This window comes from Corynebacterium sp. H130 (assembly GCF_037572395.1).
In the GTDB taxonomy this organism is placed as follows: domain Bacteria; phylum Actinomycetota; class Actinomycetes; order Mycobacteriales; family Mycobacteriaceae; genus Corynebacterium.
In genome coordinates this window covers 453,889-508,944 of record NZ_JBBHLA010000002.1, presented here as the reverse complement: position 1 = coordinate 508,944, position 55,056 = coordinate 453,889, and the positions used below count along the sequence as shown (strand labels likewise).

General features: G+C 60.4%; 58 protein-coding genes, 5 tRNA genes and 1 other RNA gene (2 of these 64 cut by a window edge). 44 read left to right on the top strand and 20 right to left on the bottom strand.

The window, feature by feature from the left end:
* Positions 1 to 1,161, bottom strand: partial view of an MFS transporter gene (locus WG939_RS06145; protein WP_445227881.1) — the 5' portion only. 204 nt of this gene lie to the left of the window's left edge; 1,161 of the gene's 1,365 nt are visible here — the first part of the coding sequence; the start codon lies at positions 1,159 to 1,161; its stop codon lies off the left edge, out of view.
* Positions 1,162 to 1,344: 183 nt separating this feature from the next.
* Here WG939_RS06145 and WG939_RS06140 point away from each other — a divergent pair, with 183 nt between their 5' ends.
* From WG939_RS06140 to WG939_RS06100, 9 genes are all read left to right on the top strand, one after another.
* Entirely contained in the window at positions 1,345 to 2,832 is a 1,488-nt protein-coding gene (locus WG939_RS06140; protein WP_339983709.1) for a fumarylacetoacetate hydrolase family protein, read from the top strand.
* 5 nt (positions 2,833 to 2,837) lie between these two features.
* Positions 2,838 to 3,494, top strand: coding sequence for a GntR family transcriptional regulator (locus tag WG939_RS06135; protein ID WP_339983707.1), 657 nt, complete (start codon positions 2,838 to 2,840; stop codon positions 3,492 to 3,494).
* Complete coding sequence (gene hpaE, locus WG939_RS06130; RefSeq protein ID WP_339983705.1) at positions 3,491 to 4,981, top strand: 5-carboxymethyl-2-hydroxymuconate semialdehyde dehydrogenase; 1,491 nt, start codon at positions 3,491 to 3,493, stop codon at positions 4,979 to 4,981. The genes WG939_RS06135 and hpaE overlap by 4 nt, the downstream gene beginning before the upstream one ends.
* Before the next feature lie 65 nt (positions 4,982 to 5,046).
* Positions 5,047 to 6,120 carry a 3,4-dihydroxyphenylacetate 2,3-dioxygenase gene (gene hpaD, locus WG939_RS06125; protein ID WP_339983703.1) on the top strand — a complete coding sequence of 358 codons (1,074 nt, stop codon included), beginning with the start codon at positions 5,047 to 5,049 and terminating at the stop codon, positions 6,118 to 6,120.
* Between the two features lie 19 nt (positions 6,121 to 6,139).
* Positions 6,140 to 6,925: a 2-oxo-hept-4-ene-1,7-dioate hydratase gene (gene hpaH, locus WG939_RS06120; RefSeq protein WP_339983701.1), complete on the top strand. Its 786-nt coding sequence runs from the start codon at positions 6,140 to 6,142 to the stop codon at positions 6,923 to 6,925.
* On the top strand, positions 6,910 to 7,677 hold the full coding sequence (locus tag WG939_RS06115) for an HpcH/HpaI aldolase family protein (protein ID WP_339983699.1): 768 nt from the start codon (positions 6,910 to 6,912) through the stop codon (positions 7,675 to 7,677). The genes hpaH and WG939_RS06115 overlap by 16 nt, the downstream gene beginning before the upstream one ends.
* Positions 7,674 to 9,131: an NAD-dependent succinate-semialdehyde dehydrogenase gene (locus WG939_RS06110; protein WP_339983697.1), complete on the top strand. Its 1,458-nt coding sequence runs from the start codon at positions 7,674 to 7,676 to the stop codon at positions 9,129 to 9,131. Before WG939_RS06115 ends, WG939_RS06110 begins: the two co-directional genes overlap by 4 nt.
* A 291-nt stretch (positions 9,132 to 9,422) precedes the next feature.
* Positions 9,423 to 9,812, top strand: coding sequence for a CPBP family intramembrane glutamic endopeptidase (locus WG939_RS06105; RefSeq protein ID WP_339983695.1), 390 nt, complete (start codon positions 9,423 to 9,425; stop codon positions 9,810 to 9,812).
* A 147-nt stretch (positions 9,813 to 9,959) separates the two neighbouring features.
* On the top strand, positions 9,960 to 11,381 hold the full coding sequence (locus tag WG939_RS06100; protein WP_339983693.1) for a sodium/proline symporter: 1,422 nt from the start codon (positions 9,960 to 9,962) through the stop codon (positions 11,379 to 11,381).
* Between the two features lie 53 nt (positions 11,382 to 11,434).
* Here WG939_RS06100 and WG939_RS06095 read toward each other — a convergent pair whose 3' ends face one another.
* From WG939_RS06095 to WG939_RS06075, 5 genes are all read right to left on the bottom strand, one after another.
* The gene (locus WG939_RS06095; RefSeq protein WP_339983691.1) at positions 11,435 to 13,987 is read right to left on the bottom strand and encodes an ABC transporter permease; all 2,553 of its coding nucleotides are present in this window, start codon (positions 13,985 to 13,987) and stop codon (positions 11,435 to 11,437) included.
* A 2-nt stretch (positions 13,988 to 13,989) separates the two neighbouring features.
* A complete protein-coding gene (locus WG939_RS06090; protein WP_339983689.1) occupies positions 13,990 to 14,715 on the bottom strand; it encodes an ABC transporter ATP-binding protein in 726 nt (241 codons plus the stop codon).
* A 152-nt stretch (positions 14,716 to 14,867) separates the two neighbouring features.
* Positions 14,868 to 17,429: an ABC transporter permease gene (locus WG939_RS06085; RefSeq protein ID WP_339983687.1), complete on the bottom strand. Its 2,562-nt coding sequence runs from the start codon at positions 17,427 to 17,429 to the stop codon at positions 14,868 to 14,870.
* A gap of 6 nt (positions 17,430 to 17,435) precedes the next feature.
* The gene (locus WG939_RS06080; protein ID WP_339983685.1) at positions 17,436 to 18,167 is read right to left on the bottom strand and encodes an ABC transporter ATP-binding protein; all 732 of its coding nucleotides are present in this window, start codon (positions 18,165 to 18,167) and stop codon (positions 17,436 to 17,438) included.
* An 89-nt stretch (positions 18,168 to 18,256) separates the two neighbouring features.
* The gene (locus WG939_RS06075; RefSeq protein ID WP_339983683.1) at positions 18,257 to 19,213 is read right to left on the bottom strand and encodes a pseudouridine synthase; all 957 of its coding nucleotides are present in this window, start codon (positions 19,211 to 19,213) and stop codon (positions 18,257 to 18,259) included.
* Between WG939_RS06075 and WG939_RS06070 the strand changes: the two genes are divergently transcribed.
* From WG939_RS06070 to WG939_RS06055, 4 genes are all read left to right on the top strand, one after another.
* Positions 19,212 to 19,358 carry a hypothetical protein gene (locus tag WG939_RS06070; protein ID WP_339983681.1) on the top strand — a complete coding sequence of 49 codons (147 nt, stop codon included), beginning with the start codon at positions 19,212 to 19,214 and terminating at the stop codon, positions 19,356 to 19,358. The two genes, WG939_RS06075 and WG939_RS06070, sit on opposite strands and share 2 nt — an antisense overlap.
* 122 nt (positions 19,359 to 19,480) lie before the next feature.
* Positions 19,481 to 20,380, top strand: a complete 900-nt coding sequence (locus WG939_RS06065) for a universal stress protein (protein WP_339983679.1) — start codon at positions 19,481 to 19,483, stop codon at positions 20,378 to 20,380.
* Between the two features lie 497 nt (positions 20,381 to 20,877).
* Entirely contained in the window at positions 20,878 to 21,135 is a 258-nt protein-coding gene (locus WG939_RS06060) for a GlsB/YeaQ/YmgE family stress response membrane protein (protein WP_339983677.1), read from the top strand.
* A gap of 93 nt (positions 21,136 to 21,228) precedes the next feature.
* Complete coding sequence (locus WG939_RS06055; RefSeq protein ID WP_339983675.1) at positions 21,229 to 21,852, top strand: TetR/AcrR family transcriptional regulator; 624 nt, start codon at positions 21,229 to 21,231, stop codon at positions 21,850 to 21,852.
* On the opposite strand, the gene yidC is transcribed toward WG939_RS06055, so the two are convergent.
* Positions 21,840 to 22,952: a membrane protein insertase YidC gene (gene yidC, locus WG939_RS06050; RefSeq protein ID WP_339983673.1), complete on the bottom strand. Its 1,113-nt coding sequence runs from the start codon at positions 22,950 to 22,952 to the stop codon at positions 21,840 to 21,842. The genes WG939_RS06055 and yidC overlap by 13 nt on opposite strands.
* A gap of 80 nt (positions 22,953 to 23,032) precedes the next feature.
* On the opposite strand from yidC, the gene WG939_RS06045 reads away from it, so the two are divergent.
* On the top strand, positions 23,033 to 23,842 hold the full coding sequence (locus WG939_RS06045) for a class E sortase (protein WP_339983672.1): 810 nt from the start codon (positions 23,033 to 23,035) through the stop codon (positions 23,840 to 23,842).
* Between the two features lie 3 nt (positions 23,843 to 23,845).
* On the top strand, positions 23,846 to 23,998 hold the full coding sequence (locus WG939_RS06040) for a hypothetical protein (protein ID WP_339983670.1): 153 nt from the start codon (positions 23,846 to 23,848) through the stop codon (positions 23,996 to 23,998).
* On the opposite strand, the gene WG939_RS06035 is transcribed toward WG939_RS06040, so the two are convergent.
* Positions 23,995 to 24,549, bottom strand: coding sequence for a DUF2020 domain-containing protein (locus WG939_RS06035; RefSeq protein ID WP_339983668.1), 555 nt, complete (start codon positions 24,547 to 24,549; stop codon positions 23,995 to 23,997). The genes WG939_RS06040 and WG939_RS06035 overlap by 4 nt on opposite strands.
* A 26-nt stretch (positions 24,550 to 24,575) precedes the next feature.
* Here WG939_RS06035 and WG939_RS06030 point away from each other — a divergent pair, with 26 nt between their 5' ends.
* The gene (locus WG939_RS06030) at positions 24,576 to 25,760 is read left to right on the top strand and encodes a sensor histidine kinase (protein WP_339983666.1); all 1,185 of its coding nucleotides are present in this window, start codon (positions 24,576 to 24,578) and stop codon (positions 25,758 to 25,760) included.
* Entirely contained in the window at positions 25,757 to 26,395 is a 639-nt protein-coding gene (locus WG939_RS06025) for a response regulator transcription factor (protein ID WP_339983664.1), read from the top strand. Before WG939_RS06030 ends, WG939_RS06025 begins: the two co-directional genes overlap by 4 nt.
* On the opposite strand, the gene WG939_RS06020 is transcribed toward WG939_RS06025, so the two are convergent.
* Complete coding sequence (locus tag WG939_RS06020) at positions 26,392 to 26,712, bottom strand: histone-like nucleoid-structuring protein Lsr2 (RefSeq protein ID WP_339983662.1); 321 nt, start codon at positions 26,710 to 26,712, stop codon at positions 26,392 to 26,394. The two genes, WG939_RS06025 and WG939_RS06020, sit on opposite strands and share 4 nt — an antisense overlap.
* Before the next feature lie 162 nt (positions 26,713 to 26,874).
* On the opposite strand from WG939_RS06020, the gene WG939_RS06015 reads away from it, so the two are divergent.
* From WG939_RS06015 to WG939_RS06000, 4 genes are all read left to right on the top strand, one after another.
* The gene (locus WG939_RS06015) at positions 26,875 to 28,581 is read left to right on the top strand and encodes an alkaline phosphatase D family protein (RefSeq protein ID WP_339983660.1); all 1,707 of its coding nucleotides are present in this window, start codon (positions 26,875 to 26,877) and stop codon (positions 28,579 to 28,581) included.
* Positions 28,582 to 28,662: 81 nt separating this feature from the next.
* Positions 28,663 to 30,462: a pyruvate kinase gene (locus WG939_RS06010; protein ID WP_339983769.1), complete on the top strand. Its 1,800-nt coding sequence runs from the start codon at positions 28,663 to 28,665 to the stop codon at positions 30,460 to 30,462.
* Positions 30,462 to 31,172 (top strand): glycerophosphodiester phosphodiesterase family protein, encoded by a 711-nt coding sequence (locus WG939_RS06005; protein ID WP_339983658.1) that lies wholly within the window; start codon positions 30,462 to 30,464, stop codon positions 31,170 to 31,172. The genes WG939_RS06010 and WG939_RS06005 overlap by 1 nt, the downstream gene beginning before the upstream one ends.
* Before the next feature lie 4 nt (positions 31,173 to 31,176).
* Positions 31,177 to 32,079 (top strand): DUF5926 family protein, encoded by a 903-nt coding sequence (locus WG939_RS06000; RefSeq protein WP_339983657.1) that lies wholly within the window; start codon positions 31,177 to 31,179, stop codon positions 32,077 to 32,079.
* Positions 32,080 to 32,122: 43 nt separating this feature from the next.
* On the opposite strand, the gene aqpZ is transcribed toward WG939_RS06000, so the two are convergent.
* A complete protein-coding gene (aqpZ, locus tag WG939_RS05995; protein ID WP_339983656.1) occupies positions 32,123 to 32,866 on the bottom strand; it encodes an aquaporin Z in 744 nt (247 codons plus the stop codon).
* Between the two features lie 178 nt (positions 32,867 to 33,044).
* On the opposite strand from aqpZ, the gene WG939_RS05990 reads away from it, so the two are divergent.
* Both WG939_RS05990 and WG939_RS05985 read left to right on the top strand, forming a co-directional pair.
* A tRNA-Ser gene (locus WG939_RS05990) sits at positions 33,045 to 33,130 on the top strand.
* 46 nt (positions 33,131 to 33,176) lie between these two features.
* Positions 33,177 to 33,252: transfer RNA gene (locus WG939_RS05985), tRNA-Arg, on the top strand.
* Between the two features lie 40 nt (positions 33,253 to 33,292).
* Here the strand turns inward: WG939_RS05985 and WG939_RS05980 are convergent.
* Entirely contained in the window at positions 33,293 to 34,378 is a 1,086-nt protein-coding gene (locus WG939_RS05980) for an HNH endonuclease signature motif containing protein (protein WP_339983655.1), read from the bottom strand.
* 157 nt (positions 34,379 to 34,535) lie between these two features.
* On the opposite strand from WG939_RS05980, the gene WG939_RS05975 reads away from it, so the two are divergent.
* Positions 34,536 to 34,608: transfer RNA gene (locus tag WG939_RS05975), tRNA-Arg, on the top strand.
* 41 nt (positions 34,609 to 34,649) lie between these two features.
* Here WG939_RS05975 and WG939_RS05970 read toward each other — a convergent pair.
* Positions 34,650 to 35,639 carry a prephenate dehydrogenase gene (locus WG939_RS05970; protein WP_339983654.1) on the bottom strand — a complete coding sequence of 330 codons (990 nt, stop codon included), beginning with the start codon at positions 35,637 to 35,639 and terminating at the stop codon, positions 34,650 to 34,652.
* A 27-nt stretch (positions 35,640 to 35,666) separates the two neighbouring features.
* Here WG939_RS05970 and WG939_RS05965 point away from each other — a divergent pair, with 27 nt between their 5' ends.
* From WG939_RS05965 to WG939_RS05945, 5 genes are all read left to right on the top strand, one after another.
* The gene (locus WG939_RS05965) at positions 35,667 to 36,131 is read left to right on the top strand and encodes a tRNA adenosine deaminase-associated protein (RefSeq protein ID WP_339983653.1); all 465 of its coding nucleotides are present in this window, start codon (positions 35,667 to 35,669) and stop codon (positions 36,129 to 36,131) included.
* A gap of 23 nt (positions 36,132 to 36,154) precedes the next feature.
* The gene (locus WG939_RS05960; protein WP_339983767.1) at positions 36,155 to 36,586 is read left to right on the top strand and encodes a nucleoside deaminase; all 432 of its coding nucleotides are present in this window, start codon (positions 36,155 to 36,157) and stop codon (positions 36,584 to 36,586) included.
* Between the two features lie 41 nt (positions 36,587 to 36,627).
* Entirely contained in the window at positions 36,628 to 36,804 is a 177-nt protein-coding gene (locus WG939_RS05955) for a CsbD family protein (protein ID WP_339983652.1), read from the top strand.
* Positions 36,805 to 36,846: 42 nt separating this feature from the next.
* A tRNA-Ser gene (locus tag WG939_RS05950) sits at positions 36,847 to 36,937 on the top strand.
* A gap of 49 nt (positions 36,938 to 36,986) precedes the next feature.
* Positions 36,987 to 39,440 carry an MMPL family transporter gene (locus WG939_RS05945; protein WP_339983651.1) on the top strand — a complete coding sequence of 818 codons (2,454 nt, stop codon included), beginning with the start codon at positions 36,987 to 36,989 and terminating at the stop codon, positions 39,438 to 39,440.
* Here WG939_RS05945 and WG939_RS05940 read toward each other — a convergent pair.
* Complete coding sequence (locus tag WG939_RS05940) at positions 39,437 to 40,006, bottom strand: DNA-3-methyladenine glycosylase (protein WP_339983649.1); 570 nt, start codon at positions 40,004 to 40,006, stop codon at positions 39,437 to 39,439. The two genes, WG939_RS05945 and WG939_RS05940, sit on opposite strands and share 4 nt — an antisense overlap.
* Between WG939_RS05940 and tgt the strand changes: the two genes are divergently transcribed.
* Together tgt and WG939_RS05930 are read left to right on the top strand one after the other, a co-directional pair.
* Positions 40,005 to 41,237 (top strand): tRNA guanosine(34) transglycosylase Tgt, encoded by a 1,233-nt coding sequence (gene tgt / locus WG939_RS05935; RefSeq protein ID WP_339983647.1) that lies wholly within the window; start codon positions 40,005 to 40,007, stop codon positions 41,235 to 41,237. The genes WG939_RS05940 and tgt overlap by 2 nt on opposite strands.
* Entirely contained in the window at positions 41,234 to 41,686 is a 453-nt protein-coding gene (locus WG939_RS05930) for a hypothetical protein (protein WP_339983645.1), read from the top strand. The genes tgt and WG939_RS05930 overlap by 4 nt, the downstream gene beginning before the upstream one ends.
* On the opposite strand, the gene WG939_RS05925 is transcribed toward WG939_RS05930, so the two are convergent.
* From WG939_RS05925 to WG939_RS05915, 3 genes are read right to left on the bottom strand one after another with little or no spacing between them, the layout of a single operon-like run.
* Positions 41,649 to 42,200, bottom strand: a complete 552-nt coding sequence (locus WG939_RS05925; protein WP_339983643.1) for a TetR/AcrR family transcriptional regulator — start codon at positions 42,198 to 42,200, stop codon at positions 41,649 to 41,651. The two genes, WG939_RS05930 and WG939_RS05925, sit on opposite strands and share 38 nt — an antisense overlap.
* A gap of 3 nt (positions 42,201 to 42,203) precedes the next feature.
* Positions 42,204 to 42,458 (bottom strand): CBU_0592 family membrane protein, encoded by a 255-nt coding sequence (locus WG939_RS05920; RefSeq protein WP_339983641.1) that lies wholly within the window; start codon positions 42,456 to 42,458, stop codon positions 42,204 to 42,206.
* Between the two features lie 15 nt (positions 42,459 to 42,473).
* Positions 42,474 to 42,734, bottom strand: coding sequence for a CBU_0592 family membrane protein (locus WG939_RS05915; RefSeq protein ID WP_339983639.1), 261 nt, complete (start codon positions 42,732 to 42,734; stop codon positions 42,474 to 42,476).
* Positions 42,735 to 43,022: 288 nt separating this feature from the next.
* Between WG939_RS05915 and WG939_RS05910 the strand changes: the two genes are divergently transcribed.
* Genes WG939_RS05910 through WG939_RS05890 form a run of 5 tightly spaced genes read left to right on the top strand, consistent with a single transcriptional unit; the run spans position 43,023 to position 46,831 of the window.
* Positions 43,023 to 43,505 (top strand): hypothetical protein, encoded by a 483-nt coding sequence (locus WG939_RS05910; protein ID WP_339983637.1) that lies wholly within the window; start codon positions 43,023 to 43,025, stop codon positions 43,503 to 43,505.
* Positions 43,506 to 43,514: 9 nt separating this feature from the next.
* On the top strand, positions 43,515 to 45,008 hold the full coding sequence (locus WG939_RS05905) for a molybdopterin-dependent oxidoreductase (protein WP_339983635.1): 1,494 nt from the start codon (positions 43,515 to 43,517) through the stop codon (positions 45,006 to 45,008).
* Positions 45,009 to 45,017: 9 nt separating this feature from the next.
* Complete coding sequence (locus WG939_RS05900) at positions 45,018 to 45,689, top strand: hypothetical protein (RefSeq protein WP_339983633.1); 672 nt, start codon at positions 45,018 to 45,020, stop codon at positions 45,687 to 45,689.
* A gap of 57 nt (positions 45,690 to 45,746) precedes the next feature.
* Positions 45,747 to 46,322 (top strand): hypothetical protein, encoded by a 576-nt coding sequence (locus WG939_RS05895; protein ID WP_339983631.1) that lies wholly within the window; start codon positions 45,747 to 45,749, stop codon positions 46,320 to 46,322.
* A gap of 8 nt (positions 46,323 to 46,330) precedes the next feature.
* Positions 46,331 to 46,831, top strand: coding sequence for a hypothetical protein (locus tag WG939_RS05890; RefSeq protein ID WP_339983629.1), 501 nt, complete (start codon positions 46,331 to 46,333; stop codon positions 46,829 to 46,831).
* Here the strand turns inward: WG939_RS05890 and WG939_RS05885 are convergent.
* Entirely contained in the window at positions 46,822 to 47,295 is a 474-nt protein-coding gene (locus WG939_RS05885; RefSeq protein WP_339983627.1) for a GNAT family N-acetyltransferase, read from the bottom strand. The two genes, WG939_RS05890 and WG939_RS05885, sit on opposite strands and share 10 nt — an antisense overlap.
* 42 nt (positions 47,296 to 47,337) lie before the next feature.
* On the opposite strand from WG939_RS05885, the gene WG939_RS05880 reads away from it, so the two are divergent.
* Positions 47,338 to 47,829 (top strand): hypothetical protein, encoded by a 492-nt coding sequence (locus WG939_RS05880; RefSeq protein ID WP_339983625.1) that lies wholly within the window; start codon positions 47,338 to 47,340, stop codon positions 47,827 to 47,829.
* A 2-nt stretch (positions 47,830 to 47,831) separates the two neighbouring features.
* Here the strand turns inward: WG939_RS05880 and WG939_RS05875 are convergent.
* A tRNA-Ser gene (locus WG939_RS05875) sits at positions 47,832 to 47,917 on the bottom strand.
* A gap of 121 nt (positions 47,918 to 48,038) precedes the next feature.
* On the opposite strand from WG939_RS05875, the gene ffs reads away from it, so the two are divergent.
* The 7 genes from ffs (at position 48,039) to WG939_RS05840 (ending at position 53,774) form a co-directional block, all read left to right on the top strand.
* Positions 48,039 to 48,137, top strand: an RNA gene (gene ffs / locus WG939_RS05870) — signal recognition particle sRNA small type.
* Positions 48,138 to 48,252: 115 nt separating this feature from the next.
* The gene (locus WG939_RS05865; RefSeq protein WP_445227880.1) at positions 48,253 to 49,482 is read left to right on the top strand and encodes an aminotransferase class I/II-fold pyridoxal phosphate-dependent enzyme; all 1,230 of its coding nucleotides are present in this window, start codon (positions 48,253 to 48,255) and stop codon (positions 49,480 to 49,482) included.
* Positions 49,479 to 50,000 (top strand): suppressor of fused domain protein, encoded by a 522-nt coding sequence (locus tag WG939_RS05860; RefSeq protein WP_339983619.1) that lies wholly within the window; start codon positions 49,479 to 49,481, stop codon positions 49,998 to 50,000. Before WG939_RS05865 ends, WG939_RS05860 begins: the two co-directional genes overlap by 4 nt.
* Positions 50,001 to 50,010: 10 nt before the next feature.
* Positions 50,011 to 52,077 (top strand): DNA polymerase III subunit gamma and tau, encoded by a 2,067-nt coding sequence (locus tag WG939_RS05855; RefSeq protein WP_339983617.1) that lies wholly within the window; start codon positions 50,011 to 50,013, stop codon positions 52,075 to 52,077.
* Positions 52,078 to 52,127: 50 nt separating this feature from the next.
* Positions 52,128 to 52,445, top strand: coding sequence for a YbaB/EbfC family nucleoid-associated protein (locus tag WG939_RS05850; RefSeq protein WP_339983615.1), 318 nt, complete (start codon positions 52,128 to 52,130; stop codon positions 52,443 to 52,445).
* 47 nt (positions 52,446 to 52,492) lie between these two features.
* Positions 52,493 to 53,119, top strand: a complete 627-nt coding sequence (gene recR / locus WG939_RS05845; RefSeq protein ID WP_339983613.1) for a recombination mediator RecR — start codon at positions 52,493 to 52,495, stop codon at positions 53,117 to 53,119.
* Between the two features lie 70 nt (positions 53,120 to 53,189).
* A complete protein-coding gene (locus WG939_RS05840) occupies positions 53,190 to 53,774 on the top strand; it encodes a hypothetical protein (protein ID WP_339983611.1) in 585 nt (194 codons plus the stop codon).
* Here the strand turns inward: WG939_RS05840 and WG939_RS05835 are convergent.
* Entirely contained in the window at positions 53,767 to 54,453 is a 687-nt protein-coding gene (locus WG939_RS05835; protein WP_339983609.1) for a type 1 glutamine amidotransferase, read from the bottom strand. The genes WG939_RS05840 and WG939_RS05835 overlap by 8 nt on opposite strands.
* Positions 54,450 to 55,056: the 3' end of a Mur ligase family protein gene (locus WG939_RS05830; RefSeq protein ID WP_339983608.1), read on the bottom strand. It continues 641 nt past the right edge of the window; the window shows 607 of its 1,248 coding nt (coding positions 642–1,248); its start codon lies beyond the right edge, outside the window — the gene reads right to left on this strand; its stop codon occupies positions 54,450 to 54,452. The genes WG939_RS05835 and WG939_RS05830 overlap by 4 nt, the downstream gene beginning before the upstream one ends.

The window sequence follows — 55,056 nt, the reverse complement described above, 5'->3', positions numbered from 1 at the left end:
CACGATTGCTCCGATGGCGTAGGAAATGGACACGCCGGAGAAGCGGATCGAAGCCGGGAAAAGCTCGGTGTACAGCGCCGATTGCTGGCCATAGGTGAGGCCGAGTCCGACGGTGAGGAAGATCAGCGCGATGTATAGGTTGGTTAGTGACCCGGTATTAACCAGCGGAAACAGGGCAAGCACGCCGGCAAATTGCAAGATGAATCCGAGGATGTAGGTGTTGCGACGTCCTGCAAAATCGGACATCCAGCCGGCGATCAGGGTGAAAACCATCCAGGTAGCTGCGGAAACGGTAACGGCAAGCAGAACGTCGCCGCGCTGCAGGCCTACTGGGCCGGAAGGGTCGGTGGAGTAGTTCTGGATGTAGCCACCGGTGGTCATGTAGCCCACGGCATTGTTGCCAGCGAAAATGAGAGCCGCAACGCACACGAGCAGTGGGTGCTCCTTAAGAAGCTTGCCGATCGGCTGGTGCACTGTCTCGGCGCGCTCGGCGATTTCTGCGAACACGGGGGATTCTTCCACACCATGGCGAATCACAAAACCAACCAGGATCAGCACAAAGCTGAGCAGGAACGGCACGCGCCAACCCCACTCCATGAAGGCGTCCCCTGGGGCAACCTTGGACATAATCGTCAGCATGCCGGACGCCATCAGCAGGCCAAGTGGCACGCCGATCTGTGGGAATGCGCCATAGAGTCCGCGGCGATGATCCGGTGCGTGCTCCACTGCCATCAGGACCGCGCCGCCCCATTCACCACCGGCGGAAATGCCCTGGATAATGCGCAAGCAAACGAGCAAAATTGGGGAAGCGATACCGATCGTGGCATAGGTTGGCAGCACGCCGATCAGGGTGGTGGCCGCGCCCATCGCGATCAAGGTAATCATCAGGATCTTGCGGCGGCCGACCTTGTCGCCGAAGTGGCCTGCCAGAAAGGCGCCGAGCGGACGGAACAGGAAGCTCAGTCCCACGGTGAGGAAGGAAACGATGGTGGCAGCACCCGGCCCCATCGGCCCAAACATCAATTTCTTAAATACGAGTCCTGCCGCGGAGGCGTACAGGAAGAAGTCGTACCACTCAATAGCGGTGCCGACGATCGTAGCTGCTGCGACCCGTCGCTGCTCCCGAGCTGACGTCGCATTATCGACGCCTGCTGGCTCCATAACTGCGGTAGATGAAGACATGCGATCCCCTAGCTTTCAAAAAGTGACCTAAAACAACTAGCCCTGTGATGGGTGGTACAGGTAAAAAATTTAGTGACCCACGTTACTTGCGCGGTTGCTAGGGATCATATACGATTTGGGCAACGAGTCAAGAACTCCCCCTGTCGAACCAGAGGAAAAATCATGATCACTACCCCCACTCTGCCGGTAAAACCGGGCAAGATTATCGCTGTGCATGTGGCCTTCGAGTCTCGTGCAGCGCAGCGCGGTCGTCGCCCGAAGCAGCCGTCATATTTCATGAAGGCGACTAGCTCGCTCAGCGCGTCGGGAAGCGATGCCGTCCTGCCTGAGGGGTGCGAGCTCATGGCCTTCGAGGGCGAGATCGCGCTCATCATTGGTCGTGAAACTAGCCGTGTGTCTCTCGAGCAGGCGTGGGACCGCGTCGCCTACGTCACCGCCTCCAACGACCTCGGCATTTACGACTACCGTGCACAGGACAAGGGCTCCAACACCCGTTCCAAGAGCCGTGACGGCTACACCCCGCTCGGGCCGGAGCTTATCGACGCGCGCAGCGTCGATCCGAAGGGCCTGCGCGTTCGCACCTGGGTCAATGGTGAGCTGAAGCAGGAAGGCGGCACTTCCGACGAGGACCTGATCTTCCCGCTGGCTCAGTTCGTGGCTGACCTGTCGCAGCACATGACTTTGCATGAGGGCGACATCATCTTGACTGGCACCCCGGCCGGTTCCACTGTGGTGAAGCCGGGCGACCTGATTGAAATCGAGGTCGATGTCCCGGGTACTGACATCACCTCTGGCAAGCTCGCCACCAAGGTTGTCACTGGTGAGGGCAATTTTGATCCGGAGCTGGGCATGCTGCCGAACATCGATGACAAGCAGCGCGAAGAGGCCTGGGGCTCCCGCGCCGAGGCTGGTCTTCCGGAGGATCCGAACGCGCTCTCCGATGAGCTGCGCGCCAAGCTCATGGCCGCCCCAACTGCAGGTCTGTCTGCGCAGCTGCGGGGCCGCGGCCTGAACCAGGTGGTCATCGAGGGTGTTCACCCGCAGACCCCGGGCACCAAAATGGTGGGTGTGGCCAAGACGCTGCGATTCCTGCCTGGTCGCGAAGACCTGTTCAAGAAGTATGGTGGTGGCTTCAACGCACAGAAGCAGGCCTTTGATTCCGTCAAGCCTGGCGAGGTGCTGGTCATCGAGGCGCGCAGCGAATCCGGCTCCGGCACGCTCGGCGACGTCCTCGCGCTGCGCGCCAAGCACCTCGGCGCCGCCGGCGTGGTCACCGATGGTGGTATCCGCGACTACGCGGCCGTCCAGGAGATCGGCCTTCCGGTCTTCGGGCAGATCGCGCACCCAGCAGTGCTTGGTCGCAAGCACGTGCCGTGGGAGATGGACGTGGCCATCGGCTGCGGCAACGCCACCGTCATCCCGGGCGACATCATCGTCGGCGACGACGACGGCGTCATCGTCATCCCTCGTGACCTGGCGGAAGAGGTAGCGGAGGCTGCTCTGAAGAAGGAATACGAGGACGAATGGGTGGCCGCCCGCGTAGCTGAAGGCCACCCGGTGGACGGCCTCTTCCCACCGGTCGGCAAGTGGAAGGAGGAGTTCGAAGCCTGGCTGAAGGACAACCCAATGCCAGGCGCGGGTGGACAATAGCAACCATGAATAGAGAACTTTCCAAGACCGAACGCGCCTACGAGCACATCCGTGGCCGCATCCTCAGTGGCCAGTACGCGCCGGGACACCGACTCGTCCTGGCAGAACTGGCCAAGGAACTGGAGATGTCCGTGGTCCCCATTCGCGAATCGATTCGCCAGCTAGAGGCCGAAAGCCTGGTGGACTTCGAACGGAATGTGGGAGCCCGGGTGGCTATGGCAGACCGCAGCGCCTACGTGGATTGCATGCACACGCTCGGCATCCTGGAGGGCAACGCCACCGCCCTCGCGGCGCCTTACCTTAGCCCAGGCCAGCTGGCCAAGGCTCGAGAACTGAATGAAAAGATGCAGGCCTACCTGCAGGAACTGGATCCGAAACAGTTCACTGTTCTCAATCGAAAATTCCACAACGCTCTGTATGCTGCGTGCCCCAACAAGCATTTGGTGGAGCTCATCAACTCGGAGTGGGACCGCCTGGATTACCTGCGGGAATCCACCTTCGCCTTCGTGCCTGAACGGGCAGCGGAGTCGGTGGCAGAACACACCAAGTTGTTGAAAATCATCGAGATTGGTGCCGACGCGGAATACGTCGAAAAGCTCGCCCGCCGGCACCGGCTCCGGACCGTAGACAAGTACTTACAAAAACAGAAGGAAAAATCATGACCAAGCCAGCTCACCTGCCAGAGAAGATCCAGCACTACATCGGTGGTCAGTTCGTTGACTCCATCGACGGCGAGACCTTTGACGTCCTCAACCCGGTGACCAACGAGGCTTACATCCAGTGCGCGTCCGGCAAGAAGGAAGACATCGACGCCGCTGTTGCTGCAGCTACCAAGGCTTTTAAGGAAGGCCCGTGGCCGAAGATGCTGCCGCGCGAGCGCTCCCGCGTGCTGCACAAGATCGCGGACATCGTAGAATCCCGCGAGCAGATCCTCGCCGAGATGGAGTCCTACGACTCCGGCCTCCCAATCACCCAGGCTCTTGGCCAGGCGCGTCGCGCCGCAGAGAACTTCCGCTTCTTCGCAGACCTGATCGTCGCGCAGTCCGATGACACCTTCAAGGTTCCGGGCCGCCAGGTCAACTACGTCAACCGCAAGCCAATCGGCGTCGCAGGCCTCATTACCCCATGGAACACCCCGTTCATGCTCGAGTCCTGGAAGCTCGCCCCAGCGATCGCGACCGGTAACTGCGTTGTGCTCAAGCCTGCCGAGTTCACCCCGCTGTCCGCATCCCTGTGGGCGGGCATTTTCGAGGAAGCTGGCCTGCCAGAAGGCGTGTTCAACCTGGTCAACGGCTTCGGCGAGACGGCTGGCGACGCCCTGGTCAAGCACCCAGACGTCCCGCTGATCTCCTTCACCGGCGAGTCCCGCACCGGCCAGATCATCTTCGGCAACGCAGCTCCGTACCTCAAGGGCCTGTCCATGGAGCTTGGCGGCAAGTCCCCAGCCATCGTCTTCGAAGACGCGGACCTGGAAGAAGCCGTCAACGCCTGCATCTTCGGCGTGTTCTCCCTCAACGGCGAGCGCTGCACCGCCGGTTCCCGCATCCTGGTCCAGCGCGGTATCTACGACGTGTTCGTGGAGAAGTACGCAGCTCAGGCGAAGCGCGTGAAGGTTGGCCTGCCATCCGATCCAAAGACCGAGGTTGGCGCGCTGGTTCACCCAGAGCACTTTGAAAAGGTCATGTCCTACGTGGAGCTCGGCAAGTCCGAGGGTCGCCTTGTTGCTGGTGGCGGCCGTCCAGAAGGCTTCCCAGAGGGCAACTTTGTCCAGCCAACCGTCTTCGTTGACGTCCCGCCAACCGCCCGCATCTTCCAGGAAGAGATCTTCGGCCCAGTCGTCGCCATCACCCCATTCGACACAGAGGAAGAAGCCCTCGAGCTGGCCAACAACACCAAGTACGGCCTGGCTGCCTACGTCTGGACCTCCGACCTCAAGCGCGCCCACAACTTCGCGCAGAACATCGAAGCGGGCATGGTCTGGCTGAACTCGAACAACGTTCGCGACCTGCGCACCCCATTCGGCGGCGTCAAGGCATCTGGCCTCGGACACGAGGGCGGCTACCGCTCCATTGACTTCTACACCGACCAGCAGGCCGTCCACATCAACCTGGGCAAGGTTCACAACCCAGTGTTCGGCAAGCAGGACTAATTAGTTAGCACCGGGCTTGTCGACGACCGTCCGTCGGCAAGCCCCTCATATAAAGGAACCCAACAATGAACGTTTCAGCCCCAGATATCATCCGCTGCGCCTACATGGAGCTCGTCGTCACTGACCTGAAGGTCTCCCGCGAGTTCTACGTGGACGTGCTCGGCCTCACCGTTACTGAGGAAGACGATCAGGCGATCTACCTGCGCACTTCCGAGGAATTCATCCATCACAACCTGGTGCTGCGCCAGGGCCCGGAAGCAGCGGTCGCTGCATTTTCCTACCGCGTGCGGACGCCGGAGGACGTCGATAAGGCAGAGGCGTTCTACAAGGAGCTCGGCTGTCGCGTCGAGCGTCGCGCGGAGGGCTTTGTTAAGGGTATCGGCGATTCCGTGCGCGTCGAGGATCCGCTGGGCTTCCCCTACGAGTTCTTCTACGAGGTCGATCACGTCGAGCGTCTTGCTTGGCACTACCACCTGAACTGCCCAGGTCAGCTGGTGCGCCTGGATCACTTCAACCAGGTCACCCCGGACGTGCCTAAGGCCGTGGCGTACATGGAGGACCTCGGCTTCCGCGTCACCGAGGACATTCAGGACGAGGAAGGCACCACCTACGCTGCGTGGATGCGTCGTAAGCCAACCGTGCACGACACCGCCATGACCGGCGGCGACGGCCCACGCATGCACCACATCGCCTTTGCAACGCACGAGAAGCACAACATCCTCGCCATCTGCGACAAGCTCGGCGCGCTGCGCCTGTCCGACCACATCGAACGCGGCCCAGGACGCCACGGCGTATCCAACGCTTTCTACCTCTACCTGCGCGATCCGGACGGCCACCGCATCGAGGTCTACACCCAGGACTACTGGACCGGCGACCCAGACAACCCAAAGGTCACCTGGGACGTTCACGACAACCAGCGTCGCGACTGGTGGGGCACCCCGGTCGTCCCATCCTGGTACACCGACGCCTCCCGCGTCCTTGACCTCGACGGCAACCTCGTCCCACTCGTGGAGCGGACCGACGCCTCCGAGCTGGAAGAGACCATTGGCGCCGACGGCTTCTCCTACACTCGCAAGGACGACACCGAAGAGATGCCAGAGTGGAAGAAGGGCGAGTTCAAGCTGGGCCACCAGCTCTAACTCTTAAAAGGGACTAAACATGCTGGATAGCGCGCAGATTTCAAAAATTGCGGACGACCTTGCCCGCGCCGAAGCCGACCGGACGATGATCCCACGGCTGACCGCTCAGTACCCGGAGATGACGGTGGAGGACTCCTACGCCGTCCAAAACGAGTGGAAAAAACGCGGGATCGATGCTGGTCGCCGCCTGGTCGGACGCAAGATCGGCTTGACCTCGAAGGTGATGCAGGAAGCCACTGGCATCACCGAGCCGGATTATGGCGCCATTTTCGACGACATGGTCTTCGAGAACGGTTCCGTCATCGAGCACGCGCGGTTTTCCAACGTGCGTATCGAGGTCGAGCTGGCTTTCGTGCTGAAGGAGGACCTGAGCGGTCCGAATTGCACGATTTTCGATGTGCTGCGCGCTACCGAATATGTGGTCCCTGCCCTGGAGATCCTTTCCTCCCGCATTGAGATGGAGGACCGCACGATCGTGGACACCATCTCCGATAATGCGGCGATGGGTGGCATGGTCTACGGCGGCAACCCGGTCGCGCCATCCGATGTCGATCTGCGCTGGGTCTCCGCGCTGCTCTACCGCAATGAAACGATTGAGGACACCGGGGTCGCAGCTGCTGTCCTCAACCATCCAGCAATGGGCGTCGCGTGGCTGGCAAACAAGCTCGCTGCCCACGGTGATTCCCTCAAGGCCGGAGAGATCATCCTGGCCGGGTCCTTCACTAAGCCGATGTGGGTCCACCCGGGCGACACGGTTCATGCCGACTATGGCCAGCTAGGAGCGATCACGTGCCGATTCAACTAGGTCTTCCGTTTGGCTCTTCCTTGGGCGGTGAGCCCAAGGTCGGATTGTGGGTCTGCTCCGGCTCCCCGGCCGCCGCCGAGATCATGGCTGGTTCCGGCGCGGACTGGCTGCTTATCGACGGCGAGCATTCGCCTATCGGACTCGAGTCGATTTCCTCACTTCTGCGCGCGGTTCAGGGCTACGATGTGGCCCCTGTCGTCCGCGTGCCAGTGAACGACACTGCGCTCATCAAGCAGTACCTTGACCTGGGCGTTCAAAACTTGATGGTCCCCATGGTGGACTCTGCCGAAGAAGCTGAAGCTGCCGTCAAGGCGATGCACTACCCGCCACGCGGCGTGCGCGGCGTCGGTTCTGCTCTGGCGCGATCGTCTCGGTGGAATCGGGTACCTGGGTACCTGGCTAACGCCTCCGAGACCGTGACCTGCATCGTCCAGATCGAAAGCGTCGCTGCGGTTGCCGCGGTGGAGGAGATCGTGGCGGTCGATGGCGTCGATGCGATCTTCATTGGGCCGGCTGATCTTGCGGCGTCGATGGGGTACCTTGGGCAGCAAAGCCACCCCGAGGTGCTCGACGGTGTCCACAAGTCGATCGCGGCGGCGAAGGCTGCTGGGAAGCTTGTCGGTGTGAATGCTTTTGACGAGACGCAGGCTCGCGCTTATCTGGATGCTGGCGTTGATTTCATCGCCGTCGGCGCGGACGTGCAATTGTTGGTCAAATCCAGCGACGCGCTGGTGGAAAGGTTCAAGAAATGAAAGATCTGCTAGCAAAAGTCCCCACTGGCCTGCTCATTAATGGTGAGTGGGTGGATGCAACCACGGGCGAGACCTATGATGTGGAAAACCCGGCAACGGGCGACGTCATTGCCACTTTGCGTTCCGCTGGTTCCGAGGACGCGATGAAGGCATTGGACGCTGCGTGTGCCGTCCAAAAGGACTGGGCCCGCACCCCAGCCCGCGAGCGTTCTGAGATCTTGCGCCGCGCTTTCGAGCTCGTCATCGAACGCGCCGATGACTTCGCCACCCTCATGACCATGGAAATGGGCAAGCCACTGGCCGAGGCTCATGGTGAAGTAAAGTACGGCGCTGAGTACCTGCGCTGGTTCGCCGAGGAGGCCGTTCGTCTGGACGGTCGCGTCGCAAATGCGCCGGAAGCCGACTTCCCGATGCTCACCCGACGCAAGCCTGTCGGACCGTGCCTGCTCATCACCCCATGGAACTTCCCACTGGCCATGGCCACCCGCAAGGTCGCCCCGGCGGTCGCCGCTGGCTGCACCATGGTGCTCAAGTCCGCGCGCCTCACGCCGTTGACCGCTCAGTACTTCGCCCAGACCATGATCGACGCCGGCCTGCCTGCAGGCGTCCTTAACGTGGTGTCTGGCAAGTCGGCTTCGGCGATCTCCAACCCGCTGATGGCGGATAAGCGCCTGCGCAAGGTCTCCTTCACCGGCTCCACCCCGGTCGGCCAGAAGCTTCTCGAAGCAGCCGCCGGAAACGTGCTGCGCACCTCCATGGAGCTCGGTGGCAACGCGCCTTTCATCGTCTTCGAGGACGCTGACATCGACGCCGCAGTCCAGGGGGCCATGGGCGCGAAAATGCGCAACATCGGCGAGGCCTGCACCGCCGCCAACCGCTTCCTGGTCCACGAGTCCGTCATCGACGAGTTCTCCGCCAAGTTCGCTGAGGCTATCAGCAAGCTGAAGGTCGGCAACGGCCTCGACGAAGGCGTCACCTGCGGCCCTCTGGTCGAACAAGCTGCCGTGGACAACATCGCCGAGCTTGTCGACGACGCCGTCGCCCGCGGGGGCCGCGTCCTCGTTGGCGGCAAGCGGGTTGACGGGCCTGGCTACTTCTACGAGCCGACCGTCATCGTCGGCGCCCCAACCGACGCCCGCGTCTTCCGCGAGGAAATCTTTGGCCCTGTGGCCCCGATCTTCGCATTCGACACGGAGGAGGAGGCGCTGGAGCTGGCCAACGATACCGAATTCGGCCTGGCCTCCTACGTCTTCACGTCTTCGTCCGACCGCATGTGGCGCATGTCCGACGGCCTCGAGTTCGGCCTGATGGGCTACAACTCTGGCGTCATCTCCAATGCAGCCGCCCCATTCGGTGGTGTGAAGCATTCCGGTATGGGGCGCGAGGGCGCTGCCGAGGGTATTGAGGAGTACACCTCGCTGCAGTACATCGGCGTTAAGAATTCTTATGCTTAAGGAATGCGCTTTACGTTAGAGATTTTCGGGCTTTTTGTCGGGCTTGTTTTCGGGCCCCTACTGATGTTGCTGGTCTGGGTGAAAATCGCTCACCCAGACAAAAGCTTCAGAATGTCGCTGCTTTTTGTCGTCGTTTTCTTAGCCTTGTCGCTTGGACTAGTGGCGGTCGTCCGCCACATCAAGAGAAAGGGCCCGACCTGGGGTGAACTAGGAGTTGGCAAAAGCAAGCGCAGCCTTTGGCATCTCCTTTGGCAGATTCCCTGTGCACTTTTCACCGCCTCAACTGTTCAAATGCTGGTGAGCACGTCCTTGGATCCGGGTGCGCAGCCACAAGACTCCTCGCTGGAATCAGCTGCGGCCACCGGTTTGGTTCCCGCATGGGCCCTTGCGCTCGGGTTGCTGAGCTTTACTGTTATCGGGCCAATCCTGGAAGAAATTGTGTTTCGTGGCGTTCTCATGCACGAACTCGGTAAGCTCGTACGCCCAGTGTGGGTAGTAGTTCTATCCGCTGCGATTTTCATGGCGATCCATCTCGCGGTCCCCGTATTCCCATTCCTATTCGTGATGGGGGTATTTCTCGCTTGGATGCGCCTATGGCATGGCAGTTTGTGGCCCCCAGTACTGGCTCACATGTGTGGCAATACAATTGCAAGCTTTGGGGTGGTGCTGGCCCTGGTCTAGTTCGGTAGCGACGCTTGGGACCCGGTACTCTTTCCCCATGTTCGGTTTGCCCATCGAAACTTTCCTGATCCTCGCGGTCATCCCCGTGGGCTGGGTCATCTATACCGTTGCCTTCTGGTTCAAGAGCAAAGATTGGCCGGAGGAGCAGTGAATATCGCACTCGTAGTCCTGGTTGTGTACTTCCTCGCCATGGTTGGAATCGGCCTGTGGACGGCCCGGCTCCCGCAAAACACTGACGAGGATTACCTGCTGGGCGGCCGCAGGATTGGCCCGGCGGTGACGGCGCTGAAGCTGCAGTCAACGTCCATGTCCGGATACATGTTCCTCGGCGCGGGCTCGCTCGGGCACACGCAGGGCTATTTCGGCATGTGGTACGCGCTCGGCGACCTCGGCGGCGGCATCCTCAACCTCTCGGTGCTGGGGCGGCGCATGCGGACGCTGTCTCAGAAACTCGGCTCGATCAGCGCGATTGAGTACCTGGGTGACCGCTACGAATCGAAGTGGGTGCGCCTCATCGCTGCCCCGATCGCGCTTGGCGCGCTGTTCCTTTACGTGTTGTCGCAGTTCATCGCGGGTGGCTCGGGCCTGGCGTCGGTGACGGGCTGGTCCTATCAGACGGCGCTGCTCGTGGCCGTCGGCGTGATCGTCGCCTACACCTTCCTCGGCGGCTATCTTGCGGTGGCGTACACAGACTTTGTACAGGCCATCATCATGCTGATCGGCATGGTGTGGATCCTGATCGCCACGATCCAGGCGGTCGGGGGACTGACCGCGGGCAACCAGGCTGTCGGGGAAATCAACCCGAACCTGCTTACTATGTGGGGTGCCGACCAGCAGTTTCACGGCCAGTGGGGCCTGATCCTGGGCGCGTTGTTCGTCTTCTCCATCGGCTATCTCGGCTGGCCGCACGTGGTGGTCTCCCACATGGCGATGAAAAATCCCAGCGTCTCCCGCAAAGCCGGTGTCTATTCGCTGCTGTTTAACATCCTCTTCATCCCGGCACCGTACCTGATCGGCGTGATGTCGATTCTTATAGTCCCCGGCATCGCGGACCCCGAAAAGGCGATCTTCGCCGTCGCGGAAGCGGTCCTGCCACCGTTCGCCGTGGGCATCGTCATGTCGGCCGTCATGGCCGCGATTATGTCCACCGCCGACGCCCTGTTGTTGCAGGTCTCGACCATCGCCGCCCGCGATTTTCTGCGTATCGACGCCCGCCTGATGGTCATTCTCTTCGCCGCCGGGGGCGTGGCGCTGGCGCTCTGGCAACCACCAGCGGTGTTCACCCTGGTCATCTTCGCCACCACGATCCTGGGCTCCGCCTTCGCCCCGGCCTACGTGTGCGCCGTGTGGTGGACTCGCGCAAATAAGGTTGGTGCCATTGCCTCGATGATTACGGGAACCGTTGTTTCTGTTTGCTGGAAGGTTTCCGGGCTTTCTGAGCTCACACTCGCAGACCCGATGGTTGCAGGCCTCGTGGCCTCCACGCTGGCGATGATCATTGGTTCGCTGGCTACCCAGAAATCGCATCCGGTGTCGAAGGAAATGGCAGCGATGGTGGCCGAGCTGTAACGGAAATTTCCCCGCGGAGCTATCAGGTCCGCGGGGAAAGGTTTCTCTGGAAGCTATTCAGCAATAGCCTCCAGCGGCTTCGTCCTGGCCGCGGACCGGGCTGGCATGAGCGCTGCGATCAGTCCGACGAGGCCAGCGGCGAGCACCACCACGCCTACCTGGATCCACGGCACTGCGATCGAGCTCAGGCCCAGGTCAGAGAGGCACTTAATGAATGCCCAGCCCAGGCCCAGGCCCACCAGCGAGCCAACCACCGCGCCGTAGAGCGCGATCACGATGGCTTCCAGGTGAATCATCCGGGATACCTGACCCCGCTGCATACCCACGGCGCGCAGCATGCCGATCTCCTGGCGGCGCTCAGACACCGACAGCGCCAGCGTGTTCATGATGCCCAGCACCGCGATGATCACGGACAGCGCGAGCAGCGCGTAGAGGATGTTGAGCATCATGGAGATCTGCTTGCCTGCCATGCCCTTGACGTCTTCGCGGTCGAGGACGTTCACCACGAGGTCCTCCGCAACCGCGTTTTCCAGGTCGGTACGCAGCTGGCTCAGGGAAGCTCCGTCCTTAGCCTCAACCATCACGTTGAGCAGCTGGAGTTGTTTCATCGGAACGATCTTGGACGTACTTGTGGTGGAGACAACGCCCGTGCCGATGCCCATATTCACCTTGAAGATGCCCACCACCGGGACGGTCACCGACTCGCCGGTCAAGGAGTAGATCTGCACGCTGTCGCCGGTGCTGACCCCATTGGCGCGGGCCGAGTTTTCGTCCAGCAAGATGCCTTCCCTGCCGGTCAGGTCAGAGCTGCCGGAGATCATCTCGATCTTCATCGTGCGGGCCACATCGCCGTCGATCGCGCCGAAGAAGTCGGCCATCATCGGGTTTTCCGCCGGTTTACCGACCGTAACAGGCGCAAGGTAGATCGGGGTGGCGGTGTCTACGCCGTCGATAAGCTTGACGCGATCGACCACGTCGAGCGGCACCGACATGCCCGACCCCTGCGGCGTGCGGAGCATGTAGTCGACGGTGATGGTGGAGTCGACGAGGTCATCGACGTTGGTGCGCATGGTGGCGCCCATCATGCCGATCGCGGAGACCATCATTAGGCCGAGCATGAGCGCGAAAGCCGTGGCGGAGGTGCGGCGCGGGTTGCGACGCGAGTTGGTTGCAGCAAGCTTGCCGACGTTTCCAAAAGGCACGCCCACCACTCGGCCGATGGAGCCCACGAATGGAATCGATAGCGCAGGGCCCGCGAGCCACAGTCCCAGCACCAGGGCGAATGCGCCCACGCCGACGGTGATGGCACGAGTCTTGGCATCGCCCAGGTCCTCGTTGAGGCCAGCGAAAGCGGCCAGACCCGCACCCAGGAACAACAGCACGCCTCCAACAATGGTGCGCCATTTCAGCGAGTTCGAAGAGGACTGATCGCCGGAACGCATTGCCTGAACTGGGTGAACGCGACCCGCGCGCCGGGCTGGTGCCCACGCGGAGAACACGGTGACCAGGATGCCTACAGCTAACGGAGCCACAATTGACGCGGTATCCAGTGCCAAGCCCGCATCCGGCATACCCAGGCCCTGTGCGTCCATCACTGCGTAGATCGCGCGGGTGATGCCCATGCCTGCGAAAATGCCGAGGACGGAGCCGATGATGCCAACCACGATCGCCTCGAACACCACGGAGGTAGTGATCTGGGAACGGGAGGCGCCGAGGCTGCGCAGCAGTGCGAACTCGCGCAGGCGCTGGGCGATGATCATGGAGAAGGTGTTGGAGATGATGAACGAGCCGACCAGCAGGGCGATCGCGGCGAAGGCCCACAGGAAGTAGTTCATGAAGGCCAGCGACTCCTTGATCTGCTTGTTCTGTTCGTCGGCGAGCTGGGTGCCGGTTTGGAACTTCAGATCCGGGTACTTCGCTTCCAGGTTCTTTTGCAAGGTAGCGGCGTCGCCGGAGGCATCGATGGAGACTGCGGACACGTGCTCGCCGTCGGTAAAGAACTTTAGGTAGTCGGCCTCTGGGATGACCACGCCAACGAAGCCGCCGACGGCGATATCGGTGTCGTAGATTCCCGAGAGCTGGTAAGTTTCGCGCCCCACGGAGGTGACCACAGTGATGGTGTCGCCGATCTTGGCGCCAGCCTTTTCCGCCGCGGTGGTGTTGAGCGCTGCTTGTCCTGGCTGCGTTGGGTAGGAGCCCTCCTTCAGTCGCGCGGTATCACCAACCGTCTTGCCACTTTCGTGCTGCGGTAGGGCGATGGAAGGAGCGCCACCGGTCTGCAGTGGCTTCTTGTCCGGACCTGCGACAACAACAGTTGGGTTCCCGGATTCCACGTCCACGGCAGCGACGCCCGGCATGTTGCGCAGTTCTTCTACCAGCGACAACGCAATGCCCGCCGAGAGCTGATCCTTTTGTTTAGCCTGCAGGTCAATGGACCCGTAGGAAGACTTCGTGATTTCAGTAAAACTGTTAGACATGCTTGCCGAAAGCATGTTGGAGCCCGCGATGAACGCAGTGCCCAGCACCACGGCCAGCAGTGTCAGGCCCAGTCGGAGCTTGTGCGCCGCGAGGTTGCGCAGCGAGATAGTTCTCATGGCGTTTTTCATGGCTACTGCTCCATTTCGCCCATGACCTGCAGAATTTCTTCTGTGGTCGGATCAAGCAGCTCGCGGACGAGCGCGCCGTCAGCGAGGAAGATGACGCGATCGGCGTAGGACGCGGCCTTGGCGTCGTGCGTCACGATCACCACCGTCTGCCCCATCTCATCGACCGCAGTGCGCAGGATGTCGAGTACTTCCTTCGACGCATTCGAATCCAGGTTGCCGGTCGGTTCGTCACCGAAAATCAGATCAGGTCGGCTGATCAGGGCGCGGGCAATGGCGACGCGCTGCTGTTGGCCACCCGAAAGCTCGGCGGGGCGGTGTCCGAGGCGCGGCGTGAGACCCAGTCGCCCGGTGACCTCATCAAACCACGCCTTATCGACGCTCTTGCCCGCAATACTCAGTGGCAACACGATGTTCTCTTCCGCGGTCAGCGTCGGAACCAGATTGAAGTACTGGAAGACGAACCCGAGCCTGTCGCGTCTGAGCTCTGTGAGCGCTTTGTCTTTCAGCGTGGCCAAGTCCGTTTCGCCGATGAGCGCCTGACCACTGGTCATCGCGTCGAGGCCTGCCATGCAGTGCATGAGGGTGGATTTGCCGGACCCCGAAGGACCCATGATCGCGGTGAACTCGCCCTTGTTGAAGCCAACATTTACATTGTCCAGTGCGGTGACAAGATTTGGCTCGGATCCATAGGTCTTCACCAGGTTTACTGCGCGTGCTGCTACGTCCATTTCTTCCTCCTTGTAGTTGATCTAGCTTCAGTATCGAACTATTGGGAGGGATCAGCGAGCGTTTTCCCAGTATATGGGTGGTTTTTCAGGGTTTACCCTGAGATGCGAAAAGGGGCCCTGATTGCATCTCAGGGCCCCATGTTCTGACTTGATTAGTCTGTAATAGCTTCGAGCGGTTTCGTGCTTGCTGCCTTGTGCGCCGGCCACACCGCGGCGATGATGCCGACGATGATGGACGCGCCGAGCATTCCGGCAACCTGGCCCCATGGAACGACGACGGAATCCATGCCCTCACCCGAGAGCGCGTGGATGAAGGCCCAGCCCACACCCAAGCCGACGATGGCGCCCAGCAGCGCACCGTAGAAGGCGATGACCGCGGACTCGATGTAGATCATGCGACGGATCTGGCCACGCTGCGTACCGACGGCGCGGAGCATACCGACTTCTTGGCGACGCTCGATCACGGACAGCGCCAAGGTGTTGATGATGCCGAGGATGGCGACAACCACGGAGAGTGCCAGCAGGCCGTAGAGGATCGTGAGCATCTGGTTGATCACGCTGGTGGTCTGGCCGATGAACTGGTCCTTGTCCTTCACAGCAACAACCAAGTGGGAGGCGGTAGCGTCCTCGAGCTTGGTGCGCATGTCGTCGTTAATGCCGTCGGCGGAGTCGACGAAGATGCTGTCAATCTGGATGAGGTTTTCATCCGTGAATTGCTTCGCGGTTTCGTAGGAAGCAAGAGCTCGGCCAACAGTGGCGTTCTGCTTGTAGATGCCCTTGACCGGGGCCTTGCCTTCGCCTCCGGTGATGGATACGAGCTCAGCCTCGTCGCCAACCTTCAAGTTAAAGGTCTGCGCGGTGGACTCGGCGATGATCACGCCTGGCTCGTTCTCCGGAATGTTGAGGTCGCCCTCGATGGTCTCGATCTTCACGGCCTTGGTGATGTCACCACGGATCACCTTCATCACCGGTGGGCCCATGGAATCGCTCATTGGTTTACCGCCGAGGAGCAACGGTGCGCCGTACAAGGTGGTGACAGAGTCGACACCGTCGACACCAGCTACCACATCCGGAACGTCCTTTGGTACGCCAATGGAGCCGCCGGCGGAGCCATTGAGGACGTAGTCTGCGTTGATGGTGTCATCGATCATGTCGGCCATGGAATCGCGCATGGTGGCGCCGAGCATGCCGATGGAGGAGACCATCATCAGGCCAAGCGTGAGGGCAAAGGCGGTAGCCGCGGTGCGACGCGGATTGCGTTGAGAGTTCGTCGCAGCCAGCTTGCCGATTGCACCGAATGGCGCGCCAACAACCCGGCCAAGACCGCCAACCAGCGGCCCTGCAAACGCAGGCCCAGCCATCCACAGGCCGACCACGATGAGGAAGGCGCCCACGCCGATCGTGCTCATGCGAGGGGTCATGCCCCCGAGCTTGTCATTGAGGGAACCGAGCAGCGCCAGGCCAATACCCGCGACGATGGCACAAGAACCGATCGCGGTGCGCACCACGAGGGAATTATTGCTGGACTGATCACCCGCGCGCATAGCCTGAACCGGATGCGTGGATCCGGCGCGCTGCGCTGGGGCCCAGGCAGACAGGACGGTGATGAGGACACCTACGCCAAGCGGAACAAGGATGGAGGTGGTGTCCAGGCCAAAGCCACCGTCGGGAAGCGGCAGGCCCTTCGCCTTCATGACTGCGAAGAGGGCCTTGACCAGGCCCATGCCTGCGAAAATGCCGATGATGGAGCCGACCAAGCCGACGATAATGGCTTCAAACACCACGGACAGGGTGATCTGGCGCCTCGACGCTCCGACGGCGCGCAGCAGGGCGAGTTCGCGACCACGCTGGGCGACGATCATCGCGAAGGTATTCGAGATGATGAAGGTGCCCACGAGCAGTGCGATGCCGGCGAAGGCCCACAGAATGTAGTTCACAAAGGACAGGCCCTTGGAAATCGCTTCCGTGGTCTGCTTGACCAGGGCCTCACCGGTTTGGACGGTGACGCCAGGGAACTTCTGGGAGAGTTCGTCGCGGACGCCGTCAGCATTCGCGCCGTCCTTCAGTCCGATGGTGACCAGCTGGACGTGCTTGCCGTCGGTGAAGTGCTTCAGAAAGTCCGGCTCGGTGAAACCAACGCCGACCATGGTGTCGCTGACCGCATCGGAGCTGAAGGTGCCGACGACGGTCATTTCCGACTTACCCACCGGCGTGACAACGGTGGTCTTATCGCCCACCTTCAGGTTGCCCTTTTGCATCGCACCGACGTTCAGGGCGATTTCATTTTCGGCGGCGGGTTTCGTGCCGTCAGTGAGTGTGACGCCGGTGGCGAACTCTTCACTAGGGGAGACCGCAAAAGCCTGCGCAGGGCCTGCGCCGGTTTGCAGCGGCTTGCCGTCGGAACCGGTGACCACCACCGAGGACTGCTGCGCGGAGATCTCGGCGCTGGCCACATCCTCACGCTTACGGATCTCTTCCACGTCGGTGAGCGGAATGCCCTGCGGTGATTGCTGGCCCGGCATGATGACGACGTCAATGTCATCGAACGCCGTGGTGAGCAGATCATCCATGCTGGTCTTCAGGGCGGTGGTCATCATGGATGAACCCGCGATGAAAGCCGTGCCGAGCACCACAGACAGGATGGTCAGGAACAGCCTGACCTTGTGACTTGCGATATTGCGCAGGGAAATCTTGCGCATTGCGTTGCTTGCCATAAGGTTTTACGCTTCCTCGATTCGGGCCATGACGCCCAGGATCGACTCAGTGGTAGGGGACTGCAGCTCTTCCACGAGCTTGCCGTCGGCAAGGAACACAACGCGGTCAGCGTAGGAAGCAGCCTTCGGATCGTGCGTCACGATCACCACGGTCTGGCCCAGCTCATCTACGGACGTGCGCAGGATGGACAGCACTTCGGCGGAGGAGTTGGAGTCCAGGTTGCCGGTAGGCTCGTCGCCGAAAATGATGTCCGGGCGGGAAATCAGGGCGCGAGCAACGGCGACGCGCTGCTGCTGACCACCGGAAAGTTCCGATGGGCGGTGATCGAGGCGGTGGTCCAGGCCGAGGCGCGTGGTGACCTCTTTGAACCACTCCTCATCAACCTTGCGGCCAGCGATATCGACCGGAAGGGTGATGTTTTCGCTTGCATTGAGGGTCGGGACCAGGTTGAAGGACTGGAATACGAAGCCCAGGCGATCGCGCCGCAACGCGGTCAGCTCCTTGTCCTTCATGCGGGACAGCTCGGTGTCGCCAATAAAAGTGCGGCCAGCGGTCGGGCCGTCCAGACCAGCCATGCAGTGCATGAGGGTGGACTTACCAGAACCAGAAGGTCCCATGATGGCTGTGAACTTGCCCTTTTCAAATTGGATGGAGACTCCGTCGAGTGCGCGTACCGCTGCCTCACCGGTGCCGTACTGTTTCACCAGCTCTTCCGCATATGCGGCGATCTCAGCCATCAGTGCTTGTCCTATCTAGTTCATTTGTTGAGGAAACATACGTCACTTTAGTTAACGAAAGTGTGTGAAGCACAAGTTCCGGACAATGGTCACAACTTGGATACGAATTCCCGATGCTCGCCCGTCAGTGGATCGCGGAAACTGAGGCGCCGCGAAAGCAAGTGCATCGGCACGTCAAAATCTTCCGCTTCTAGTGGGAGGACGTCCGGATATACGGGATCGCCCAGGATCGGCGAGCCCGCCAGAAACATGTGCAAGCGCAGCTGATGCGTGCGCCCTGTCAGAGGGTGCAGCTCATAGCGGGCCTGGGGTCCAAGCGGGCCGTGCATCTGTTCCAAGTGAGCGTGCTCTGCGGCGTCGATAAGCGTGACGGAATTGACCTCGGTGCGGGCGTTGACTGGCCCGTCGACAATGCGCGTTTTAAACTCACCGCGCTCCTTCTCCATACGGTGCTCCCACACGGTCCCCGGGGTGATGCTCGGGTTGACGTCCGCGATCGCCTCGTAGACTTTGTCCACCTCGCGCCGGGCGAACAACTCCTGGTAGGCGCCACGAATCTCGCGACGTTTGGTCAGCACCAGCACGCCCGAGGTGAGGCGGTCCAGCCGGTGCGCCGGCGACAGCGCCTGGTTGCCGGTCTGACGACGCATGCGGACCAGCACCGATTCCGTGATGTGGCTGCCACGCGGGAAGGTGGCCAAAAACGGGGGCTTATCGACGACCAACAGCTCGTCATCCTCATGAATAATGCCGATCTCGTGCGGAACTACCTTTTCGGGCGCTGGAACGCGGTAAAACCAAATATCCTGGCCTGGTTTGAGCAGCTGGTCGGGGGTGAACGGCAGACCTCTTTGATCGACGACTTCCTGGTCAGTGAAGCGCTGGTCGAGGGCTGCCTCATCATCCTCGGGGTGGACGTAACGCTGCGTATTGATGAGGTGTTGGACGAATGCGCGGGCGGTCATCGGCTCCGCATCGTCGGGGAAGCGAACGCGGGACGGATTCAGTCCGTCTCTGACTGGCAGTGGCTGTATTGTGTTCCCCATGGATATCAATTCAATCATGACTCAGGTAGTGGACTTCTTCAGCCACGGTATTGGTGAAATCATCGCAAACGTTATGCGCGTTATCTACGCAGTGCTGTACCCAGCAAACGCCGAAGCTGCACACCCGGTAGAACTGCCCGCTTAAGTGGTTAGAACCACTGCCTAAACCGGTGATGGGAGCGTAGACTGGTATCTAGAAATCCTTATGACTAATAGGGATTGGCCAGTGAAAGCGCGCCTCATGGCGTGTTGTTAGGAGAGACCCACATGTCGAGAGAAAACATTGTCGTTGTCGCGGTCGATGGCTCGGAGGCCTCCAAGGTAGCGGTGCGTTGGGCAGCCAACACCGCCATGAAGCGCGAGATCCCTCTTCGCCTCGCATCCTCGTATGCGATGCCTCAGTTCCTCTACGCAGAGGGCATGGTTCCACCGCAGGAAATCTATGATGACCTGCGCGCAGAAACCATGGAAAAAATCGACGAAGCCCGTGCGATCGCTCTGGAAGTCGCGCCAGAGCTGAAGATCGGGCACACCATCGCAGAAGGCAGCCCAATTGACCTGCTGCTGGATATGTCCAAGACCGTCACCATGATCGTCATGGGTTCCCGCGGCCTCGGCGGACTGTCCGGCATGGTCATGGGCTCCGTCTCCGCAGCCGTTGTCTCCCACGCAGAATGCCCAGTTGTGGTGGTCCGTGAAGACAACCCAGTTGACGAAAGCACCAAGTACGGCCCGATCGTGGTCGGTATCGACGGCTCCGTAGTTTCCGAGAAGGCAACCCAGTACGCCTTTGCTGAAGCCGCTGCTCGTGGCGCTGAGCTCCACGCCGTTCACACCTGGATGGACATGCAGGTCCAGGCATCCCTCGCGGGACTTGCTGCAGCGCAGCAGCAATGGAAGGTTGTCGAGGAAGAGCAGCACGTACTGCTCGCCGAGCGCCTGGCTGGCTTCCAGGACGAGTACCCAAACGTCGCGGTGAAGAAAATCGTCACCCGCGACCGCCCAGTACGCGCGCTTTGCGACGCAGCCGAAGGCGCCCAGCTCCTGGTTGTTGGTTCCCACGGTCGTGGCGGATTCAAGGGCATGCTCCTTGGCTCCACCTCCCGAGCGCTGCTGCAGTCCGCACCGTGCCCAATGATGGTGGTCCGCCCAACGGCTGAAGACTAGGTTTTACTAGCGAAACCGCACCTGCGATGCAGGTGCGGTTTTTGTTTTGTGGCTGAGAGCTGAGTTTAGGAACCCGAGTTTCGGTAAGGGCGGAGGGGGTTTTCGCTGTTTTCGGGGATTTTGCCCCGAAATTCGGGTTCCTAAACTCGGGTTTTGCTTGGTGGTCGCTTTCCTGGAGTCGGGAATGTCTCTTGGCATCGTCCCGAGCCCGGGGGCCTAGGCATTTGTCGAGTTTAGGAACCCGAGTTTCGGCAGGGGCGGAGGGATTTTTCGCTGTTTTCGGGGTTTTCGTCCCGAAACTCGGGTTCCTAAACTCGGGATCAGCTTGAAACCCTAGCCACTAATAAAAATTCCTACCAACAAACCGCCGTTTTATAACGAGGAGGCAACAGCATGGTTTCCAATCGGGTATCAGGACCGCTATTTCTCGCTATTTGTTGACGAGGCTCCTACTGTTGGGCTTGTAAGCGAAACCAGAACTATTAGGAGAAAACATCATGATCAACTTCATCATCTACATCATCATTGGCGGTATCGCTGGTTGGATCGCATCCAAGATTATGGGCACTGACGCGCAGATGGGTCGCTTCCTTAACGTGGTTGTCGGCGTTATCGGTGGCCTGATCGGTGGTTGGGTGCTGAGCCTGTTCGGTATGAGTACTGAGGGCCAGGGCATGTTTATGAGCTTCATTACCTGTTTGCTTGGTGCGGTCATTCTGCTTGCGATCGTTGGTCTCTTCACCAAGAAGCGCTAAGAGTTAAACTCGGCGGGCCGGTTCGGATGTTTCGAACCGGCCCGTTTTGTTGGCTATGATGTGAACGAACTGGTCTGTTTTGAGGAGGTTGATGTGGCCGAGGTGAAGGCGAAGGGCAGTGGCCGTCGAAAAGGGCGTCCTAGCCCCCGCGAGCGTTTGCTGGCGAGCGCAACCAACCTGTTCACCACAGAAGGCATTCGAGTAATCGGCATCGACCGCATTTTGCGCGAGGCGGACGTGGCGAAGGCGTCGCTGTACTCGCTGTTCGGGTCCAAGGACGCGCTCGTGGTTGCCTACGTCGAGCAGACCGACCAGAAATGGCGGGCCGATTGGGCAGCGCGCACCAAGGACATGACCCAGCCGAAAGACAAGATCCTCGCGTTTTTTGATCAGTGTATCGAGGAGGAGCCTGCCAAGAATTTCCGCGGCTCCCATTTCCTTAACGCCGCCACCGAGTATCCGCGTGCTGAGACCGACCAGGAAAAGAAGATCGTGGCCGCTGCGATGGAGCATCGTCGCTGGTGTCACGCCACGCTCACCGAGCTGCTCACCGAGCTCAATGGCTTCCCGGGCGACTCCCTCGCTGACCAGATCCTCGTTTTCCTCGAAGGTGGCCTCGCCGGCAGCACCCTCACCCAGAGCATCGCGCCCCTTGAGGTCGCCCGCACGCTTGCCGACGGCCTCATCTCCGCACCCCCAGCGGACTACTCGATCTGACCCTGCTTCTTCGCTTCTCGACGCGCTTTAGTCGCTTCCCTGCGTAGGCGCGCATTATCCTTTTTGACCCGCTTAGCTTCCTGCTGCTCCGCGGTGGCTTCCGCCTTCATGTCCTTGATCATCTGGCTGTTTTCAGACCATTTCTGTGGCTGGAACAGGGACTTCAAGCGCAGCTTCTTAATCTGCCAGCCGAGCGCACGGTGATCCTTCTTCCGCAGCTTGTAGGCCGCTTTGGCAGCGTCACGGCGAGCTTTGAATTCCTCGGTGAGTGGCATTTTCCTTTCCAGCAGCCAAGTGAGCAGGGTGAACTGCACGAGAGACCACAGGTTGCCACCGAACCAGTACAGCATGATGGCCAGCGGAAGCGGGGCCGTGAACGCCGAGAGCAACAACATGATCGGGACGAACACGACGAAGGTGGCCAACATCCTGTTGAGAACACGCGCCACCGCCGAGTCCCATTGCATCGTGCGGTAGGAACGCCAGGTGGAAAACGCCATGTTGATTGCAGTGAAGGCACAGGCTGCCAGCACTAGTGCGGAATTGACACCCACGACGAGGTCACTGGTAGTGCCCAGCTGCGCCAAGCGTTCGTCGCTCATCGCGATGTAAGCGGGAAGTGGGACGTCCAGGAAACGGACCTGAAGGAATTCAGCGACATCCTGCGGGGAAAGGAAACCAATTGCCTTGTGCTCAGTGTCCAGGCCTTCCGAGGGACGAGCCATACGCAGCAGCACTTGGTAGAGACCAATGAACATCGGCAATTGGATGAAGATCGGGAAACAGCCAGCCGCCGGGTTGTATTTGTGCTCTTGGTGGATCTTCTTTCGTTCCTCTTGGAGCCACTTGAAGGCGTCTGCGTCGGTGCGGGCCTCGTATTGCTCTTGAATAGCGCCGAGCTTGGGTTGCAGGAGCTGGCCCTTTCGCCCGGATACCATCTGGATCCACACCGTCGGCAAAATGATGAGGCGAACGGTGACTACAAGGCCAACAATGGAGAGCAGCCAAGCGGTCCCCGGGTCCACGCCAAACACAGAAGCCAGCAGGAAATGCCAAAACTTCATGATCGCGGATACCGGGTAAATCATGAATTCAACCATGTGGGTGCTTTCATCCAATCGCTCGCGCAGTGGGAACTAATCGAAACAACTCTAGTCCACCACTGGGTAGTATTACCTTCATGAGTGCTGCTAGACACGCGAAACCCGCGCGATCCCCACGCAAGGTGACCTTCACCCAAGTTATCGGTGAACTGTTCATCACCATCAGTGTGTTGTTGTTCGCGTTCGCCTTCTACGAGTCCTTTTGGACCAACGTCGAAGCAGGTAAGCAGCAAGATCAAGCCTCCCACGCCCTCGACGACAAGTGGAGCAAAAAGGTCAACCCGCGCCAGAAACTCACTCCGGAACTCGGCGAAGCCTTCGCCCGCATGTACATCCCGGCGTTCGGCTCCGACTTCAACTTCGCCATCGTCGAAGGAACCACGGACGCCGACCTGCTCAAGGGCCCGGGCCGCTATTCAGATAGCCAAATGCCCGGCGAGCCCGGCAACTTTGCGGTGGCCGGCCACCGAGTTGGCAAGGGTGCGCCGTTCAACGATCTTGGCAACCTTGAGGTGTGCGATGCTGTGATCGTCGAAACGCGCAGTAGCTGGGACATTTACCGCATCCTGCCGATCGAGGTGCAAGGTGCGCAGCGTCAAGAAGCGGCGGCGAAGTGCTTTAGCCAGAAACAGGTTAGCGAGCTTGTCGACGGCCAATACGCCGGCATCGAGGGGAGGCACATCACTCTCCCCGGTGACTACAGTGTTGTGCACCCGCTGCCAGGCCTGGATATCGCTGAGCCGACCCCGGACATGGAGGGGCTGATGACGATGACGACGTGCCACCCGCAGTTCTCAAACGCCGAGCGCATGATTGTCCATGCGATGAAGGTGCGATCCGAACCGAAGAACGGCAACCAGCGACCAATCGAATTTGAGGAGAACTAACCGATGTATTCCCTGCTTTGGCGCATGCTGCCCGGCCCGGCTTTTGTGAAGGCACTCATCTGCCTTGCCCTCCTGGTAGGGGTGTTCTTTCTGCTCATGGAGGTTGTCTTCCCGTACATCTCCACGCTCATGCCCTACCAGGAAGTGGCGGTCTAAAGGCCGAGATTCTTGATGGTCTCCTTGGCTACCAATTCGGCCTTGAGGGACTGATCCTGGTTGGTGAACACCGTCACCGCAATGTTGTTCTTGTACACGGAGTACAGGGAGCGCCCCGGCGTGCCCTGACGGCCACCCATCCAGCCCTCGGGATCATCGGCAGGATCGGTCGAGTCAATCGGCGCTGCCCAGTTCACCACCTGCTCGGCTTCGGCTTCCGAGCCCATGGTGCGCACGATAACCGTCAGCTGTGGTTCCTCTGTGTAAGACCAGAAAACGCAGGCCGGATGATCAAAACGAGGATCGATACCGGATCCCAGGACGCGCTGGCCGTTCGTGTCGGCAACCCACTGCGTGTCCAGGTAAGGACACGGCACTAGGTCATTTCGGCCGGCCGGGATTTCTGGCAGGGCGTCGAAAGGCAAGCCTTGGTCGCCCGCAGCAAAGGTGGTGGGAGCGGAGGCGTTTGTCGACGGCTCGGTCGGCGTGCTGCCTGTGGTGCAGGCGGTGAGGGTGAGGGCGAGCACTGCGATGGGAAGTAGGGATCTCATAGTCTCCAGCCTAAAGTAGGACGGTGATGGACACTGAATTGATTCCCGAAGGTGGCATGCCGGGGGCGGAAACTCTCCGCCGAAGCGTTGACATTTTGTTCGCTTTTTTGCTGATCTTTGTCGGCGGATCTGCACTCGCTGAGCCGGGCCCTAAGTTTCTCACCTTGGGCCTGTTGTTTGGTTTCGCCGCGGTGTACTACTGGGGCACGTTCTATTTGGAAAATGTGCCAACCTGGCCGGTATTTCTGTGGCTTTTGATACTTACTGTGGCGTGGGTTGTCTTATTGCCGATTCAACCCCTCGCTGTTTATTTGGTATTCCCGCTTTTCTTTCTCTATCTCAACGCATTTCCCGATTATCGAGGAATCACCGCCGTTATTGGCGCCACAATCATTGCCATTTTCGGTAATTACCCGGAATTTTCGCCGGGAAGTGTGGTGGGTCCCGTCCTGGCCGCGCTGGTGACCATCGCCATCTTCTTCGCTTTTCGACGCCTCTGGATCGCCCACCTCGAGCGCGAACGCCTCTTCCGCGAGCTGCTGCACACTCGAAACCAGCTGGCCGAATCCGAGCGTGAGGCAGGCATGGTGGCCGAGCGTCAACGCATCGCTCACGAAATTCACGACACCATCGCCCAAGGCCTGTCCACCATTCAAATGCTGCTGCGCGTTGCCACCACTGAGGTGGAGAAAGACCAGCGCGATGGGGCCGTCAAGCACATTAACTTGGCCCTGACCATCGCCGCCGACAACCTCAGCGAAGCCCGCGCCATGATCGGCGCGCTCCAGCCAGCCACCCTTGAAGAAGCTTCCCTGGAACGAGCGCTCCAGCGCATCGCCGATTCCAGCTCGGTGCCGGAAGTGGACGTCACGCTGGAAGGAACGCCGCGTCCGTTGCCGATGCGCGTGGAAGCCACGTTGCTGCGTATTGCGCAGGGGGCGCTGGGGAACGTCGAGAAGCATTCCGGCGCGCGGCGGGCGAAGATGACGTTGACGTTCGAGCCCGACGAGGTGCGCCTCGACGTCGTTGATCACGGTGCTGGCTTTGACCCCGCGGTGGTTGCGGAGCGGCCGGCCGGGCTCGGGCACATCGGATTGTCCGCGATGCACTCCCGCGCCGCCGAGGTAGGAGGCGAACTCACCGTCGAATCCACGCCGGGCATGGGTACTGCCGTGAGCGCATCGATCCCAACTGTAGACTCAGACGCATGATTCGCATCCTGCTTGCCGACGACCATGAAATCGTCAGACTTGGCCTGCGCGCCGTCCTGGAAGCAGAACCGGACATCAGCATTGTCGGGGAGGCCTCCACGGCGGAAGAAGCTGTTTCCGCTGCCCGCGCAGGGGGAATTGACCTGATCCTGATGGACCTGCGGTTTGGTGCGGGCGAGGCTGGTCGGAAGGTGGCCACCGGCGCTGACGCCACGGCTGAAATCAGGCGGACAGTGGAGAACCCGCCACACGTGCTCATGGTGACGAACTACGACACCGACGCTGACATTCTCGGCGCGATCGAAGCAGGCGCCGTTGGTTACCTGCTCAAGGATGCGCCACCGAAGGAACTCATCGCCGCGGTGCGTTCCGCTGCCTGCGGAGATACCGCAATGTCAGCCGTGGTGGCAGATCGACTCATGACACGCGAAGAGGCCCCGCAGGTCGCCCTCACCCCACGTGAACTGCAGGTTTTGACCCTGGTGGCCGAAGGTCATTCGAACCGCGTCATCGGTTTCAATTTGGAGCTGTCCGAGGCAACGGTGAAATCCCACCTTGTCCACATTTACGATAAACTCGGCGTTCGCTCCCGCACCTCCGCCGTCGCATCGGCGCGAGAGCTCGGCTACCTCTAGTGGGCAGCTAGGTACTTTTCGATAATTTCGTTAGACAGCTTGCCACGCGCTGCTACCTCAATGCCCTGGGACTGGGCCCATTCACGAATGAGCTTTGGATCCGGGGTATTGGCGGCTTTCTTCGCCGGAGTATTATCCTTTCGCGCTGCCTCCACAAAAGGCTGGATTGCCTTTTCGAATTTCGCAGCATTTTGTGCGGAAAGATCAATGATGTAATTAGTTCCGTTTACGGAAAACTTAATCACATTCACTTCAGTTGCGGTTAGTGGTGAATTATCGAGATCGTCAAAAAACTGGATTACTTCGCGACGTGCCATTGAAAACTCCTATTCCTATTTACGGCTGATAATAAACTCATTTCGAGTTAAATACAAGAAACAAATTGGAAACATTCACGCGGAAAAACAACGCGTTAACTCGTCGTGAAATCTCGCTGTTCAAGTGGCGAAAGCTAAAGGCCGGCCCCAATATCGTCAGATATGGGGCTCTTTTCAGCAATCAGCCGACGCAATTTCCTGCGTGGCGCTGCCGGTGTTGGTGCCGTCACCATGCTTCCCGGGTCCCTCAACGCCGCGAATGCGGGAAACTTTTCCGACCTGATCGAACGCGATCTCGCCGACCGCCATGAGCCCGGCAAACTGAATGATGCAGAGTTCCGCCCCTTTATGCATGGAGTCGCATCCGGGGATCCGCTTCCTACGAGCGTCGTGCTGTGGACGCGAGTGACCCCCAATCCGGAGGCCGTTCCCGGTTCTGGAAAAGGACCAGATGTGGCCCTGCGCTGGGAGATGGCGCTGGAGATCGACTTCACGCGCGTGGTAGCCAGCGGGGACGTGCTTGCCACCGCAGTTCATGATCACACGGTGCACGTCGAGCCGTGGGGGCTGAATCCAGACACCGAATACTATTACCGCTTCCGCATTGTTGGTGGTGAGTTCGACGGGACCACCACCCCGGTGGGGCGCACGAAGACGGCGCCCGCCCCGCAAACAACCCCGAAGCAGCTCAATTTCGCTGTGTGTTCCTGCGCGAATTTCGAATCGGGCTATTTCGCGGCCTATTCGGATATCGCTGTCAAAGCCGCTGCTGGCGACATCGACGTGGTGGTGCACCTGGGCGATTACATTTACGAGTACGCCTCCGGGGTGTACGCGGGCAAGCACGGCGTTGTGCGCAGCCACGAACCGACCTGGGAGATCGTCTCCCTGGCCGATTATCGAACCCGCTATGGTCGCTACCGCCGCGACTATGCGCTGCAAGCGGCCCACGCAGCAGCGCCGTGGGTGGTGATGTGGGACGACCACGAAATTGCCAACAATGCGTGGGAGCATGGCGCGCCGGGGCATACGGGCTGGCACGGCGATTGGCAGCAGCGGCGGTCGTCGGCAATGCAGGCGTACATGGAGTGGTTGCCGGTGCGTGGGATGGCGCCGTCGCAGGGCGGACATATTTATCGCTCGCTGAGGTTTGGCACGCTTGCCGAGCTGACGATGCTCGATCTACGCAGTTACCGCGACCAGCCGGAGATTTTGAACCTCAAGCGTGCTGCCGATTCGGATCGCACGATCATGGGGGCTGAGCAATTCGCATGGCTGCAAGGCAAACTGGAGCGGCCAGAAACGCGCTGGAATATTGTGGGCACCTCGGTCATGATCTCGCCGGTCAGCTTGGTGGGGATGGAATCGGCCGTGGGAGATGTGGTGCGGCGCATGATCGGCGATGAGACGCAGGCAGTGCCGTACAACCTCGACCAGTGGGATGGCTACATGGCGGACCGGGCCCGGCTGCTGGAGGTGCTGGCGCAGCGCAGCCACGCTCATCCGGAAGTGGGCACCGTGTTCCTCGCCGGCGACATCCACTCGGAATGGGCAACTACCGTTCGGCACGACGATCAGGTTGTCGCGGCAGAGCTGGTGTGCAGCTCCGTGTCTGCGCCGAACGTCGATGACGCGCTCGGTCTGCCGACGGACAACCCCGTCACTCAGCGCGCCGAACGCCATCTTCGCGACGCAAACCCGCACGTCAGCCACGTCGATCTCGATGCGCACGGCTATGGCCTCGTCGCGATCACGCAGGTCGGGGTCAGCATGACGTTCCAGCGCGTCGCCGACGTGGAGGTCGCGGGCTCGCCGATCAGTCCCGTCGCCACCGCGCTTTTCGACGGCCACAGCCTCAGCATGCGCTAGGCGGCCGCGCTCGCGCTGCCAAACCGGGTAAAAGCGGGCACAATACACATTGGTTATTAACTTTTAACGATGGGGCACATGATGAAACAGCTGGTACCTGAGATTGATTCGCTGCTGAAGGGGATCGCGGATTTTGCGTGGTCCCGCAAGGACGACATTGATCGGGTGGCGGAAACTCACCGCGCCGGCGCTCTCAACTTGGTGCACTACAAGCACCTGCGTTCCCAGGATCTGCGTCGCCTCCAGGCACACCTGACCGATCTCGGTGTTACTCGCATGTCCACCATCGAGACCGGTGTGAAGGCGAAGCTGGAGGCCGCCCGAAACGTGGTTGGTCTGCTGGAAGGCTCCGGCGCCCCATACGACTTTGGTGACATTGCCCGCAGCTTCGCGGAGGCTGACGAGATCCTCGAGGCCCACACCGAAGCCCTGCTCGGCTGCACGGACGAAAACACCCCGTCCCGCATCATGGTGACTCTGCCAAGCGAAGCTGCCGATGACTACGAGATGGTCAAGTCCTTCGTCGACTCCGGCATGGACGTCGCCCGCATCAACTGCGCCCACGACGATCAGGACGTGTGGCTGCGCATGATCGACAATGTGCACCGCGCGGCCGCTGAGGCTGGGCGCGAGGTACGCGTCAACATGGACCTGGCTGGCCCGAAAATCCGCACTGGCGAAATCGCGCCGGGACCTGCCGTTGGCCGTGCCCGCGTGACCCGCGATGACGCAGGCCAGGTGCTCACCAAGTCGAAGCTGTGGCTGTCCGCTGATGGCCGCCCGGCTCCTGAGTTCGAGGGGCGCCCTGCTCTGCCAGTGACCGTCAACCAGCAATGGTTGGAAGGCCTGCAGGAAAACAGCATCATCACGCTGCACGATACGCGCGGTTCCAAGCGGGAATTCGTGGTCGTCGAAAAGCATGATGGCGCCGTTCTCGCCGAGGGCGACCGCAACGCCTACATCGCCGAGGGCACGCTCCTCGAGTGCGACTACGAGCGCGCCCGTGCGCACGGCATTCCGCAGGTTGTGCAGGCGCTGCGCCTTTTCGAGGGCGACCGCCTGATCCTCACCAGCGACGACATCATCTGCGAACCAGCACCCGTCTCCCGCATCTCCTGCTCCCTCCCTGAGGCCATCACTGCCCTCGAGGTCGGCCACAACGTGCTTTTCGACGACGGAGCCATCGCCGCTGTCGTGGTGGAAAAGAGCGGCAACGACGCCGTTCTGGAAGTCACCCGCGCCAAGGAAGGTGGCGTGAAACTCGCAGCTCACAAGGGCATCAACCTGCCGGACACCTACCTGCCGCTGGCATCGCTCACCCCAGAAGATGAAATCAACCTCGAGTTCGTGGCCCGCCACGCCGACATCGCAGCGATCTCCTTCATCCGCTCCGTCGACGACGTCCGCCACGTCCTCAGCGTCATGGACCGCATCGCTCTTGAGGTACCACGTGTTCGTGACCTCGGCCTCGTGCTCAAGATCGAAACCGTCCCGGCCTTCGAAAACATCTCCGACATCCTCCTCGAAGGCATGCGCCACCCGAACTTCGGCATCATGATCGCCCGCGGCGACCTCGCCGTCGAGCTCGGCTTCGACCGCATGACCGAAGTCCCAGGCCAAATCCTCATGGTCGCCGAATCAGCGCACATCCCAGTCATCGTGGGCACCCAAATCCTGGAAAACATGGCAAAGAACGGCCTGCCATCACGCGCCGAAATGACCGACGCAGCTTTCGCGCTCCGCGCCGAGGCAGTCATGCTCAACAAGGGCCCACACATCACCGACGCCATCGAAATCCTCAACACCCTATCCCGCCGCCTCGGGCGCAGCCAGCGCAAAAACCGCATGCTGCTCCGCCACATCCATTCCTGGGACAACTAATGCAAATCATCGCCCACCGCGGAGACTCCGGCGCACACCCAGAGCTCACCCACATCGCATTCAAATCAGCCCTCGAGCTCGGCGCACCCGCCGTTGAATGCGACGTCCGGCTCACCAAGGACGGCAAACTCGTCTGCGTCCACGACTCCAACATCGAGCGCGTCTCCAACGGCACCGGCCGCGTAGAAAACATGAATTATGCAGATTTACGCGCCTACAACTTCGGCACTCCGGAGGAGCCCCAGGAACCACTGCTCTTCGAAGATCTCGTCGCCTTGCTGCAGGAATACCCCGACCGGCACCTCTACATCGAAGCCAAGCACCCCAGTCGCTACGGCAAAATGGTCGAGGAACAGATCGTACGCAAACTGAATTATGCACAGTGCCTGGACGATCCGCGCATGCACTTTATTAGCTTTTCGCCGCTGGCAATCCGCACTATGCAAATGATCGCGCCCCAGCTGGACCGCATCGTGCTCCGCGAGGACAAGCCGTCCTTGTCGTGGAAGGCTGCCCTGCGTTGGTGCCAGCCACACGGGCTGGGAATGTCGATTGAGGCGGCCAAGGCGAACCCAGCCGAGCTGGACCAGTGGGAGCGCACCTACCTGTGGACGGTGGATGAGCCTTCCGACATGCTGTGGGCCCGCGAACACGGCGTAGACATGCTCGCGACCAATTACCCTGCGCTTGCGCTCCGCACGGTATCTTAGGGGCATGGCTAAAAAGAAGAAGAAAGATGAGCAGCTGCCTGAGGGCATGAGCCGTCGTCAAGCAAAGCTTGCTGCCCGCGCCGCCGAGCGCGCCGCACTCGAACGCGACCCACGCCCATACGCAGGTTTCGCAATGGAGGCCGACCTCGTTGCGTTGCAGGAGTTCGTCCCTTCCGCCTTCGCGAAGCTCCCCGTAACCTTCGACCGTGACGTCTACGTCGCGACCGTCCTCCCAGGAGCCGCCGGCGCCATGGTCCAGGATGACGGCACCGCCTACGTCGCCCTCCAAACCCAATCGCACACCCACAACCCGGGCCGCGACCTCGCGTTTGCCCTCGCATGGGTCCGCGACGCCAAGCCAGGCGACACCCTCGCCTCCACCGCCGCCGACGGCACGCAGCCACCGCTCACCGAGCTTCTCGACGCCTCCGGCGCCCTCGACGTGGAGGCCCGTGAGGACTTCAACTGGTGGCTTCCATCCGACGCAGCACTTGACCCAGCTGCTGCGCAGTCCCTCAAGGCTGCCAACGACACCATCATGCCTTCCTACCAGGTCACTGGATCTTTCGACGGTGTGGCATGGTGGATCGACCCAGGCGAGAAGGCCCACATCCGCTGGGTGCGTACCGACGACGAAGAGAAGCTCATGCGCGCCCTCGCCCGCATCGCAGCTGTTGGGGCGCTCGACCTTGGTGAAGGCACCAAGTTTGCCGGAGTGTTCCGTACCCACGGCATCGCAGTTCCAGTGTGGGACCTTCCAGTCGATGTTTCTTACGAAACCTACGGCCCATTGCTGGAAAAGCTGGACAAGAAGATCGCTGCCTCCATCGAAGCCGACGAGGACCTGTCAGCAGATGCTCGACGCGCACTGGAGAACATCAAGTCTCGCCAGGTGACCATCCGCTAGATGTGCAAAAAATAAAGGCCCCCTCGGGGGCCTTTATTCATGTTTAGCGCTCGAGCAGCACGTCAGACTCGTCTGGGAAAAGTGACTTATACGTGATGCCGGCGATCGCAGCGCCAATCAGTGGCGCTACGAAGAACGCCCACACCTGCATAAGAGGCTCGGAACCTGCATAAAGCGCAACGCCGAGGGAGCGAGCTGGGTTCACGGAGGTGTTGGAGATTGGGATCGACACCAGGTGGATCAGCGTCAGCGCCAGGCCGATGGCAATCGGTGCGAAGCCCTGTGGAGCGCGCTTGTCCGTAGAACCTAGGATGACGAAAAGGAAGATCGCGGTAAGCACGATTTCTGCGATGAGAACAGCCAGCAAGGAGTAACCGTTAGGGGAGAGATCTCCGTAGCCGTTGGTCGCGAAGCCGGACTTCACGGCGTCGAAGCCTTCCTTGCCGGAAGCAATGACGTACAGAACGCCACCAGCTACCGCGCCGGCGACAATCTGAGTAATCCAGTATGGCAGGACGTTCTTAGCGTCAATGCGACCGGCGAGGAATGCGCCCAGCGTGACGGCAGGGTTAAAGTGTCCGCCGGAGATGTGGCCGACGGCGTAGGCCATGGTCAGTACGGTCAGGCCGAAGGCGAGGGAGACGCCGACGAATCCGATGCCCATGTTGACGGCTTTGTCGTCGGTAAGGACTTGGGCTGCGAAAACTGCGGATCCGCAGCCTCCGAAAACGAGAACAAAAGTGCCGAGGAACTCGGCAAACAGGCGGGCGGACATTTTTGAATGCATCTTTTCTCCGATGTTGAATGGTCAATGATTCCGGATTCACACCCTACTGAAGTTTGGGCGCCGACCAACGGTGAGTAGAGGATTTGTCACAGCATCGTTATGTGCTGAGTGTGAGTTTTGGAACTTCCCGTCTGGGCCTGTAAGATTGCCTAAGGTTTTCGCTTCGGCGATAACTGCTGGAGATGTGCCAGAGTGGCCGAATGGGGCTCCCTGCTAAGGAGTTGTCCCTTCTGGGGACCGCAGGTTCAAATCCTGTCATCTCCGCTCACCTGGTTTCGGCCAGGGGTTTCACCGGGCCTGGTGAAATTTTGCGCCCGTAGCTCAACGGATAGAGCATCTGACTACGGATCAGAAGGTTGGGGGTTCGAATCCCTCCGGGCGCACCAAATCCCCGTGTTGACAATGTTCAACACGGGTTTGTGCTTTTTACCTGGGTGAATACAGTTTGATGAATGTGCCCGTTTTCGGGTTGAACCACCCGATGGTGCCGTCGCGGGCGAGGATCACCCCTCGGCCGGTGGGGCGGGTGGGATCGTCGTCGTTAATGCCGTTGTGGTACTTGCATAGGGGCACTAGGTTCGCGATGTTCGTCGGCCCGCCGCGCGCCCACGGGATCATGTGGTGGGATTGGCAGTGTTCGGCGCCTTTTTGGCATCCGGGCCACATACAGGTGGTCGATTTCGCGTGCAGGAGCAGGCGTTGCTTGTCGCTGGCTAGGCGCGACGTGCGATATAGGTCGACGGGCCCTTCGACGCGGTCGACGAGCGCAGCCATCCCTTCAGCTTCGAACGCGGCCTCCAGGAATTCGCGCCCGCTCATCGACGTCCCATCGGACATTTGGACCACGAGGTCGTCGCCCTCGCCACGCTGAATTTGCGCGAGCTCAGGGAGGGGGACAACTGCATAAATCACTCGGCGGGTTTCAACGCGGGTGGCGTCGTCGACACCGGTGATTAGATCGACGACAGCCTCTGCGAGCTGTTCCTTCGTGTAGTTCGAGCCGCCGAGCTTGCGGGCGCGGGCAGTGGCGATGGCTTGGGCCTCGGCCATGCGATGCTGATCAAGGGTGACCGAGAGTCGTGAAACGCGCCCGTGGCGCGAGAACCGGGCGCCGGGCTTGGGGCCAAGTTTCCTGCCGTGCTCTTCCTCGAGGGCAGAAATGTGGGCGGCTCCCTCGCGGCGGATGCCGGCGAGGCTCGGCAATCCGCATAACAACTCGCGCAGCTCCCAGGCGGCCTTGTGGCCGCCGAGTGTTTTCGCTTTGGATGCGAAGCCTTCGATGGCGTGGAGATCGTGAAGCGTGAGCTCCGCGGCGGCCTTGCGACACCGCGCCCGGTAACGCGAGTACGCGTTGGCGGGGTTGAAGTACACGCTGGATAGGGTGGCAATTCGGCGAGCGGTGAGGTGGGATAGGCCTCGTTTGACCAGGGTAGGCGCGTCGAGCCCGGCGGCCTCGGCGAGGAGGTCCATGGCGCGGGCTTCGGCGCTGGCGAGCTGGTCGATGCGTGACATGCTTCAAAGAATGGTGGCAATCTGAATTATGCACAATGCGCGGAGGTGCGAACGGGTGAATTTCTGTGGATAACTCGACTTATCCACAGGGGGTTTGACCAGCGAGTTTGTTATTTGTTTACCGTTGTGTGTAGAGTAACTCTTCGTTGCACAGCAAGCGCCCGTAGCTCAACGGATAGAGCATCTGACTACGGATCAGAAGGTTGGGGGTTCGAATCCCTCCGGGCGCACAATATGAAAGCCCCAGCTTAGCTGGGGCTTTTTGCTATTTCTAGAAGACGTCGATGCGGGCGCCGAGGTTTTCGGCTTGTTCGAGCTGGGAGATCCAGTTGTCGGCGCCTGGGTGGAGGCGGAGGACTGGTCGTCCGGAGATGCCTGATACGCCGGAGCGGGCTTCGAAGCGGATGCGGGAGCGGTAGCCGGCGTCGATGAACATGCTGAGGTCGTTTTCGGGGGATTCGAGGTGTGCGCGGGCGTCGCCGAGGAGTTCCAGGGCTTCGTCGAGGGCGGTGAGTAGCGCTGCGCGGTTGTTTTCGCACATGGCTTGGACGAGGGATGGGGTGGTGCCTGCGACGCGGGTGGAGTCTCGGAAGGAGCCTGCTGCTAGCGATAGTGCGAGCGCGCCACCGTTGTCGCCGGTGATGGCGAGCGCTTCGGCGAAGAGGTGCGGCAGGTGGGAGATGCGGGCGACGGCTTCGTCGTGCTGGTTGACGCGGGTTGGGATGACTTCGGCGCCGACCATGAGCGCCATGCGGACCACGTCGATCCAGAGGGATACCCAGGTGTCGGAGGGGTTGTCGTAGGCGTGGTCAAAGGTCACGACCCACGCAGCACCGTTGAAGAGGCCGGTGAGGGAGGCGTTCCAACCAGAGTCGGCGGTGCCGGCCATGGGGTGTCCGCCGACGTAGCGGTCCTGGAGGCCACGGTAGCACACGAGGGAGTACACCTCGGCTTTGACGGAGACGACGTCGGTGAAGCCGCAGGAAGGGGCGTGCTCGGCGATGGCGTCGAGAAGCGAAGGCAGGGCCGGCATTGGGGTGGCGAGGACGATGAGTGCGTCGTCGTTTTCGGCGCGGGCGAGGACGGACTGGAGCGAGGTGCTGACGTCGAAGCCCTCAGCGGCGGCAGCGGAGGCGCCGGAAGGGCTGCGGTTGAAGCCGTAGACCTGGACGCCTTGGGCGGCGAGATCGCGGAGCAGGGAACCTCCGATGAGGCCGAGTCCGAGGATGCATACTGGGCGGGAAATCTTCGCGGTAGTCACCACCCAAGTGTGGCACAATTACGAGCTATGAGCACCCATGAAGAGCTGAGCTTTGCGGTCACAGTGACCTCGCTGAATGGAAAGTGGAAGGTCGCCGAGTTCGATGACCACTTCGAGGACATCAGCACCGCCGTCACCGCCGTGCGTTCCTTGCGCGCCGAAGGCCCAGCATTTGCGATGCTGTGCGTGGAAGACGACTACTTCATTCTGGTGCGACCCACCCCTGGTCGGGTGAAATTGCTGGTGTCCGACGCGACGGCCGCCACCGAGGACGATTTCGCGGCCTCCGCCCTGGAGCTGATCAACGCCGAATTCCCCGACGCGGACGATGACTCCTACGCCGAGGGCGACTTCGACCTCCTGGAAGACCTGGGACTCTCCGAACAAGTCCTGTCCGTGATCGCCGACGATGACGAAGCCTGGGCCTCCGAGCAGCTCCAGCAGATCGCCGACGAGCTCGGCTTCGGCGACGAACTCGCAGACCTCATCTAGTGTTTCCCGAATTCGAAGCGATGATGCGCCGGGCGGTGGACGTCGCTAAGCAAACGCCCGCAACGGACGTCCCCGTCGGTGCCGTGCTTTTCGACGCCAACGGCCGCGAACTCGCCTCAGCCACGAACCGCCGGGAAGCAGACCTTGACCCCACGGCGCACGCGGAAGTCCTCGCGATCCGGGAGGCCGTGAAAAAGCATGGGGACGGGTGGCGACTGACCGGATGCACCCTGGCCGTCACCTTGGAGCCCTGCGCCATGTGTGCCGGGGCGATCCTCGGAGCCCGCGTTGGCCGAGTGATTTTCGGTGCCTGGGAGCCAAAAACCGGAGCGTGTGGCTCTCACATTGACGTACTGCGCGCCCCCGGTGAGCTGCACCGGATCGAAGTTCGAGGCGGAGTGCTGGAAGAAGAGTGCGCTGAGCTCCTCAATGATTTTTTCCGCCAGCATCGGTAGGCTCGGGGGCGAATCAATGCACCCCTGAGGAGGAACCTTAAATGTCCGATATCAAGAACACATTTGACGAAGTAGCCGGTAAAGCAAAGGAAGCTGCGGGCGAAGCCACGGGAAACGAGTCCCTTGCCAACGAGGGGCGCGCGGATCAAACCAAGGCTCAGGCCAAGGACGCGGTGACCGACGCGAAGAACAAGATTCTCGGATCTGTCCAGGAATAGGCGATTTGGTTTCTGTTTGCGCAGGGCGCTAATCTTGTTCGCGGTGGCGTGTCCGAGCGGCCGAAGGTGAACGCCTCGAAAGCGTTTGTTGGGTAACCCCCAACCGCGGGTTCAAATCCCGCCGCCACCGCCAAAAGTGCCCCGGATTCGTCCGGGGCATTACCTTTTTATAGGAGAACCTAGTGGCGAAGTTCCTCTTCCATGTAGGAAAATGGTCCTACCAGCACAAATGGGCAGTCATTGCTGTGTGGATGGTCTTGCTGATCACCATCGGTGCGTCCTCGATGACGCTGCAAAAGGGATTTAACGACAAGTTCGCTATCCCCGGCACCCCGTCCCAAGACGCGGCCGAGCTACTGATGGCGAACTTCCCCGACCAGAAAAATCCCCTGGATGCCGCGGGAGTGAACATCGTCTTCGCTGCGCCCGAAGGACACAGGCTCTCCGAACCCCAGTACACCAAGGCGGTCGATGATGTCATTGCCCACCTGGAGCAGGGCATCCCGGACATGGACAACACCATGCGCTTCGGCAACCCGGTGACCCTCAACCCGAAGCTCCAGCAGAGCATCATTGAGCAGGAAACCTCGCAAGGCCTGCCCGAAGAGACCGCCCGCGCGGACGCCGCAAACCTCACTCTGCTTTCCGACGACGGCCGCATCGGCTTCACCACTTTCGGCATCGCGGTTCCTTCGCCAACAGACGTCACTGAAGAGCACCGCGCCACCATCCGCGAGGCCCTCGAGATTGGCCGAAAGCAAGGCCTGATCGTGGAAGGCGGTGGCGCCGCATTCGGCGATCCATTGGTGATCAAGACGACTTCTGAAATGATCGGTTTGGGCGTCGCATTCATCGTCCTGATATTCACTTTTGGTTCCGTGATTGCTGCCGGTTTGCCACTGATCACGGCAGTGGTGGGCATCGGCCTGGGATCGCTTTCCATCGTCCTGGCCACGCGTTTTGTCACCTTGAACAACACCACGCCGGTGCTGGCGGTGATGCTCGGCCTGGCGGTGGGCATCGACTATGCATTATTCATTTTGGCGCGCTACCGATCTGAGTATCGGAAGGCGCCGCGAGATGATGCCGCGGGCATTGCCGTCGGTACGGCAGGTTCGGCGGTGGTATTCGCTGGCCTGACGGTGATCATCGCGCTGATCGCGCTGTCCATCGTCCGCATCCCATTCCTGACGTACATGGGCCTGTCTGCAGCTTTCACCGTGTTCATCGCTGTGATGGTCGCGCTGACCTTGGTCCCGGCGATGCTGGGCGTGATGGGCAAGTTCGCCTTTGGCGCGAAGATCCCATTCTTGGCGGGCAATCCGCGCAAGCCTGGCGAGGAGCCTCGCCGTGGCACTCGCCGTTCCAAGGGCCACGCCTGGGTCACCTTCGTCCACCGCGTCCCAGCCCTGGTGCTGGCTGTGGTGGTGCTTGGCCTCGGAGCTCTGACGATCCCTGCCCTCAAACTCGAGTTGGCCCTGCCAAACGATTCGACGTCTTCGCTGTCCACCACGCAGCGAAAGTCCGCCGACCTGCTTACTGAAGGTTTCGGTGACGGCCACAACTCCCTCATGCTTGGCGTGGTGGATGCGAGCAACGTGGATCCGAAAGCGCCAGCACTGCAGCCTTTGATCAAGGCACAACGGGACATGAACCCGGAGGGCTTCGATGAGAAGAAGGCCGCGACCGCCGCGGCATTCTCCTACGTTGTCGAGCGATTCGGCACCAACGCGGACATTAAGCACGTGCAGATGGTGGGCGTTTCGCCGTCGGGAAGCGCGGCGCAGCTGATGATCACGCCGTACGCCGGCCCGAACGACCCGATGACCACCAAGCTGCTGCATTCGCTGCGCGCGTCGCAGGCGGAGGCTGAGGCCGCGACGGGCATCAAGATCGGCATCACGGGCCTCACACCGATTCAGCGCGACGTGACGCAAAAACTTTCCGACGCCATGCCGATCTACCTCGCGGTGGTCGTGGGACTTGCGATCATCCTGCTGCTGATGGTGTTCCGTTCCATCATGGTGCCACTGGTGGCGGGCCTTGGCTTCCTGCTGTCGGTGGGCGCTGCCTTCGGCGTCACTGTCCTGTTCTGGCAGGAAGGCCTGTGGGGCCTCGTCGAGACGCCTGGTCCGCTGATTTCCTTCATGCCGATCTTCCTCATCGGCGTCACCTTCGGCCTGGCCATGGACTATCAGGTGTTCCTGGTTTCCCGCATGCGTGAGCACTACTCGCATCACGCAGGGTTGCCGTCGCCGGGTTCGCGCTACAGCGCTGTGGATGAGTCCGTCATCGAGGGGTACACCCTGGGCTCCCGCGTGGTGACCTCCGCGGCCCTCATCATGATCGCCGTGTTCGTAGCCTTCATCGACCAGCCACTGCCGTTCATCAAGATCTTCGGTTTCGCGCTCGGCGTGGGCGTGCTTTTCGACGCCTTCTTCGTCCGCATGGCCCTTGTCCCTGCGTCGATGTTCCTTCTTGGCCGCGCCACCTGGTGGATGCCTCGCTGGCTGGACAAGATCCTGCCGCGCCTGGATATCGAGGGCGCCGAGCTGGAGAAGGAATGGGAAGCACGTCGCATGGAGGCCGAGCGTCAGGCGGAGCTCCAGGTGGAGGCGCTGCGCGCGAGGGCCTAAGCCAGGAACCTCGTGAAGGATTTCCGTGCGGAAATAGTCGGCTCGCCGGGAATCCAAAAGCGCAACAATGCGTCCGTATTCTTGGTGATTCCGATACGTGGGCCGACCACGATATCCGGAGTCGATCCGGGCAACTCCAAGGCCACGGGCGTTCCGTTGTCGTCGATCTCTAGCCCCAAAGTTTTACCGAGGTTACCGGGGCCGGAGGCCAACCGATGGTGGGGCACGGGGCCGCGTCGAGAAGCTGCGAGATCCTGGCCCGAGATGACCTCGCCGGCGCGCAGCAACACCCCACCCGAGCCGCCGTCGGGATGGCAGACGATGTTGCCAGCCTTGTGGATACCGTAGGAGTGATACACATACCAGCGGCCGGGCGGTCCAAACATCGCGGCGTTGGCAGGGGTCAGGCCCCGGGCACAGTGAGAGGCAGGGTCATTGACCCCCAAATATGCCTCCACCTCGGTGATACGTACCGCGACCCCACCATGAGTGATCACCGCGCCGAGCAGCTCAGGGGCGACCACGTCTGCGGGCCGGGTGCAGAACTGACCTAAACTTGACCCCATGACAGACACCACCTTCTCGCTCGCAACAACGCTGGACGGCACAAAACACGGCCGCACGGGCACGATTCACACCCCACACGGCGACATTAACACCCCGGCGTTCATCCCCGTAGCGACGAAGGCGACCGTCAAAACGCTCACCCCGGAGCAAATCCGCGACACAGGAGCGCAGGCGATCCTGTCCAACGCCTACCACCTGTACCTACAGCCCGGCCCGGACATCGTGGACGAAGCCGGTGGCGTCTCCGCCTTCGAAAACTGGCACGGCCCGACCTACACCGACTCTGGTGGATTCCAGGTCATGAGCCTGGGTGTGGGCTTCAAGAAGGTGTTGTCCATGGACAGCAACATCGACGCCTCCGAGGTCAAGGCCCGCTCCAAGGACCGCATGGCGCACGTGGACGAGGATGGCGTCGACTTCCGCTCAGTCATCGACGGCTCCAAGCACCGCTTCACCCCAGAAGTATCCATGCAGATCCAGCACCAGCTGGGCGCGGACATCATGTTCGCCTTCGACGAGCTCACCACCCTCGTGGACACCAAGGCCTACCAGGAGGCCTCCGTCGAACGCACCCACCGCTGGGCGAAGCGCTGCATCGACGAGCACAACCGCCTGACGGAGCTCAGGGTAGGCAAGCCACTGCAGTCCCTGTGGGGCGTGGTGCAGGGCGCACAGTACGAAGACCTGCGACGCAAGGCTGCCCGCGGGCTCGTAACCCTATCTGAGGAAGCCGAGAACGAGGGACGCCGGGGCTTTGGCGGATACGGCATCGGTGGCGCACTGGAGAAGGAGAACCTGGGCACCATTGTGGGCTGGGTGAATGATGAACTGCCCGTCGACAAGCCCAAGCACCTGCTCGGCATTTCCGAACCCGACGACATCTTCACCGCAGTCGAGGCCGGCGCCGACACCTTCGACTGCGTCGCGCCCACCCGCCTGGGACGACGCGGAGGCGTGTACACGCTTGACGGCCGCATGACGCTCACCAATGCGCGATTCAAGCGCGACTTCACGCCGATCGACCCCGAGGTCGGTGGTTATGTGTGCGAAAACTACAGCCGCGCGTATATTCATCACCTGCTCAAAGCCAAGGAATACCTGGCTGGCACGCTGTGCACCATGCACAATCTGCATTTTATGATCCAGCTCGTGGATAATATTCGCGCCACCATGGCCAGCGGCGACTACTGGGCCTTCAAAGAAGAATTCATGGGGCGCTATTACCGATGACCGGGCAGGATCTCGTTCGTGAATTCCATGAGAAAGGGGCCGTGACCATCGGCTTCGGCCCGTGGCACTACCTGGGTTTTTCCGCTGCGCTGTACTTCGGAATTGCTTGTCTGATCGGCGCTGCAATGTCCTGGTTTTCTTTTGAAACCGTCTTCATGCTGCTGCTCGGTGTGGGGTTTGGTGCGTGGAGTATCCGTGGCCTACTGAAACCCCTGAACCCGGCGAACAAACTGGTCATCGATGGTTATGGCCTGCATTACCGGGGCGAGACTTTTCCCTGGAACGAGATCACCGGTTTTCGGGCTGTGCACCCCCTGCGCCACAATTGGGGTTTCTATGACCTGGAGGTTTCCGGTCGCAGGTTGGGGACGAGCATGCATAACATCCCAGGCAAGGAGCTCGCCGAGGCGCTTAACTGGCTGCGACAGCGAATGACTCCGGCGGGGTAAGCCTTTCGATCGCGGTGCGGATCCGGTCATCTGCGTATTCGCCAAGACGCATCGAGCGATGCAGGATGACTCCCTCGTAGAACGCATCGAGAATAAAAGTGGTGTCCTCATCGAAGTAGGTGGCCATCACGGCGCGACACCGCTTCGTCCATTCGTCCAGGATAATGCGATGGCGAGGACGTCGGAGAGACAGATTGTAGAGCTCGCTGCCAAGAATGATGCTGGTGCGGTTCGACGCGGTGTCGATCAGCATTTGCGCCGTGGCCTCCCGCGCCGCTTCTAGCGTGTCGACGCCTTCGTAATACTGCGCGAACTCGATGGCCGAGGCCTCAACAAATGACATGAACGCGGCCCCCAGCAGGCCGTCTTTGTCTTGAAAATAGTAGCCTAGGGAGCCCAGCGATACCCCGGCTTTGTCCGCCACAATTCTGAGGCTGGTGCCATCAATGCCGTGCGCCACGATGCACTCCAGTGTTGCTTGGAGGATCGTGGCGCGGGGCGAAGTCTTTTTCACATGTTAAATCTTATCCGGCTTTTTCTGGAAGAAGATCTTCCAGAGGCCGAATGCTGCAACGGCAGCCCAAGCGAACTCAGTGATGAACAGACCAGGATTGAATGGGGCGATGGCCGTGTAGGTGAATCCGACCGCACCCAGCAGGTTGAGCAGCTGGTACAGCGGGGAAGTGGACTTCAAGATTCCGAAGTTCAGGAGTGCGTAGCCGATCACGAAGCAGATGCCTGCGGCGATGCCGATTTCGTATGAGAATTCCATGTCTAGGTGCCTTCCTTATGCAGTTTTCTGAGCAGAGCGACGCTTGAGGAAAATCTTGATGATGCCGTACAGGCCTAGTCCAGACCAGATCAATTCGGTCCAGAACACGCCAGCGTTAAACGGATTGGCAGCGGAAGCGGTGAGGAAACCGGCGCCGATAAAGTTCAGGAACTGGTATGGGTAATCGTCGGTTGTCCACTTACCGAGATTGAGCATCGCGAAGGCGAAGAGCAATGCTACCGAGGCTATGAGCCCAAAAATGACCATCGCAGACATACGAGGTGTGTCCTTTCCAAAGGTGCAAAAACTACGAGTGTGTGGTCGTTTGCCTCTCCGGAAAGCTGGGCCACGCCTTCACTGTATGGCGCAGCGTGGGTGAGCGAAAGACGAGGTTTTGGACAGTCGTATAAAAGGCAAGGCCACGGGTACTTTCAACTTTTTGTACGCCCGTACAACCTTCCTACCTGCGAAAACATGTGGCAGCCTAAGGCTTAACGCGAGGATCTAGTTCTCCGGTGTGACTCTCGCGTGAATAACGCTCACAACGCGAGATGGGAAACTCACATGACAACGCTCGACCCAAAGATTCACGATGTGAATCTTCACATCAAACCCGGAAGGAAACGCGCTCCGTTCTTCCGCTACATCCGCATCAACCTGCCTAAGACCACACGTGTGCTACTCGTCGCGGTGGTGGCAACGATTGGTGGGTGCGCGGGATGGACGTCGACAAGCGCGCGTGACATCTTCTCCGGCAGCGACATTGCGCTGTGGTTGATCGCCGGTCTGGCAGCAGTTTTTGTGGCGCTGGGTGTGACGCGGCTGCGCGTGTGGGATTTCGGTCTTGTGCCCGCGATTGGTGCGCTGATCGTGTACGGGATTGGGCTTGCCTCGGATGCTCCGTACGTGTGGAACGGCGCGAGCGTGTTGCAGGCGGCGGTGTGGAATCTCATGATGCTGTGCGCACTTGCTTACCTGGTGCTGTATTGGGCGCTCGGTTACGGAATGATCGTCGCTTACCCGGACGACCAGGGTTTCGAGGACTAGGAGAAAACAATGCTGACCGAATTTCCTTTATGGCTCCGCATCGAGCACTTCGTCAATATCCTGTTCGTCACCCTGTTTATCCGCAGCGGCATCGAGATTCTGGGTACGTTCCCGAAGCTCCACACGTCGATCCACACGCCAATGGGTGGCCAGTGGGCACAGTTCACGATCAAGCAAAAGCGCAAGGCAAAGTACTTCCCGGTAGCCGGGGAATACGACGACTACAGCCCGCTAATTTCTCTGCCTGGCCACGGTGATTTGGGTCAGGGACGCTACTGGCACCTCATTTCGGTGATGTGCTGGGTGAGCCTCATGGTGGTCTACTGGGCGCTGCTGCTGGTGACCGGCCAATGGCGTCGGTACTGGCCGGAAGATCTGGACACGTTCCGCCAGGCTGGCAGCGATATCCTGCACTACTTAGCCTTCCAGGTGCCTCCAGCGATGGAAGGCTACCCATTCAATGCGGTCCAGCAGCTGTCTTATGGGTTCGTAATTTTGGTCCTGCCGCTCTGGATGATCATCACCGGTATGTTCCAGTCCCCGGCCGTGAACAACCACTTCCCGCGCTTTTCCAAGCTGGTGGGTGGCCGTCAGATGATCCGCACCTACCACTTCTGGGGTTTGCTCGCGTACCTGGTGTTCATCGTGATTCACGTCGGCATGGTTGTCCTGCACGGTTACGGCCACGAAGTGTCCAAGATGGTGTTCGGGCACGCAGATAGGCCGCAGGCAGGCGCCGCGATCTTCTCGCTCGGCCTAGTGCTGATTGTGTTCATCCACATTTGGGCTACGAAGACGTCCCTCGAGAAGCCTCGCACGATTGAGAATCTGCACAACCTCCTGGTGCGCCCGCTCACCCGCGCTTTGCTACGCCTTCCTTCTCGCCAATTCGCCTACACCGACCAAGAAATCACCAAAGCTGAGGACCACCGCGCGTCCGGCATGCCACCAAGCTCCGAGCAGTACATGGCAATGGTGTGCAACGGCTACGAAAAGGACTATGTGCTGGAGATCGGCGGATTTGTCGAGCGCCCCATGCGGCTCACCATGGCGGATCTGCGCGCGCTTGCCGACGGCCATTCGCAAAACACCGTGCACCACTGCGTGCAAGGCTTTTCCTCGGTCGGCAAATGGGACGGTGTCCCGCTGGCGACGCTCTTGAACCTGGTCAAACCGTTGGACGGTGCCTCGGAAGTCGTGGTCCACAGTTTCCAGAACATGACCCGTGACGACGACCTCTACAACGGCGCCTACTACTTCGAATCCATGCCGATGCTCGAGGCTATGCAACCACAATCGCTGATTGCGATTGGCTACGACGGCGACGAAATCCCTATCAAGAACGGCGCCCCGATGCGACTGCGCCTGGAAACCTCAACAGGTTTCCGCTCCGCGAAGTGGCTGGACCGCATTGAAGTGGTCAACCGTTTCGACATCGTTGGCAATGGCAAGGGTGGCTTCTTCGAAGACACCGGTAGCTACGACCGTCTGCAAACCCTTTAGGAGAAGGACATGTCACGCGCACTTTACGAGGACATCTACCTCGATGAAACCCAGATCCAACGGGTTCGCGACTACCTCGGTCACACTGGGTTCGAACTCCCGGGAGCTTCGCTCGACGACCTTGAGATCAACCCTCGTGCTCGCTACCTCGGATACATGTTCCAGCAAGAGGACTTGGAATCCTATGGCGTTGGCCTGAGCTGCACGAAGCCCGGCATGACGCACCTGAACACGTTCATCCGCATGAGCCGTGGTCAGCTTCTCGGCCACGACGACGCCCCCGTTCTACCGGTAAATCAGCCGGTGATTGCCCGCGATGCGCTCACCCTCAATCGATACTACGAACGCGAAGGTGAAAACTTGCGCCACGGGGTGGATACCTACTCCGGCGACGATGGTGCTCCTGGCGCCGACATGGACATGGACATGCTGGAAGGCCAGCTCGCCGACATCATGGCCTTCCACCACGGCGAACCTGTACCAGGCGACCAGGAAATCCTTGACCTGAAAGTTTTTTGGGGCACCTTGCTCGCCGGCCGATACGCACGGCTCTCTCACTTGCAGTCCAAGGGAGTTCTGAGCACCCAGCAGTCAGCTCGGTTTGAAAAGCTCACTTCCTCCATTAACTCCGTGGCGGAAATTCTGCGGGCTCTGGGGCTACCTACCCTCCAGGATCTCTAACAAGCTGGAACAAAACCGAATCACCGGGCATCCTACTGATAACAGAAAGGATGTCCGGTGAACTCTCTCCCCAAACTGCAACGACGCTTCATGGAGCGTGGCGAGGTCCACTTCAAGCTCGGTATGCGCTGGATGCTGTGGCTCCTGGCGTTGTTCCTCGGCGGCGTCCTGTTCTTTCTTCCTGGGATTGGATTTTTGTGGCTTCATGAAAGCCTGGCCCAAGTAATCGTCGGAGGCCTGCTGGCCATTTCTGGAGGCTATGGCCTTGTCTTCCCGTTCTTTGCGATCTTGAATCCGAAGGTTCACCGGAACCACCGCATGCGAGTGTCCCGTGATGGCATTGAAATGGCTGGGGTCCGGATCCCGTGGCATGCAATTGACGAAATCGACATTTTCGCAGAAGGCTACGGCCATGCAAGGACTAATCACACGGTGGTGTTGCTTTCTCAAGCGATCTCGCACGATGGGTCGCAAGACGGGCAGCGCCTTGCAGCGCAGGCAAATCAGGGAGGCAGGATCCTTTTGTTCACTGGTCGCATGAACGTGTGGGCGTTCACCCTCAGAGATTTTCTCAAGTGGGTGAAATTGGAATGCACTCCTAATGCCACTGATCTTTGCTTCGAGTCGATGTAGGAGTCCCCATGACCGATTACTTGACCAAAATCCAGCGCGGCGCACCAGTCACCCTCACTGGTAGGACGCCTAATGTAGGCGGCGCCATGTTGATCACGGTTTCTTCACTCGTGGGAACCGCAGTGGCAGCTTGGATGTTCTACGACCAGTTGCCGGTGATGGCTTGGGCGGCTGTCATCGGTGTGCTCCATCTGCCTTTCGTATGGTTGGGCAGATGGCGCGCTCGTAAGTTTGACGCCATCCACCTGGGGCCTGAGGGGTTGTATACCCGCGGCGTGTTGGCGTCGTGGAGCAGCGTTTCGCATTTTGAAGCTGAACCGACCATTCCCCGCTGCATCGCCTATTTGCACCCTGGCTCTACCGTGAAGTTTGCGTCGACGGACCACGAGTGGCAGCTGCGTTCGGAGGTGACTCGCTTCCATGGAATTCCGCTGGAAACGAAAGACCAAAACCTACGGATGTCCCAGATCGTCGATCTGTGTATGGCAGCAAAGGCTCGTTACCAGTAGCGGGCCAGGACCGGGTGCCCTTCGCGCACGATGCCGGTCGGCTCGAAACCCACATGAAGATACAGGCGGTGCGCCCGCTCATTTGTTGGCGCCACCGAAAGCGAAATTCCAGGCGCACCCAGCTCCTTCGCCAGCTCAGCCGCCATCTCCAGCAGCGCCGTTCCGATCCCTTGCCCCTTGTAACGACCCTCCACCGCGAGAGCTAACTCCGGAATCCCCTCAGTGACGTGACCGTAGCCATGTCGCTCATCAGTGCCCCACACCAGCCAAACTCCACCTGCGGGAATGTGGCCGTCCCAAGCGATGAACCCTCCGTTTTCTGGTTGCCAATCGCGGACGTAGAAATCAAAGTCGCGGTCGAACTCGGGTGAGACGTCCGCGTGCTCTTCGCCGAAAACATCGGTGAGGAAATTCAGGCGAGCGATATACGTGCGGTCAGCTTCGGTGGTGGAGGCAATACGCATAGTGCGAATCTTAGCGGCAGGAATATCGGGCATCATGGGGGTGTGAGGACACTGGAAGATTTGCAGCACCACTACCAAGCGCGCGGCGAGATCACTTTCTCCCCTGGAAAGAAAGCCGCCTTGTACCTGCTTTTCTGTTTCCTATTCGGAATTGCCGTTTTGGGGCGAGTGCTCACGCTCGAAAGTCCTTTGACTAATCCCGGTTCGGTGCTGCTTGCTCTACCTATCGGTATCATGCTGCTTTTCTTTGCGTGGTATGTCAGCCCGAAAAGTAAACTTCATGTAAGCAGCGAAGGGCTTGAGATGGGGGATAAGTACGTGGCGTGGAGTCGCGTCAAAGCGATTGACACGGCTGCTGCGTCTGCCAGGGGAGGGGCGAATGTCGCGATCATCCTCAAAGAAGATCCCCAGCAGCGGATCATCTTTCGCACGAATCTTCTGAATGTCCGCCACTTCACATTGCTGCAGTTCCTCAATTGGGTGCATCGTCAGACACCGAGAAGCCCCGACATAAAATGTCGGGGCTTCTCGTGATGCGGAGGATAAGGGATTTGAACCCTTGAGGGGCGTTAACCCCGCACGCGTTCCAGGCGTGTGACATAGGCCGCTAGTCGAATCCTCCAGCGTGACAAACAACTAGTGCTTGCTACCCGGAAGACTTTACTAAACAACGGTGAAGATAACAAAACAGCAGCTCAGCGGGCGCGGTTTGGCCTTGCAAAGCGGAAGCAGATAAGGTGAACACCAGGATCCCGTGTGGCGATTATCTTGTGAACTCCCCCAGGGCAGGAATGCAGCAAGGGTCAGCGAGCTCTGTCGGGTGCGCGGGGTCCCCTTAAAACTTTGTAGGGGCAACCAGATCGTGGTTGTCCCTTTTTTCGTACCTTGGTAACGGTCTAAAGTTGTAGGCGCATCATCGGACATTGCGAGGAAGGCAACGGCGTGGCTGTTAAGGACATGACTGCAGAGCAGTTGGCCGCTTTGAAAGCGGACGTTCAGGGCAAGTATGAGGAACTGAAGTCGCGCAATCTGAAACTGGATCTGACGCGTGGCAAGCCATCGACAGAGCAGCTGGACATTTGTGCCGGTTTGCTGAGCCTGCCAGGCGAGAATTACAAGGATGCAGACGGCACCGACTGCCGTAACTACGGCAACCTCATCGGTTTGAACAGCATCCGTGAGATCTGGGCTGAAGTGTTGGGCGTCAGCAAGGACAATCTCATTGCGGCAGACTCCTCCAGCCTGAACATCATGTTCGACCTGATCAGCTGGTCGTACATCTGGGGCAACAATGATTCCGAGCGTCCGTGGAAGGACGAAGAAAAGGTCAAGTGGCTGTGCCCAGTGCCAGGCTACGACCGTCACTTCACCATCACGGAGCACTTCGGCTTCGAGATGATCACCGTCCCAATGACCCCGACCGGACCAGACATGGACAAGGTTGAGGAACTTGTGAAGGATCCGCAGATCAAGGGCATGTGGGTCGTCCCAATGTTCGGCAACCCAACGGGCGTGACCTTCACCCGCGAAACCATCGATCGCCTGATCAACATGGAGACCGGTGCACCTGACTTCCGCATCGTGTGGGACAACGCCTACGCCATTCATACCCTCACCGAGGAATTCCCGGAGATCGTGGACGTGGTGAGTGAAGGTGGCAACCGATTCTGGGCTATGTCGTCGACAAGCAAAATTACGCAGGCCGGCGCGGGTGTGGCCTTCTTCAACTCGTCGAACGAGAACCTCAACTGGTACAACAAGCACGCCTTTGTGCGCGGAATCGGTCCGAACAAGATCAACCAGCTGGCGCACGCGCAGTTCTTTGGGGACGCGGAGGGCGTGAAGCGCATCATGCAGCTGCACGCGAAGTCTCTGGCTCCGAAGTTCGACAAGGTGCTGGAGATCCTCGACGCTCGCCTCGCTGAGTACGGGATCGCGGAGTGGACCAAGCCGGTCGGCGGTTACTTCATTTCCCTCGACGTGGTTCCTGGTACGGCATCGCGCGTGGTGGAGCTGGCTAAGGACGCGGGCATTGCGCTGACCGCTGCCGGTTCCACCTACCCGCTGAAGGCCGATCCGGAGGATAAGAACCTGCGTCTGGCTCCTTCGCTGCCACCAGTGGAAGAGCTGGAAATCGCCATGGATGGCGTAGCCACCTGCGTGCTGTTGGCTGCGCTGGAGAAGTGATTCTGCAGGAAGCTGCCGTCTGGATTGATGGGCTGTTCCCCGGCGAGATTTCGATTGAGAAGTCGGGGGACTTTCACCTCGCCTCATTTGAAGCTGATGGGCAGTTCATCGTGTCAACCTTGGACTTCCAGCGGGTGGACACCGGCCTGGAATCCGATGGGCAGCGAATCGCAGTCGAGCTCTTTGCCGTAGCGGAGGTCGAAGAGGGCTTGAAGGAGCTGGTCCTTGCCACTGCCGAAATGCTGCGGGACACGGGTATCACGCCACAGCCAGGCGAAGTAGTGCCTGGTTCGGGCGCCGTGGTCCCCGGGATTTCCACGAAACACAGCTTGCTCGTGGTGCCTTTCCCCTGGGGTGGCGATGTGCCACATTTCAAGGAGGAGGGCTCCATGACCCTGATGCTGCAGATCCTGCCGCTGACGGATGCGGAGCTGGAATACCTGGCCACCTATGGCCTCGCCGACCTGCAAAAGGCGCTGGTTGAGCAACAGGTCAACGTCTTCGACCTGAACCGGTAGTCTTGAGCACGTGGCTCTTTATCGGAAGTATCGCCCGGCCAGCTTTGCTGAGGTCGTGGGCCAGGAACAGGTAACCCGTCCGCTGTCGGTGGCATTGGACAGCGGACGCATCAATCACGCATACCTCTTCTCCGGCCCGCGTGGCTGCGGTAAGACCTCTTCCGCGCGTATTCTGGCGCGCTCCCTGAACTGTGTCGAAGGGCCGACGAGCACCCCGTGCGGCGTGTGCCCTTCCTGCGTCTCCCTCGCGCCGGGCGGCCCGGGCAACCTCGACGTCACCGAGCTGGACGCTGCTTCCCACAACGGTGTGGAGGACATGCGTGAGCTGCGCGATCGCGCGTTCTACGCCCCGGCGGAATCCCGCTACCGAGTCTTCATCATCGACGAGGCCCACATGATCACCTCGTCCGGTGCAAATGCCTTGCTGAAGGTCGTCGAGGAGCCGCCTGAGCACCTGATCTTCATCTTCGCCACGACGGAACCGGAAAACATCCTCCCGACGATCCGTTCGCGTACCCACCACTACCCATTCCGCTTGCTCACCCCGCCAGACATGCGTGGCCTGCTGCAGCGCACCTGCGAGGCAGAGGGCGTGAACGTGGATGAGTCGGTGTTCCCGCTGGTCATCCGGGCCGGCGGTGGCAGCCCCCGCGATTCGCTCTCCATTTTGGACCAGCTCATCGCCGGTTCCGGCCCAAACGGCCTCACCTACGACATGGCGCTGCCACTGCTCGGCGTGACGGATTCCTCCCTCATCGACTCCGCCGTGGAAGCCGTCGCCACCGCCGATAGTGCAGCTCTGTTCACCTGCGTTGATAACGTCATCAACGCAGGCCACGACCCACGTCGCTTCGCTCACGACCTCCTTGACCGTCTTCGCGACTTGCTCGTCCTCCAGGCCGTCCCGGATGCCATGAGCATGGGGCTCGTCGACGCCCCCGCCGACCACCAACCGCTGCTCACCCAGCAAGCGCAGCTTTTCGACGGCCGACGGCTCTCCCAACTCGCTGCCCTGGTGAATGACCAAGTAGAAGAACTGCGCGGAGCGACATCGCCACGCCTCCTGCTAGAAATCATGTGTGCTCGCATGATGCTGGTCGGGCAGGGAACCCCGGTCGCAGCGGAACAGGCACAGGCAGCGCCACCAGCACCTGCTGTGTCTCCGAAAAATTGGCGAGCCCAGCGCGAAGCAGCGAAGGCCGCCCAGGCAGCTCCGGCGCCGGCGCCTCAGCCTGCTCCACAGCCGAAGCCGGAGCCAACACCGGCGCCAACTCCATTTGCCAAGCCTGAGCCTGTGCAACCACAGGCACCGGAGCCCGCACCGGCACCCGCGCCAACTCCAACGCCAGAGCCACAGCCAGCTGCTGCTGAAGACCCGGCAGCGCTCATCCGTGCCAAGTGGTTGGACATCCGCAAGGCCGTGGGCAAGCAGAACCAGGTTGCGGAAATCATGCTCACCGAGGCGAAAGTCATTGCTGTGCAGGATGGCGAACTCTTGGTGGGGCACAACACGGGTGCACTTGCTGAGCGCCTGAACGCCACCAACAACAACGCGGCCTTGGTGTCCGCAGTGAAGGCAGTTACCGGCCAGGACCTGCGGGTGAAGGTTCAGGTCGGGTTGCAAGGCATGAAGCGTGAGCCTCAGCGTCCAACGTGGAAGCCAGAGGAGAAGGAACCTGATCCGGAACCTCAGCGAGGGTGGTCAGCGCCAGCGAAACTTGGTGGCGAGCCAGCCAAGGCGGAGCCGGAGGTGCAGCCAGGGGCGTCGATAAGCGAGCCAGAACCGAAACCCGAGCCGAAGAAGCGCTGGCAGGAGCTTGCTGAGCGGGGTCGTGAGGCCATGAAGCACAGCTTCTCCGGTGGGGTGCCATTGCCGCCGGAGCCTTCGGAAGAAGAGCCGGAACCGGAGGAATGGTCCGCGCCCGCCCCGGCACCGGTTCCGCCTGCAGAGCCGGAGTCTTCGGAGGAAGAGCAGATGATCGAAGAGGCGGCGGGGCCGGCGAACTACGATCATCGGGATGCGAAGACCATCGCGATGGAAATGCTCGCTTCAGAGCTGGGTGCTCGGCCACTGTAGCTTTTCGGTAGAATTGCGGGAAATAATCGTCACCACGAAAGGTATTTAGCGTGTCTCAGCCAGATATGTCCCAGCTCATTGCCCAGGCCCAGCAGATGCAGGCTCAGCTGCAGCAGGCTCAGAACGAGCTCATTGCTTCCACTGTTGTTGGTCAGGCTGGTAATGGTCTGGTGAAGGTCACCCTGCAGGGTTCCGGCGACGTCACTGCTGTGGAGATCGACCCTCAGGTTGTGGACCCAGAGGACGTAGAAACCCTCCAGGACCTGGTCCAGGGCGCATTCATGGACGCTCACCGTCAGATCGGCGAGCTGGCCCAGGAGAAGATGGGCCCACTGTCCCAGGGCATGGGTGGCGGCCTCTTCGGCTAAGCTTTACGACGTCCATTCTTAATTCTCTTTAGTCGAAAGCTGCCCGCGTGTTTGAAGGCCCACTCCAAGATCTCATCGATGAACTATCGAGGCTCCCAGGAGTAGGGCCCAAATCGGCGCAGCGCATCGCGTTCCACCTGCTGCAGGTGGAACCCACCGACATTGAACGCCTGCAGTCGGCGCTCGACGCTGTCCGCGAAGGCGTGACGTTTTGTCGCATCTGCTGCAACATCTCCAGAGAAGAGGTGTGCCGCATTTGCGCGGATTCCGGGCGCGACACCTCCATGGTGTGCGTAGTCGAGGAACCCAAAGACATCCAGGTCATTGAGCGGACCGGCGAATACAAGGGCCGGTACCACGTGCTCGGGGGAGCGCTGGATCCGTTGGCCGGTATTGGTCCGCGCGAGCTTAACATCAACCAGCTGCTGCAGCGCATCGCTGGTGTGCTGCCGGATGCCGGTGATGAAAAAGCGCCTGAAATTTCCGAGGTAATCCTAGCCACGGATCCCAATACAGAGGGCGAGGCAACGGCTGCATACTTGGCTCGCCTGCTGCGCGACTTCCCCTCGCTCACTGTTTCCCGACTAGCCTCTGGCATGCCGCTTGGCGGTGACCTGGAGTTTGTCGACGAACTTACCCTCTCTCGGGCGCTCTCAGGTCGACTCACCTTGTAGTTGTTGTAGCATCATCTATAGTGTCCCAGTCGGTTGAATGGTCGGATTTTATCCGGGGCAGGGGTTGCTGATGCACAAGTCTCACACTGTGCGCGCTACCAGCACGCACGCTGTCATTGCAGCGCTACTTCTCTTCGCAAATTTCGGCCTTTATGCGATCGCAGCCATCGTCCGATTCCTCGAAGTACCAGCCGGAATGTGGTGGTTCATTTCGGCAGTTATTAGCCTGCTCGCAGCATGCTCCTACACCAGGATCTTCTTCAGCAAAGCCCCATGGCTCAGCCTGATTTCCCTCGCCCTCATCGCGATCGGACCAGTCCTCTATCTCCATGAACTGATGACCTTCGGCCTTCACATCGGAGACCTGCCAAGCAATGACGTACCTATCCGGTACTCCCAGGTTGTCTTCCTGCTTTCTTACGCCATATTCGGCATCATCCTCTGGAAAGACAAGCAAGTGCCCAACTATATTCCGGCCAGCCTCTGGGCTATGAGCGCCGTCTGGCTGGCTAACGTGGGATTCCGCGGAGACATTCAGCTCAGAATTGCCCTCAGCCTGTTGCTGGACCTGCTTAGCTTCCTAGCCTTCACCTTGTTTATCGTGTGGTTGCTGTTGTTCTGGCGCACAGGGAAAGACAACCAGGCAACTACTTAAGTCGCTCCCTGCGCAGCTGTTCCACCTCAGGCAGATCCAGTGGCTCCAGGTCGAGGCCGGTGGCACGGCTGAGTAGGAGATCGGCAATCTCGGGGTTGCGTGCCAGCACAGGGCCGTGCATGTAGGTGGCAATGACCGAGCCCTGGACCGCGCCTTCGGAACCTACGCCGTCGTTGCCCACACCCCGTGTGACGGAGCCGAGTGGCTTCGCGTCCGGCCCGAGAACAGTGGAGCCCATGTGGTTCTCAAAGCCCGTTAGAGGCTGAGTCAGCCCAGCGATGCGAGGAGTTGTGACCACTTCGCCGATGGCGCGCTTAGCGAGTTGCCCCGTGGTGGCGTCGATAAGGCCGACGCCGTCGACCTCACGGCCGGAAGCTCGGAAAGACTGGCCGAGGACCTGCAGACCTGCGCAAATAGCGAGGATCGGGCGTCCAGCGGCAGCAGCTCGTGCGAGGCCACCGTCGGCAATGAGGTGCTCAGCGGCGAGAATCTGGGCGGTGTCTTCGCCGCCACCGAGGCAGTAAACGTCGAGGGATTCTGGGACCGGCTGTCCGAGGAGCACGCGGTGGATTTCCGCGTCGAGGCCGCGCATGCGGGCGCGTTGGCGCAGGACAAGCGCATTGCCGTCATCGCCGTAGGTGCCGAGGACGTCGGGGAGGATGAGGCCGATGGTGATCATGAAATTGCCTTCTTCAGGTCTCGGAAAGCGGTGTAGTTGGCCAGCACTTCAATGCGGCCCTTCGGGCACGCGCGGATAGCTTCGACGGGATCGGCCACCAGATCGTGCTCGATGGAGGCGTAGGTCAGGCGGACAGCAAGGTCGGTGCCGCGTTCGCCGGAGGCGTGGACGAAAGAATTCTCAAAGTCCTCGAAGGAGACGTCCCACAGCCAGGACAGGTCTTCGCCGTCTGCAACCTGGCCGTTAACTGCGATGACCAGGCCATCGGCAGTGCGATCGAGCATGGACAGTGCTTCCTGCCAGCCAGCCGGGTTCTTGGCCAGAATCATGTGGACGTCGCGGCCCTCAAACGAAATAGTGGAGTAGCGGCCAGCGACGTTATCCACCTGCTCAGTGGCCTGCTTAGCGGCCTCAAGGTCAACGCCCATGACGGTCGCAGCAGCAATGGCCTGAGTGGCGTTGCCGCGGTTGGCGTTGCCCGGCAGCTTCAAATCGAGCGGGTGCAGACCCTCGTGCTCGATGCCGTCCTTCGTGATTGTCCACTGCGGGGTTGGGCGGCGGAATTCGCGCCCATCTTCCAGTGGTTTGACGGCGTACCAGTCG

What these genes read in the sequence shown, in the direction of transcription:
- WG939_RS06140 (WP_339983709.1), top strand. Translation starts at nt 1,345, where the DNA reads ATGATCACTACCCCCACTCTGCCGGTAAAACCGGGCAAGATTATCGCT.
- WG939_RS06135 (WP_339983707.1), top strand. Translation starts at nt 2,838, where the DNA reads ATGAATAGAGAACTTTCCAAGACCGAACGCGCCTACGAGCACATCCGT.
- hpaE (WP_339983705.1), top strand. Translation starts at nt 3,491, where the DNA reads ATGACCAAGCCAGCTCACCTGCCAGAGAAGATCCAGCACTACATCGGT.
- hpaD (WP_339983703.1), top strand. Translation starts at nt 5,047, where the DNA reads ATGAACGTTTCAGCCCCAGATATCATCCGCTGCGCCTACATGGAGCTC.
- hpaH (WP_339983701.1), top strand. Translation starts at nt 6,140, where the DNA reads ATGCTGGATAGCGCGCAGATTTCAAAAATTGCGGACGACCTTGCCCGC.
- WG939_RS06110 (WP_339983697.1), top strand. Translation starts at nt 7,674, where the DNA reads ATGAAAGATCTGCTAGCAAAAGTCCCCACTGGCCTGCTCATTAATGGT.
- WG939_RS06105 (WP_339983695.1), top strand. Translation starts at nt 9,423, where the DNA reads ATGCTGGTGAGCACGTCCTTGGATCCGGGTGCGCAGCCACAAGACTCC.
- WG939_RS06095 (WP_339983691.1), bottom strand. Translation starts at nt 13,987, where the DNA reads ATGAAAAACGCCATGAGAACTATCTCGCTGCGCAACCTCGCGGCGCAC.
- WG939_RS06090 (WP_339983689.1), bottom strand. Translation starts at nt 14,715, where the DNA reads ATGGACGTAGCAGCACGCGCAGTAAACCTGGTGAAGACCTATGGATCC.
- WG939_RS06085 (WP_339983687.1), bottom strand. Translation starts at nt 17,429, where the DNA reads ATGGCAAGCAACGCAATGCGCAAGATTTCCCTGCGCAATATCGCAAGT.
- WG939_RS06080 (WP_339983685.1), bottom strand. Translation starts at nt 18,167, where the DNA reads ATGGCTGAGATCGCCGCATATGCGGAAGAGCTGGTGAAACAGTACGGC.
- WG939_RS06070 (WP_339983681.1), top strand. Translation starts at nt 19,212, where the DNA reads ATGGATATCAATTCAATCATGACTCAGGTAGTGGACTTCTTCAGCCAC.
- WG939_RS06075 (WP_339983683.1), bottom strand. Translation starts at nt 19,213, where the DNA reads ATGGGGAACACAATACAGCCACTGCCAGTCAGAGACGGACTGAATCCG.
- WG939_RS06065 (WP_339983679.1), top strand. Translation starts at nt 19,481, where the DNA reads ATGTCGAGAGAAAACATTGTCGTTGTCGCGGTCGATGGCTCGGAGGCC.
- WG939_RS06060 (WP_339983677.1), top strand. Translation starts at nt 20,878, where the DNA reads ATGATCAACTTCATCATCTACATCATCATTGGCGGTATCGCTGGTTGG.
- yidC (WP_339983673.1), bottom strand. Translation starts at nt 22,952, where the DNA reads ATGGTTGAATTCATGATTTACCCGGTATCCGCGATCATGAAGTTTTGG.
- WG939_RS06045 (WP_339983672.1), top strand. Translation starts at nt 23,033, where the DNA reads ATGAGTGCTGCTAGACACGCGAAACCCGCGCGATCCCCACGCAAGGTG.
- WG939_RS06040 (WP_339983670.1), top strand. Translation starts at nt 23,846, where the DNA reads ATGTATTCCCTGCTTTGGCGCATGCTGCCCGGCCCGGCTTTTGTGAAG.
- WG939_RS06035 (WP_339983668.1), bottom strand. Translation starts at nt 24,549, where the DNA reads ATGAGATCCCTACTTCCCATCGCAGTGCTCGCCCTCACCCTCACCGCC.
- WG939_RS06030 (WP_339983666.1), top strand. Translation starts at nt 24,576, where the DNA reads ATGGACACTGAATTGATTCCCGAAGGTGGCATGCCGGGGGCGGAAACT.
- WG939_RS06025 (WP_339983664.1), top strand. Translation starts at nt 25,757, where the DNA reads ATGATTCGCATCCTGCTTGCCGACGACCATGAAATCGTCAGACTTGGC.
- WG939_RS06020 (WP_339983662.1), bottom strand. Translation starts at nt 26,712, where the DNA reads ATGGCACGTCGCGAAGTAATCCAGTTTTTTGACGATCTCGATAATTCA.
- WG939_RS06015 (WP_339983660.1), top strand. Translation starts at nt 26,875, where the DNA reads ATGGGGCTCTTTTCAGCAATCAGCCGACGCAATTTCCTGCGTGGCGCT.
- WG939_RS06010 (WP_339983769.1), top strand. Translation starts at nt 28,663, where the DNA reads ATGAAACAGCTGGTACCTGAGATTGATTCGCTGCTGAAGGGGATCGCG.
- WG939_RS06005 (WP_339983658.1), top strand. Translation starts at nt 30,462, where the DNA reads ATGCAAATCATCGCCCACCGCGGAGACTCCGGCGCACACCCAGAGCTC.
- WG939_RS06000 (WP_339983657.1), top strand. Translation starts at nt 31,177, where the DNA reads ATGGCTAAAAAGAAGAAGAAAGATGAGCAGCTGCCTGAGGGCATGAGC.
- aqpZ (WP_339983656.1), bottom strand. Translation starts at nt 32,866, where the DNA reads ATGCATTCAAAAATGTCCGCCCGCCTGTTTGCCGAGTTCCTCGGCACT.
- WG939_RS05980 (WP_339983655.1), bottom strand. Translation starts at nt 34,378, where the DNA reads ATGTCACGCATCGACCAGCTCGCCAGCGCCGAAGCCCGCGCCATGGAC.
- WG939_RS05965 (WP_339983653.1), top strand. Translation starts at nt 35,667, where the DNA reads ATGAGCACCCATGAAGAGCTGAGCTTTGCGGTCACAGTGACCTCGCTG.
- WG939_RS05960 (WP_339983767.1), top strand. Translation starts at nt 36,155, where the DNA reads ATGCGCCGGGCGGTGGACGTCGCTAAGCAAACGCCCGCAACGGACGTC.
- WG939_RS05955 (WP_339983652.1), top strand. Translation starts at nt 36,628, where the DNA reads ATGTCCGATATCAAGAACACATTTGACGAAGTAGCCGGTAAAGCAAAG.
- tgt (WP_339983647.1), top strand. Translation starts at nt 40,005, where the DNA reads ATGACAGACACCACCTTCTCGCTCGCAACAACGCTGGACGGCACAAAA.
- WG939_RS05940 (WP_339983649.1), bottom strand. Translation starts at nt 40,006, where the DNA reads ATGGGGTCAAGTTTAGGTCAGTTCTGCACCCGGCCCGCAGACGTGGTC.
- WG939_RS05930 (WP_339983645.1), top strand. Translation starts at nt 41,234, where the DNA reads ATGACCGGGCAGGATCTCGTTCGTGAATTCCATGAGAAAGGGGCCGTG.
- WG939_RS05920 (WP_339983641.1), bottom strand. Translation starts at nt 42,458, where the DNA reads ATGGAATTCTCATACGAAATCGGCATCGCCGCAGGCATCTGCTTCGTG.
- WG939_RS05915 (WP_339983639.1), bottom strand. Translation starts at nt 42,734, where the DNA reads ATGTCTGCGATGGTCATTTTTGGGCTCATAGCCTCGGTAGCATTGCTC.
- WG939_RS05910 (WP_339983637.1), top strand. Translation starts at nt 43,023, where the DNA reads ATGACAACGCTCGACCCAAAGATTCACGATGTGAATCTTCACATCAAA.
- WG939_RS05905 (WP_339983635.1), top strand. Translation starts at nt 43,515, where the DNA reads ATGCTGACCGAATTTCCTTTATGGCTCCGCATCGAGCACTTCGTCAAT.
- WG939_RS05900 (WP_339983633.1), top strand. Translation starts at nt 45,018, where the DNA reads ATGTCACGCGCACTTTACGAGGACATCTACCTCGATGAAACCCAGATC.
- WG939_RS05890 (WP_339983629.1), top strand. Translation starts at nt 46,331, where the DNA reads ATGACCGATTACTTGACCAAAATCCAGCGCGGCGCACCAGTCACCCTC.
- WG939_RS05885 (WP_339983627.1), bottom strand. Translation starts at nt 47,295, where the DNA reads ATGCGTATTGCCTCCACCACCGAAGCTGACCGCACGTATATCGCTCGC.
- WG939_RS05865 (WP_445227880.1), top strand. Translation starts at nt 48,253, where the DNA reads ATGACTGCAGAGCAGTTGGCCGCTTTGAAAGCGGACGTTCAGGGCAAG.
- WG939_RS05840 (WP_339983611.1), top strand. Translation starts at nt 53,190, where the DNA reads ATGCACAAGTCTCACACTGTGCGCGCTACCAGCACGCACGCTGTCATT.
- WG939_RS05835 (WP_339983609.1), bottom strand. Translation starts at nt 54,453, where the DNA reads ATGATCACCATCGGCCTCATCCTCCCCGACGTCCTCGGCACCTACGGC.